58 protein-coding genes, 1 pseudogene and 1 other annotated feature (1 of these 60 running past the window's edge) are annotated in these 57671 nt (G+C 43.6%); of the genes and pseudogenes, 27 read left to right on the top strand and 32 right to left on the bottom strand.

Going from position 1 to position 57671, the window contains the following annotated elements; translation table 11 throughout:
* Positions 1-2817, top strand: the 3' portion of a protein-coding gene (locus FFR00_RS17165; RefSeq protein ID WP_137674647.1) for an AAA family ATPase. Its footprint begins 246 nt before the window's first position; 2817 of the gene's 3063 nt are visible here — the last part of the coding sequence; its start codon lies off the left edge, out of view; it ends in the stop codon at positions 2815-2817.
* Positions 2818-2886: 69 nt separating this feature from the next.
* Here the strand turns inward: FFR00_RS17165 and FFR00_RS17160 are convergent, their stop codons facing one another.
* The 6 genes from FFR00_RS17160 to dinG form a co-directional block, all read right to left on the bottom strand.
* Entirely contained in the window at positions 2887-3723 is an 837-nt protein-coding gene (locus tag FFR00_RS17160) for an outer membrane protein OmpK (protein WP_137674646.1), read from the bottom strand.
* A 292-nt stretch (positions 3724-4015) separates the two neighbouring features.
* The gene (gene rsmS, locus FFR00_RS17155; protein ID WP_137674645.1) at positions 4016-4177 is read right to left on the bottom strand and encodes a pleiotropic regulatory protein RsmS; all 162 of its coding nucleotides are present in this window, start codon (positions 4175-4177) and stop codon (positions 4016-4018) included.
* Between the two features lie 76 nt (positions 4178-4253).
* Positions 4254-5021, bottom strand: a complete 768-nt coding sequence (locus FFR00_RS17150; protein WP_137674644.1) for a DUF2057 domain-containing protein — start codon at positions 5019-5021, stop codon at positions 4254-4256.
* Between the two features lie 3 nt (positions 5022-5024).
* Positions 5025-5633 (bottom strand): primosomal replication protein PriC, encoded by a 609-nt coding sequence (gene priC, locus FFR00_RS17145; protein ID WP_137674643.1) that lies wholly within the window; start codon positions 5631-5633, stop codon positions 5025-5027.
* Positions 5621-6400 (bottom strand): TSUP family transporter, encoded by a 780-nt coding sequence (locus FFR00_RS17140; RefSeq protein WP_137674642.1) that lies wholly within the window; start codon positions 6398-6400, stop codon positions 5621-5623. The genes priC and FFR00_RS17140 overlap by 13 nt, the downstream gene beginning before the upstream one ends.
* Entirely contained in the window at positions 6400-8424 is a 2025-nt protein-coding gene (dinG, locus tag FFR00_RS17135) for an ATP-dependent DNA helicase DinG (RefSeq protein WP_137674641.1), read from the bottom strand. The genes FFR00_RS17140 and dinG overlap by 1 nt, the downstream gene beginning before the upstream one ends.
* Positions 8425-8772: 348 nt before the next feature.
* Here dinG and FFR00_RS17130 point away from each other — a divergent pair, with 348 nt between their 5' ends.
* Together FFR00_RS17130 and FFR00_RS17125 are read left to right on the top strand one after the other, a co-directional pair.
* A complete protein-coding gene (locus FFR00_RS17130) occupies positions 8773-9813 on the top strand; it encodes a porin (RefSeq protein WP_137674640.1) in 1041 nt (346 codons plus the stop codon).
* 373 nt (positions 9814-10186) lie between these two features.
* Positions 10187-11221, top strand: coding sequence for a porin (locus FFR00_RS17125; protein ID WP_161985199.1), 1035 nt, complete (start codon positions 10187-10189; stop codon positions 11219-11221).
* A 70-nt stretch (positions 11222-11291) separates the two neighbouring features.
* On the opposite strand, the gene FFR00_RS17120 is transcribed toward FFR00_RS17125, so the two are convergent.
* Together FFR00_RS17120 and FFR00_RS17115 are read right to left on the bottom strand one after the other, a co-directional pair.
* Entirely contained in the window at positions 11292-11666 is a 375-nt protein-coding gene (locus tag FFR00_RS17120) for a TraR/DksA C4-type zinc finger protein (RefSeq protein ID WP_137674638.1), read from the bottom strand.
* A gap of 181 nt (positions 11667-11847) precedes the next feature.
* Complete coding sequence (locus FFR00_RS17115) at positions 11848-12786, bottom strand: tRNA-dihydrouridine synthase (RefSeq protein ID WP_137674637.1); 939 nt, start codon at positions 12784-12786, stop codon at positions 11848-11850.
* A 431-nt stretch (positions 12787-13217) separates the two neighbouring features.
* Between FFR00_RS17115 and apt the strand changes: the two genes are divergently transcribed.
* From apt to FFR00_RS17095, 4 genes are all read left to right on the top strand, one after another.
* On the top strand, positions 13218-13763 hold the full coding sequence (apt, locus tag FFR00_RS17110) for an adenine phosphoribosyltransferase (protein ID WP_137674636.1): 546 nt from the start codon (positions 13218-13220) through the stop codon (positions 13761-13763).
* Between the two features lie 14 nt (positions 13764-13777).
* The gene (gene dnaX, locus FFR00_RS17105; RefSeq protein ID WP_137674635.1) at positions 13778-16141 is read left to right on the top strand and encodes a DNA polymerase III subunit gamma/tau; all 2364 of its coding nucleotides are present in this window, start codon (positions 13778-13780) and stop codon (positions 16139-16141) included.
* Positions 16142-16212: 71 nt separating this feature from the next.
* Entirely contained in the window at positions 16213-16539 is a 327-nt protein-coding gene (locus FFR00_RS17100) for a YbaB/EbfC family nucleoid-associated protein (RefSeq protein WP_137674634.1), read from the top strand.
* A 92-nt stretch (positions 16540-16631) separates the two neighbouring features.
* Positions 16632-17057, top strand: coding sequence for a DUF3010 family protein (locus FFR00_RS17095; protein ID WP_137674633.1), 426 nt, complete (start codon positions 16632-16634; stop codon positions 17055-17057).
* A gap of 80 nt (positions 17058-17137) precedes the next feature.
* Here FFR00_RS17095 and asnB read toward each other — a convergent pair whose 3' ends face one another.
* The 3 genes from asnB to FFR00_RS17080 all read right to left on the bottom strand — a co-directional run bounded on the left by asnB (position 17138) and on the right by FFR00_RS17080 (position 21359).
* Positions 17138-18802, bottom strand: a complete 1665-nt coding sequence (gene asnB, locus FFR00_RS17090; protein ID WP_137674632.1) for an asparagine synthase B — start codon at positions 18800-18802, stop codon at positions 17138-17140.
* 194 nt (positions 18803-18996) lie between these two features.
* Positions 18997-20589: a cation:proton antiporter family protein gene (locus tag FFR00_RS17085; protein WP_137674631.1), complete on the bottom strand. Its 1593-nt coding sequence runs from the start codon at positions 20587-20589 to the stop codon at positions 18997-18999.
* Positions 20590-20609: 20 nt separating this feature from the next.
* On the bottom strand, positions 20610-21359 hold the full coding sequence (locus tag FFR00_RS17080; protein ID WP_137674630.1) for an HAD-IIA family hydrolase: 750 nt from the start codon (positions 21357-21359) through the stop codon (positions 20610-20612).
* 135 nt (positions 21360-21494) lie between these two features.
* Between FFR00_RS17080 and FFR00_RS17075 the strand changes: the two genes are divergently transcribed.
* The 3 genes from FFR00_RS17075 to lpxM all read left to right on the top strand — a co-directional run bounded on the left by FFR00_RS17075 (position 21495) and on the right by lpxM (position 23943).
* A complete protein-coding gene (locus tag FFR00_RS17075; RefSeq protein ID WP_137674629.1) occupies positions 21495-22514 on the top strand; it encodes an adenosine deaminase in 1020 nt (339 codons plus the stop codon).
* Between the two features lie 64 nt (positions 22515-22578).
* Positions 22579-22908, top strand: a complete 330-nt coding sequence (locus tag FFR00_RS17070; RefSeq protein ID WP_137674628.1) for an antibiotic biosynthesis monooxygenase — start codon at positions 22579-22581, stop codon at positions 22906-22908.
* A gap of 87 nt (positions 22909-22995) precedes the next feature.
* Complete coding sequence (gene lpxM, locus FFR00_RS17065; protein ID WP_137674627.1) at positions 22996-23943, top strand: lauroyl-Kdo(2)-lipid IV(A) myristoyltransferase; 948 nt, start codon at positions 22996-22998, stop codon at positions 23941-23943.
* Between the two features lie 15 nt (positions 23944-23958).
* Here lpxM and FFR00_RS17060 read toward each other — a convergent pair whose 3' ends face one another.
* The 3 genes from FFR00_RS17060 to FFR00_RS17050 all read right to left on the bottom strand — a co-directional run bounded on the left by FFR00_RS17060 (position 23959) and on the right by FFR00_RS17050 (position 26116).
* Complete coding sequence (locus FFR00_RS17060) at positions 23959-24642, bottom strand: DUF2982 domain-containing protein (RefSeq protein ID WP_137674626.1); 684 nt, start codon at positions 24640-24642, stop codon at positions 23959-23961.
* A 101-nt stretch (positions 24643-24743) separates the two neighbouring features.
* Positions 24744-25040, bottom strand: a complete 297-nt coding sequence (locus FFR00_RS17055) for a DUF1244 domain-containing protein (RefSeq protein ID WP_137674625.1) — start codon at positions 25038-25040, stop codon at positions 24744-24746.
* Positions 25041-25126: 86 nt separating this feature from the next.
* Positions 25127-26116 carry a DUF2333 family protein gene (locus FFR00_RS17050; RefSeq protein WP_137674624.1) on the bottom strand — a complete coding sequence of 330 codons (990 nt, stop codon included), beginning with the start codon at positions 26114-26116 and terminating at the stop codon, positions 25127-25129.
* 291 nt (positions 26117-26407) lie between these two features.
* Between FFR00_RS17050 and FFR00_RS17045 the strand changes: the two genes are divergently transcribed.
* Positions 26408-26959 (top strand): outer membrane beta-barrel protein, encoded by a 552-nt coding sequence (locus FFR00_RS17045; protein ID WP_161985198.1) that lies wholly within the window; start codon positions 26408-26410, stop codon positions 26957-26959.
* Here the strand turns inward: FFR00_RS17045 and FFR00_RS17040 are convergent.
* Complete coding sequence (locus tag FFR00_RS17040) at positions 26956-27249, bottom strand: hypothetical protein (RefSeq protein ID WP_373681414.1); 294 nt, start codon at positions 27247-27249, stop codon at positions 26956-26958. The genes FFR00_RS17045 and FFR00_RS17040 overlap by 4 nt on opposite strands.
* Before the next feature lie 118 nt (positions 27250-27367).
* A complete protein-coding gene (locus FFR00_RS17035; RefSeq protein ID WP_137674622.1) occupies positions 27368-28783 on the bottom strand; it encodes a cellulase family glycosylhydrolase in 1416 nt (471 codons plus the stop codon).
* Positions 28784-29329: 546 nt separating this feature from the next.
* On the opposite strand from FFR00_RS17035, the gene FFR00_RS17030 reads away from it, so the two are divergent.
* The gene (locus FFR00_RS17030) at positions 29330-29764 is read left to right on the top strand and encodes a universal stress protein (RefSeq protein WP_137674621.1); all 435 of its coding nucleotides are present in this window, start codon (positions 29330-29332) and stop codon (positions 29762-29764) included.
* A gap of 202 nt (positions 29765-29966) precedes the next feature.
* Here FFR00_RS17030 and FFR00_RS17025 read toward each other — a convergent pair whose 3' ends face one another.
* The 5 genes from FFR00_RS17025 to FFR00_RS17005 form a co-directional block, all read right to left on the bottom strand.
* Positions 29967-31007, bottom strand: coding sequence for a polysaccharide lyase family 7 protein (locus FFR00_RS17025; protein ID WP_137674620.1), 1041 nt, complete (start codon positions 31005-31007; stop codon positions 29967-29969).
* Between the two features lie 674 nt (positions 31008-31681).
* Positions 31682-32023 carry a PBPRA1643 family SWIM/SEC-C metal-binding motif protein gene (locus FFR00_RS17020; protein WP_137674619.1) on the bottom strand — a complete coding sequence of 114 codons (342 nt, stop codon included), beginning with the start codon at positions 32021-32023 and terminating at the stop codon, positions 31682-31684.
* Between the two features lie 260 nt (positions 32024-32283).
* Positions 32284-32829, bottom strand: a complete 546-nt coding sequence (gene yfcE, locus FFR00_RS17015; RefSeq protein WP_137674618.1) for a phosphodiesterase — start codon at positions 32827-32829, stop codon at positions 32284-32286.
* A gap of 140 nt (positions 32830-32969) precedes the next feature.
* On the bottom strand, positions 32970-33590 hold the full coding sequence (locus tag FFR00_RS17010) for a GDSL-type esterase/lipase family protein (RefSeq protein WP_137674617.1): 621 nt from the start codon (positions 33588-33590) through the stop codon (positions 32970-32972).
* 104 nt (positions 33591-33694) lie between these two features.
* Complete coding sequence (locus FFR00_RS17005) at positions 33695-34036, bottom strand: zinc ribbon domain-containing protein YjdM (RefSeq protein ID WP_137674616.1); 342 nt, start codon at positions 34034-34036, stop codon at positions 33695-33697.
* Between the two features lie 483 nt (positions 34037-34519).
* Between FFR00_RS17005 and FFR00_RS17000 the strand changes: the two genes are divergently transcribed.
* From FFR00_RS17000 to FFR00_RS16990, 3 genes are all read left to right on the top strand, one after another.
* The gene (locus tag FFR00_RS17000) at positions 34520-36163 is read left to right on the top strand and encodes a SulP family inorganic anion transporter (protein WP_235836252.1); all 1644 of its coding nucleotides are present in this window, start codon (positions 34520-34522) and stop codon (positions 36161-36163) included.
* A 404-nt stretch (positions 36164-36567) separates the two neighbouring features.
* Complete coding sequence (locus tag FFR00_RS16995) at positions 36568-37086, top strand: DUF4134 domain-containing protein (RefSeq protein WP_137674614.1); 519 nt, start codon at positions 36568-36570, stop codon at positions 37084-37086.
* Entirely contained in the window at positions 37087-38439 is a 1353-nt protein-coding gene (locus tag FFR00_RS16990) for a tetratricopeptide repeat protein (RefSeq protein ID WP_137674613.1), read from the top strand.
* 94 nt (positions 38440-38533) lie between these two features.
* On the opposite strand, the gene hisIE is transcribed toward FFR00_RS16990, so the two are convergent.
* The 8 genes from hisIE to hisG are packed head-to-tail and all read right to left on the bottom strand — an operon-like array spanning position 38534 to position 45632.
* Positions 38534-39151, bottom strand: coding sequence for a bifunctional phosphoribosyl-AMP cyclohydrolase/phosphoribosyl-ATP diphosphatase HisIE (gene hisIE / locus FFR00_RS16985; RefSeq protein WP_016401106.1), 618 nt, complete (start codon positions 39149-39151; stop codon positions 38534-38536).
* Entirely contained in the window at positions 39148-39921 is a 774-nt protein-coding gene (hisF, locus tag FFR00_RS16980; RefSeq protein WP_016401105.1) for an imidazole glycerol phosphate synthase subunit HisF, read from the bottom strand. Before hisF ends, hisIE begins: the two co-directional genes overlap by 4 nt.
* On the bottom strand, positions 39911-40663 hold the full coding sequence (gene hisA / locus FFR00_RS16975; RefSeq protein WP_137674612.1) for a 1-(5-phosphoribosyl)-5-[(5-phosphoribosylamino)methylideneamino]imidazole-4-carboxamide isomerase: 753 nt from the start codon (positions 40661-40663) through the stop codon (positions 39911-39913). Before hisA ends, hisF begins: the two co-directional genes overlap by 11 nt.
* Before the next feature lie 3 nt (positions 40664-40666).
* The gene (gene hisH, locus FFR00_RS16970; RefSeq protein WP_137674611.1) at positions 40667-41275 is read right to left on the bottom strand and encodes an imidazole glycerol phosphate synthase subunit HisH; all 609 of its coding nucleotides are present in this window, start codon (positions 41273-41275) and stop codon (positions 40667-40669) included.
* Positions 41276-41303: 28 nt separating this feature from the next.
* The gene (gene hisB, locus FFR00_RS16965; protein ID WP_235836251.1) at positions 41304-42332 is read right to left on the bottom strand and encodes a bifunctional histidinol-phosphatase/imidazoleglycerol-phosphate dehydratase HisB; all 1029 of its coding nucleotides are present in this window, start codon (positions 42330-42332) and stop codon (positions 41304-41306) included.
* Between the two features lie 48 nt (positions 42333-42380).
* Positions 42381-43439: a histidinol-phosphate transaminase gene (gene hisC, locus FFR00_RS16960; protein ID WP_137674609.1), complete on the bottom strand. Its 1059-nt coding sequence runs from the start codon at positions 43437-43439 to the stop codon at positions 42381-42383.
* 1 nt (position 43440) lies between these two features.
* Positions 43441-44727, bottom strand: a complete 1287-nt coding sequence (gene hisD / locus FFR00_RS16955; RefSeq protein ID WP_137674608.1) for a histidinol dehydrogenase — start codon at positions 44725-44727, stop codon at positions 43441-43443.
* Between the two features lie 5 nt (positions 44728-44732).
* Positions 44733-45632: an ATP phosphoribosyltransferase gene (gene hisG, locus FFR00_RS16950; RefSeq protein WP_137674607.1), complete on the bottom strand. Its 900-nt coding sequence runs from the start codon at positions 45630-45632 to the stop codon at positions 44733-44735.
* Between the two features lie 21 nt (positions 45633-45653).
* Positions 45654-45781 (bottom strand) — a sequence feature (His leader region).
* A gap of 193 nt (positions 45782-45974) precedes the next feature.
* On the opposite strand from hisG, the gene FFR00_RS16945 reads away from it, so the two are divergent.
* The 7 genes from FFR00_RS16945 (at position 45975) to rnd (ending at position 53022) form a co-directional block, all read left to right on the top strand.
* Positions 45975-46190 (top strand): hypothetical protein, encoded by a 216-nt coding sequence (locus FFR00_RS16945; protein ID WP_137674606.1) that lies wholly within the window; start codon positions 45975-45977, stop codon positions 46188-46190.
* Positions 46191-46257: 67 nt separating this feature from the next.
* Positions 46258-48174, top strand: coding sequence for an ATP-dependent DNA helicase (locus FFR00_RS16940; protein ID WP_137674605.1), 1917 nt, complete (start codon positions 46258-46260; stop codon positions 48172-48174).
* Positions 48171-48860 carry a tRNA (adenosine(37)-N6)-threonylcarbamoyltransferase complex dimerization subunit type 1 TsaB gene (gene tsaB, locus FFR00_RS16935; RefSeq protein ID WP_137674604.1) on the top strand — a complete coding sequence of 230 codons (690 nt, stop codon included), beginning with the start codon at positions 48171-48173 and terminating at the stop codon, positions 48858-48860. Before FFR00_RS16940 ends, tsaB begins: the two co-directional genes overlap by 4 nt.
* Positions 48861-48877: 17 nt before the next feature.
* Complete coding sequence (locus FFR00_RS16930; protein WP_137674603.1) at positions 48878-49141, top strand: hypothetical protein; 264 nt, start codon at positions 48878-48880, stop codon at positions 49139-49141.
* Positions 49142-49157: 16 nt separating this feature from the next.
* Entirely contained in the window at positions 49158-49991 is an 834-nt protein-coding gene (locus tag FFR00_RS16925) for an alpha/beta fold hydrolase (RefSeq protein WP_161985197.1), read from the top strand.
* A gap of 198 nt (positions 49992-50189) precedes the next feature.
* Positions 50190-51851: a long-chain-fatty-acid--CoA ligase FadD gene (gene fadD, locus FFR00_RS16920; protein WP_137674601.1), complete on the top strand. Its 1662-nt coding sequence runs from the start codon at positions 50190-50192 to the stop codon at positions 51849-51851.
* 49 nt (positions 51852-51900) lie between these two features.
* Positions 51901-53022, top strand: coding sequence for a ribonuclease D (gene rnd, locus FFR00_RS16915; RefSeq protein WP_137674600.1), 1122 nt, complete (start codon positions 51901-51903; stop codon positions 53020-53022).
* On the opposite strand, the gene minE is transcribed toward rnd, so the two are convergent.
* From minE to minC, 3 genes are read right to left on the bottom strand one after another with little or no spacing between them, the layout of a single operon-like run.
* Positions 52997-53260, bottom strand: a complete 264-nt coding sequence (gene minE, locus FFR00_RS16910; protein WP_137674599.1) for a cell division topological specificity factor MinE — start codon at positions 53258-53260, stop codon at positions 52997-52999. The two genes, rnd and minE, sit on opposite strands and share 26 nt — an antisense overlap.
* A 2-nt stretch (positions 53261-53262) precedes the next feature.
* Positions 53263-54075 (bottom strand): septum site-determining protein MinD, encoded by an 813-nt coding sequence (minD, locus tag FFR00_RS16905; RefSeq protein WP_137674598.1) that lies wholly within the window; start codon positions 54073-54075, stop codon positions 53263-53265.
* Between the two features lie 30 nt (positions 54076-54105).
* Positions 54106-54810: a septum site-determining protein MinC gene (gene minC, locus FFR00_RS16900; RefSeq protein WP_137674597.1), complete on the bottom strand. Its 705-nt coding sequence runs from the start codon at positions 54808-54810 to the stop codon at positions 54106-54108.
* A gap of 112 nt (positions 54811-54922) precedes the next feature.
* Between minC and FFR00_RS16895 the strand changes: the two genes are divergently transcribed.
* From FFR00_RS16895 to FFR00_RS16875, 5 genes and pseudogenes are all read left to right on the top strand, one after another.
* Complete coding sequence (locus FFR00_RS16895; protein ID WP_137674596.1) at positions 54923-55207, top strand: YcgL domain-containing protein; 285 nt, start codon at positions 54923-54925, stop codon at positions 55205-55207.
* A 12-nt stretch (positions 55208-55219) separates the two neighbouring features.
* A complete protein-coding gene (locus FFR00_RS16890) occupies positions 55220-56185 on the top strand; it encodes a lytic transglycosylase domain-containing protein (RefSeq protein ID WP_137674595.1) in 966 nt (321 codons plus the stop codon).
* Position 56186: 1 nt separating this feature from the next.
* On the top strand, positions 56187-56852 hold the full coding sequence (locus tag FFR00_RS16885) for a fumarylacetoacetate hydrolase family protein (protein ID WP_137674594.1): 666 nt from the start codon (positions 56187-56189) through the stop codon (positions 56850-56852).
* Positions 56845-57300, top strand: coding sequence for a YcgN family cysteine cluster protein (locus FFR00_RS16880; protein ID WP_137674593.1), 456 nt, complete (start codon positions 56845-56847; stop codon positions 57298-57300). Before FFR00_RS16885 ends, FFR00_RS16880 begins: the two co-directional genes overlap by 8 nt.
* A gap of 96 nt (positions 57301-57396) precedes the next feature.
* Positions 57397-57671 (top strand): annotated as a pseudogene (locus tag FFR00_RS16875) (IS3 family transposase); the annotation flags it as partial.

Below are 57671 nucleotides of genomic sequence, written 5' to 3'. Positions count from 1 at the left end.
TTTGAACTTGGCCAACAGCGTTATCGTATTCGCCGCGTGCCTGATCAAGAACGGCTTAAAAAGTCTGGAGACGGAGTTACCAAGCAAAAACCAGAAGCGCAGTTGTCCAAAATAGCAGACGATGGCAGCGAAACTTTATTGGTACCGGCTAAAGTGTCTGAAGCAAATACTGAAATAGAAGCGCTAACGGGTTTAGATGCCGACCAGTTTCGCCAAGTGATGGTATTGCCTCAAGGCAAATTTAGGCAATTGCTAATGGCTGACTCTAAAGAGCGAGAGAAGATTTTTAGTCAGCTTTTTCAAACGCACATCTACCGAAAAATAGAAGACAGCTTAAAAAGCCAGGCCGCCAGTATTCGAAACGCCGCTGCTGAGCAGAAAAATATTCGCGAAGGTATATTGCAAAGTGCTGATTTAAGTCAAGAGCAAGATTTACAGGAAGAACTTGCAACGTTGGACGAAGCGCTTAACACTGCAAGCAACGATAAAGCGCAGTCAGACAAAGCATACGATGAAGCGAGTAAGCAGTTTGAAGTAGCTAAGTTACTTAGCGCAGACTTTGAGCAGCAAACTAGCTTAAAAGCGTCTTTGGCTTTACTGACCAAACAAAAGCCTAGTATAGACAAGCAACAACTAAACTATGACCAAGCGAAGGCTGCTCGAGCAATAGAGAAATTTGACACAGATTATCGCGTTCGTTTTAACGAAGCTAAGCAAGCAAGCCTAGCGCAAACCCAAAGCGAAACAGAATTAAGCCAAGCCAAGCAAAGCTTGGACGATGCTGAGCGGTTGTTTAAGCAAGTTCCTGAGAAAGAAGCGCAGCTAAATGTTGCCCAGGAGCAACTTCGATCATTACAAAGCTTTAAGCCTTTATTAGAAGAGCTAAATAAATTTAATGGCTTACATAAGGCTGAGCAGCAGAAGCTTGATCTGCAAGCTGAACAAGGTAAAGCGCTAAAGCAGCAGCTTAGTGATACCACTGAGCAAAAAGCCAAGCTGCTTCAACAACAAAGTGAATTACGCCAGCAAGCTGATACTCAGGCCGCAAAGCAAAAGATTTTGGGCGTTGCAGAGCAAAGTGTAGAACAAGGTAAGCAGTTAGCTGCATTAAATAAGCAACTGGCCGAAAGCCAACAGGCCATGGAACAATCAGCCGAGCAGGGCAAGCGCTTACGAGAGCAACACCAACATGTGGAACAATTTGCAAACCAAACCGAGTTTAATTGGCACCAAGGTCAAGCGGCCATTATGGCAAAACGGTTAAACCAGGGGGACGCGTGTCCTGTTTGTGGTAGCCAAGAGCATCCACATTTGGCTGCTAGTGATGGTGAGCTGCCTAGTGAGGCTGACGTAAAACACGCGAGAGAAAGTGAGCAACAAGCTAAAGACAAATTAGTAGAAGCACGCCAGCAATACTTGGTGTTAAAAGCGCAATTATCTGAGTGGGAGGGTCAGCAACAAAATATACACCAGCAAATGGCCAGCAAGGCTAGTTTGTCGCTACCAGCACTTATTGCTGAGTTGGAACAGGCGCAGCAAGCCTTAGCCATTGCCCAGCAAGCGCATAAAAAAGTGGACGAACTGCAACAGCAAATTGAACAAACTACCCACGCTGAGCAAGCACTGCAAAATAAAGTTGAACTTGCTAAAGACACTTACCGAAATATTAAAGAGCAAATGGGTGTTTACCAAGCGCAGCAAGAGCGAGCTGAGCAAAATTTACCTGAGCAATACCGAGAGCCTCAATTGCTGGAACAGGCAATTGAGCAGCAAAGTGCTAAAACTGAAAGTTTGAAACAAAACATAATCACTGTTAATCAGGCTTATAATGCGGCAAGAGAAGCGTTAAGTGCAAAGCAATCGGGCGCTGCGGCTGCCAAGCAAAGCCTTAAGCTCGCTCAACAAACCTTAGGTGAAGCTAAAACTACTTTTAGTGAGCAGTTAGCCGGTTCGTGTTTTGATAATGAAGGAGCGTTTAACATAGCCCTTAACAGTTTAAGTGATGAAGAGTTCTCTGAGTTAGAAGCACTGTTGCTGTCATTTAATCAAAATCTTACTAAAACCACGGTTCTTTTTGAACAGGTCAAAGCTAAGCTCAAAGGCAAAAAACAACAAAATGTAGAAGCCTTAAAGCAGGCACTGGTAGGGCATTTAACGCTACGTAATCAACATGATGTTCAATGGAATAAGCTAAATAGTAGGCAACAGACTTTACAGGATATTCAACAAAAGCTACTTAATGCAGATAAAAATGCAGAGAGTTTGCAAGCAAAGTATAACGTTGTCGGCACCTTGGCTGATGTAGCTAACGGTCAAACGGGTAACAAAATTAGTTTGCAGCGCTTTGTATTAAGTGTGTTGCTAGATGATGTATTGCTGCAAGCAAGTCAACGCTTACAGTTAATGAGTAAAGGCCGCTACCAACTTATTCGCAAAGAACAACGGGCTAAAGGCAATAAAGCCTCTGGTTTAGAGCTAGAAGTGGAAGACAGTTACACCTCTAAAGTTCGTTCGGTAGCTACCTTAAGTGGCGGCGAAAGCTTTATGGCTGCGCTAGCCATGGCATTAGGTTTGTCGGATGTTGTGCAAGCTTATGCCGGTGGTATTAAGTTAGACACCTTGTTTATCGACGAAGGCTTTGGCAGCTTGGATCAGGAGTCGTTAGATTTGGCGATTCGTACCTTAATTGATTTACAAAGCTCAGGGCGAATGGTGGGCGTTATTTCTCATGTGGCTGAAATGAAAGAACAAATAACCAGCCGAATAGATGTTCTAAAACAGAGTGGCGGTAGCACAACCCACATTGTTATGCCTTAACAACGCTATAAAAAAAAGGGTAGCTTACGCTACCCTTTTACTTTGCTACTGACTCAAGCTACATGGTAATTATATTTTGTAGATGATTGCAAAGTAGTGACCGAATCCAGTAGTTTCTTGAAGTGGACCAGTAGGGTACAACTCAGCACCATCTTTCATGCCATAGGTATCGTAAAAATATTTAAGACCGTAACCTGCTGAAAAGCGGTCTGAATGCCAGTAGATACCGTGGTAGGTTTGACCACCTGAGGTCGTGCGGTTTGCTTGGTCTGAATATCCGTCAGCACCAAACATATGATCCCAGTAACCTTGGTATGAAATAAAGCTATCATTTTCGAAGAAGTAAATTGGTTTGAACCAGTTGGTAGAAAACTGGTAACCATTCCATGAGCTTTCGTCATCGTTACCGAAGTTTTTTGCACTGTAACGAGCGTACAGGTTCATACCCATTTTGCCCAACCATGGCACATTTACGTCAGAGCCAAGACCAATAAAGTGTTCTTGTTGTTCTTGACCAAAGTTGTTTAAGTTGGCTATGTAAACTTCTTGAACTGGACCAAATGACAAGTCTTTGCCTGTCACTGCATCTAATGAAAGACGAGGGGCAAATTTCATGAACATGCCACCAGTTTCATGTTTAGTGCTACTGCTGCTATTGGTAATGTCGAAAACATCAACGTAACCGTAGAAATCGAAGTAGCCAGAACGACCACCAAACTCCATTTCTAGGTAGGTGTCTTTGTAGCCTTCATCAACATTGTGCGGCTTTTGATCGATGGTATGCATAAGGTTGAATTGCATCCATTTGTAATCGCCAGCATGTACATCTTCTTTTGGCTCAACAGCGTTTGCTGAAAAAGATGACACGGCAAATAGTGCAGCGCTAATCAGTCCAAGTTTTTTCATAAGGGTAGTTCCTTGTTCACATTTAGGTGAATTACCGAGTGTGTTTTGTTTTGAGTTCGGCGGAAATTCTATAGATGAAGGGAACTAAAGTTCAGAGATAGATCACAAAAAACTGCGCAGTAAATGCTCAATTAAATTATATTAACCCTATATGTGTATAACTTTTGGTGGTTGATAATAAAATATTAAAAATTTTATATAAAAATCAACATTGTTTTAGTTATGGGCTTTGCCGCTAAAAAGAGACGGCTTGTCCAAAGAAATGTTAAATTGTGGCGGGTTATATAGATTTTTATTCTTTGGCGTTTTTAGATTTTTCTAGCTTGTGTTTATAGTCGTTACCAATAATCTCTAAAGCTTTTAATACCACCTCTGGTTCGATTTGGTTTTCTTCGAGTAATTGAATGAGATCAACGGCCAGCTGAACATGTTTGGGGGCAGAAGAAAGAGACATAATTAACCTGCGGAAGACTATTGAGGGGAGAGGAGAAATTAAGGCTTGAGTTAACGATTTAACTCAAGCCTTACTATTATTGCTGTTGGATTACCCAAATTTGAAATGCTTTACGGGTTGCAGCGTCTGAACGCTGATACCAAAACTGTAGCATTTGTAATTCAGTGTTATCACCACTAGGCATTACTACATCAGCTTCTGGAGCAGCAGCGGGCTCGTTACTAGCAACGGCAGCTGTTGTTGCTACCACTGCTGTAGCCGCAGCGGCGGTATTAGTAGTAGATGTTGATGCTGTAGTTGTTGGCTCCGCCTTTACGGTATTGCTAGCCGCAACCGCTGTGCTGGTAGTGGCAACTGCTGCAGCCGTTGCGTTTGCTTGTGTTGCTTCAATGGCTGCAATCTCTTCTAGGTAATCACGAGAGAATTGCATACCTGACTTTAACGGTAAAACGTAGTGCGTAGAGTCAACCGCGCCACCATTTTTGCTTTTTAAATTAAACGTAGGCTTGTCTGCGAACTTCTTGGCCTTACTAATGCTACGTGGTTGTTTAGCTGATAAAACGATGTCTTGGTTTTCTTTAACATTTAGATTGATAACAATCGGTTGAGATTTAATGATTTCAGAATTGCTATTAGAGCCAACATTGTCACTGTAACGCACGACAATTTGATGTGGACCAGTGGTGAGGTCGGCGTCTGTTTTGCTTAAACTAAAAGTACCAGTAGACTGTTTATCTACATACATAATCTCGAAATGAGTCGGTGTAGAAAAGCTTGCGGCTAATGCATTAAAGCTGGCGATACAAGCAAATGTTAATGTTACAGTCTTCCCTAAGAATCGCATGAATTACTCCTTAAAGCGTGATTCTATCTGATTAATTTTCTGTTCTAGTTTCCAAGTGGTTTTCTGACACTCACCTAAGCGACTCTTTAGACTGAGGATCTCTGCACTTAGTCTAGCAGTATCTGTCTTGAGATTACTACGATTAAGTACTTGGTTTTTTTCGGCAATTTTTTGCTCAAGTTGTTGCTCAAACTGTTTCTGTTGAGAAAGCTTCTCGTGTAGCTCAGAACGGTTGCCTGAACTCATCACTTTATCTAAGCGCTTTTGCCAGTTTTGAATACGCTTTTGCTGAGGAATTGCTTGCTGTTTTGCATGGCGATTTGCTTTAGATATTTTGCTTTGCAGCATGGCAAATTTACCCACAAACCTATCGCAATACAGTTGGAGTAGTTCTAGGTCTTGGGTTTTTTCACTTAACAGGTGGATTCGATTTAAGTCTTGCTCTAGTTCTGTCACGTAATCGCTAAACAGATCACTACGGCAACTAAAGCGCTCATCTAATACTGCCGTTTTGGCGTAAGCGCTGCGCTCGCCTTGAAGATCACGATGTTCTGCTTGCTGCTTTAAGTACAGCAGTTTTTGGCTTAGCGTTTGAAGCTCTAGCTGAACCATGCTTGCCACGCCAGTTTACCGGCAATTACCATGACAACAGTAATGAACACGGGGCGAATAAATTTCGCGCCAAAATGGATGGCTGAATGGGCGCCTACCACTGCGCCAAGCATAATGCTTACGCCCATGGTTAAACCAATTGCCCAATTAACGTGACCTAAATAGACGAAGGTAATAAAAGAAACAAAGTTACTGGTAAAGTTCATCGCCTTGGCTAAACCAGACGATAACAGTATGTTCATTTTGTAGAGTGCCATAGACGATACTGTCCAAAATGCACCAGTACCTGGGCCGGCCACACCATCATAAAATCCGAGGCTTAAGCCTTGCCCCACCATTTGCTTAGTGAGTTTTTTACTGGTTTTAGGTAGCACTGCTTGGCCATCTGCTTGTTTTCTATTTACTACGGTATAAACCGCTGTGGCCATAATCACTAAGGGCAGCAGTTTTTCTAACCATTGAGTACTTATAAAGTCGACAATAAAGGTGCCGAAAAACGCTCCAATTGCCGTAGCAACAAAGCTCCAAATCCAAAACACTGGATTAAACAATTGTTTTCTATAAAAAGTCCAAGCGGCGGTGCTAGAGCCAAAGCTAGCGGCTAACTTATTAGTGCCTAAGGCTATATGTGGCGGTAGACCAATACTTAATAAGGCGGGAATAGTGAGTAGGCCGCCGCCACCTGCAATGGCATCAATAAAGCCTGCGGTTAGCCCTATGCCGATAATAAGCAGCAAAACAGAGGAGTCGAGTCCCAATTCCAACATTAACTATCACTTCTTTTATATGGGGGTAATGCAGCCAATAATTGGCTACCGTAGCGGCGCGAACTTAGCCGACTATCAAGCAGCACGATTCTACCTGAATCACTTTCTTTTCTCATTAACCTTCCACAGCTCTGGATGAGTTTTCTACTCGCGCTTGGCAATGTTAGCAACATAAAAGGATTTTGATTTCTACTTTCTAACAACTCCGCGTGGCTAGCCATAACCGGTTCTGTGGGAACCGCAAACGGTAAGCGAGCAATCAGGAGATCCGTTAATAGCTCACCCGGCAAATCGATACCCTCACTAAAGCCGATAGTTGCCAAAATAGTGCTGGTTTGATGCTGCTTTCTGCAATCACGGTGTTTAGCTAATAGTTGCTGGTTGGTGAGTTTACCCTGTACCCAAAGGTTGCTGATGTTGTGTTTTTCTAAGTGCTCTGCAACCAAATCAACTAAACGGTATGAGTTACACAGCACTAATACCCCTCCTTTATTTTGCTGTGCTGCTAAAACGTAATCAGCAACACTGCGAGCAAAATCTGGATGGTCTGGCTCAGGCAACCTACTCGGTACTTGCAATTCTACTTGCTGATAATTAAAAGGAGAGGGCAGTTTCACTAATTGTTCAGAAGGCAACTTAGGCAAGCCTACTTGATTTAAGTAATAGGAGAAATTGCCTAAGGCACTTAAGGTAGCCGACACCGCAATGACCGAGAATGCATCTTGCCAAAGCAACTGCTGAAGCACACCACCAATTTCAATGGGAGAGCTGCATAACAGTAGTTCTTTTTCTTTTTGGCTAAACCAAAATGCAGTGTTTTTTTGATTATTTTCATTGGCGTAACTAAATAAAGTGTCGACCCACGACTCACTGAGATGTTGCATAGCGCTTAATTGGCTAAGCAACGCTTCTGCTTGTGATGACTTTAATTGGTTGTCAGCCACACTTTCTTGAATCACACCAGCAAAGTGTTGCAGGCAACTACTAAGCTTATTGGCTTCTTTAAAGTAGTTACTTGCCAAATTGGTAATAGCAGTTGGCGTTTTGGCTAAAGGAAAACGCCAATGCCCACTTTGTTCAAAATGTGCTTTGTTATCAATTGCGATATCTTTGAGCTTATTAAAGCATCGGCTAAGTTCAACGCAGGCTTCTTTTAGCTTAATACTTGTACCTGCAATGCTTGAAGGGTTAAGTACCGTTGCTAAATGCTTGTCTAACTCCTTAATGTTTTCTAGTTCTTTTAATGCATAACGTAAGCCTAGTTGGTTGGCGCTGGCTTCGCGGGCAATATCTGGGAATTGATGCGCTTCGTCTAATATATAGATGCAATCTTCGGCTGGCGGCAATATATGGCCACTACCTGCATGTAAGTCAGCCAGTAGCAAACTGTGGTTGGCAACAATAACATCAGCCTTTTTCAATCCTTTACGCGCTTTATGAAAAGGGCAACTGCGGTGCCTAGCAGACTGAACCGAACAACTTAAGCCATCTACCACAACGTGTTGCCATATTTGCCAAGGAATTTGGGCTGGCCAAGTATCTCGGTCTCCGTCCCATTTACCTTGTTGCAGCGCTACTGCCATTCGCTTCGCTAAATCGGCGTGTTTAGGTGTTAAACCCACCTCAGGAGAAATGGCCGCAACCAGTTTATGGGCGCAACAATAGCGTTGACGCCCCTTCGCTAAGCAAAACTGAAACTCGCCATGCGCGGCTAAATGCACCAAGGGAATGTCACTATCTATAAGCTGTTGTTGCAACGCGACTGTAGCGGTAGAGATCACGACTTTCTTATTTAAGGCTCTTGCCAAAGGGATAGCGGCCAATAAATAAGCAAGAGATTTTCCCGTTCCTGTCCCCGCTTCTGCTAAAAGCACCCGTTGTTTGCGATTTATATCTCCCGCGATTGTTTTGGCAATCTGAGCGATTAAAGCAGTTTGTGCAGATCTAATAACAAATTCTGGATTTTGTTCCTGCAGGGTCTTATACCAATGGCGAATTCGTTTCTTGTTTTTTTCTGTTAACATGAATTCCTCAATGTTGTTAACAACTTATAACTACCTTTATGTTCTTTACCTGAACATTATAGATTAGAGCTGTGGCATAAAACACTGCAAATAAATAAAATAATTGGTTTAAATACTGTTAGATGTAGATCACGTTTTTGTCTCTATTACATTCTTTTATCATGCTTGATTACAGATTGACCGCTGTAAAAGCACGTGTATACAGGGTTTTACGTGATTTTATAAAAGTTCAATTTTTTATTGCAAAAAAATTTCAGCTTGATAATGTATTGACCAGACAGTGAGAAATCACTGTCGCACAGGGAATTTAAGGAACAAGTGTTTAATTGCTAAGAAGGCACAGGAAAAATGAAAAAAACAATTCTAGCGGTAGCAATACCAGCTCTATTCGCAGCATCTGCACAAGCTGCAACTGTATATGACGCCGACGGCGTAACTGCTGAAGTTTATGGTCGTATGCAATTTGAAATTCAAGACGAAGGTGGTGAGAACTCTAAAGTAGACGGTATCGGTTCTGCTCGTATGGGTTTCAAAGCTAAATCAGAAATCGCATCAGGCATTAACGCCCTAGCTCGTGGTGAGTGGCAAGTAAATGCTGAAAACAGCGACGGTGATGATGAGCAGCTTGCTGCACGTCACGTATATGCTGGTTTTGAGTTTGATGAAGGCGGCACTGTAGTATTTGGTCAAACTGATACTGCATTCTATCAAGCAGTTGCTGCAACAGATATCTTCAACAAATATGGCTACGAAGCTTTCGATATTATCGAAAGTGGTCGTCAAGAAGGTCAAGTTGTATACAACGGTGAATTTGGTGGTTTCTACGTAGGTGCTTCTTACCAGTTCCGTGATGATAACTTTAAACTTGGTGCTGGTAACCCGGACGCAGGTTTCCCTTCAGTTAAAACTGACCGCAAGCTAGATAACTCTTACGCTGCGACTATCGGTTACAATTTCGATTTCGGTCTGGGTGTTTACGGTGGTTACCACGCTGAAGATTTCGAAGTTGGTGATAAGAAAAACATGGCTTTATCAGCTAGTTATTCTCTAAACGATTTATATTTAGCAGCTGTATATGTTAAATCAGACCTTAGTGATATTAAATGGTCTGATGCTGGTGGTGTAGTTCATGAACCGGAAGAGCTTACTGGTTATGATATCGTAGCATCTTATGACATCAACGCCGTTTCTTTATACACTGGTTATGCATTCCAAGAAGCCGAAGGCAAGTTAGCTGGCGTATCTGGTAAAGCTGATACAGCGAAGGCATTTAAATTAGGCGCTCAATACAAGTTTAACAGCAACATGAAAGCATGGGCTGAGTACTTGAACGATGGCCTAGAAGGTGCTGACGACAAGTGGAACATCGCAGTACAATACAACTTCTAAGTTGATTGTTGTGATAAGCGCTTGTTAAGCGCTGTTCTATATAAAAGCTCGCTACGGCGAGCTTTTTTGTTTGTTATTTCCCTATTTTTCACACCTAGATTCTGCCTACATTTCCTCACTCTGAGCTCTATTATTCATTTTGTGTATATCTGCTAGTTCTTGAATAGATAAACATTTTGTAAAACTCACTATTGCATTTTCAATAAACTATAAAAGTTCATAAAAACTTCAAAAAAATGTTGAATTCCCTCTCGTTTTCAGCAAATATGTCGGCCGTGAGAAGGACTTCACTGCACAAGGAAACCATTCAAAGGATGTAGCGAATGGGTCAAGGAAGAGATAAGTTATTAATCTCAAAATAGGCAGTGGAACATTGAAAAAGACAATTTTAGCAATCGCAATTCCAGCATTATTCACAGCTGGCGCAACTAACGCTCAAGAAATTTACAACGACGGCGAAAATTCATTCTCTATCGGTGGTCGCCTTAACCTTATGGTTGAGTCAGCAGACAATGGCGTAGAAGGCGAAGGCCGCGAAGCGCGTTCAGAAAACAACTCTTCACGCATTAACTTAAATTTCTCTCGCAAAATGAGCGAAAACGTTACTGCTCGCGCTACCATGGAATACGGTATCGATAATCCAAATGGCGACAGCGACGCTCCTTTCTTTAACCGTTTAGGTTTTGTAGCGTTTGACCACGCTGACTACGGTTCAATCTCTTACGGTAAGCAATGGTCTACTTACTACACTGTTACTGGCGTTACCGATGTATTCTGGGTATACGGCGGATCAGCAATGGGTATCTACGATGGTGACCACGGTGAGACTGGTGCTGGTCGTGCAAACGATGCTCTACAATACAACGGTAGCTTCGGTGGCGTTAACTTAAGCGGTCAATACCAATTTGCTGATGAAAACGAAGGCCGCAAAGACAGCTACTCTGGTGCTGTATCTTACGATTTCGACTTCGGTCTAAATGTTGGCGCTACTTATCACCAAATGAACCGTACTGATGCCAAGAAAGCTGAAGTATCTAACGATGGCGACATTAAACTAACTGCATTGGCAGCTAGCTACAACCAAGGTCCTATCTACGCTGCTGTTTCTTACGGTGAGTTTAAAAACCACGTAGAGTTTGACGGCGCTACAGGTGTTTCAGACAAAGCTATGGGCCATGAAGGTGTATTCGCTTACACCTTAGACATGGGTCTACAACTTTACACTGGTTGGAACTACCAAGAAGACAAAAACTCAGAAGCTGATCTAAAAACTGCTTTAGTAGGCGCAATGTACGATTGGAACAACGTTCTTTTGTACACTGAGTACCAAGACGAGACTGTTAAGTCTACTTCTGGTAACAAAACTGACGACAACCGCTTAGCGCTTGGTGTTCGTTACAACTTCTAATCTGGCTTAAAAGTCGATAGAAGTAAAAAGGCCACCGCAAGGTGGCCTTTTTGTTAATCGCTATTTGTTATTAAAGAGCAAAGCTTTCGCGGCGCTTTGATAAGCGATGTTTATCACTACAGCGCTGGCAACGCTGCGTGCTAGGATCACTTGCCAATCTATCTAACTCAATAACTTCTTCACAGTCACTGCATAGCCCGTATAAACCTAGGTCGATTTGGCAAAGCGCGGCATCAACCCGCTTAAGCTGTTTAAGTTGAGCATTTAATTCTGAATACTGTAGTTTTAACGCTTGGTCAATGAGTTGTTCATTACTCAGTGATTGCAATTTGCCAGCAGTTAGCTTCAAGCTGGCTTTTTCGGAGGCAGTTAAAAATGAGATGATTTCAGACTTTAACTGCTCTAATTGCTGCGTAAGTCGCAACTGATAATCTGTAAATTCCACATTCAAGCCCAATTAAAAAGTGAATATGCAGTATAAACAGCAGAATAAGCACTGAGATATGATGTGAATCAAAAGCCTCTCCCTATAGCGCTATATGTCTACATTTATTAGGGTTTTGTTGATCTGATGCAGAAAATGATTAATTTTTGTGACAAAACATAAAATGATGAATTGGCTTTCGCTAACTGGCTTGTTGTAGGCGGATAGTATTAATAATTGTTGCGGTGTCTTTGTATATACGGATAGAGCGAAATAACTCATCAGCCTCAGGGTAGTAGCCAGAGAGGTACCTAAGCCATTGCTTTACTCGGCTTTGATAGTATTTTGATTTTTCGCTATTTATTTCATGTTGCGAATAACGAATAAGCAGTTCTATAACTGCTTCCCAAGATAATGGGGCTTCTTCTCCGCGAACCACTTTGGCTAAGTTAGGAATGGTAAGTGCGCCGCGGCCAATCATTACGTCGTCACAACCGCTCGCTTCTTGGCATTGTAAGTAGTTTTCTCTGTTCCACACTTCACCATTAGCAATAATGGGTATCGAAAATTGCTCTTTTACTTTTTTAATGTAATGCCAATGGGCAGGGGCTTTGTAGCCATCTAACTTGGTTCGGGCATGAATGGTAAGTTCATTTGCTCCAGCTTCTTGAACAGCTTGTACAATATCAAAGCAATCTTCTTTGTTTTCCCAGCCTAAACGGATTTTGGCAGAAACAGTATGTTGTTTTGGTACTGCTTGGCGAACCGCGCTTATTACCTCAAAGATAGATTGAGGGGCTTTTAACATAGATGCACCCCCGCAGCTGCCGGTAACCGTATTACTTGGGCAGCCAAAGTTTAAATCTAGGCCATGCGAACCTAATTCGATAGCACGAACCGCATTTTCTGCCATTGGGCTAGGGTGTTGGCCAAGTAGCTGCACCCGCACAGGAGTGGTGTTATCAATGAAGCCGCCTTCATGTAACTCAGGACAGTACTTATAAAAAACTTTATCTGGCAGGGCAACATTAGTTACACGAATAAATTCGGTTACGCACCAATCGTATCCGCCACAACTGGACAAGAGCTGTCGCATTGAAGCATCGGCTACACCTTCCATTGGGGCTAAAACTACGCGCATAACTTACCTACCTAAAAAAGGGCGTTATTCTAACGGTTTGGCATATAGCAAGCCAGTGAAATTAACCATCTCACTAAGCAACCCGCGCTTTAGTTCGAATAGCTTTATCCTTTCTTTTTATGGGTATTTGTAGCAAACGGAGTCGCGTATAATTGATTTAGATCAATGTTGATTGGAATTAGTTTTAGGGTGTTTTTGAAATGGACCACGAGTTTAAAGAAAGTTATAACGTATTATATTTACTAGGTTTTATAGTGGCTCTACTGATCCCAACCTTACCATTGAGTTTGTCTTTACTTAAAATTTTAGCTTAAATTTTGTATTGTTTTTCAGGAAGCTCTACGTTGCTTTATGGCTGCAAACTGAGATAATTAAAGATTGTAAATAGCGCCCACCTTTATGGGCGTTTTTTTTGGACAATGGAAGCCGGTATGAGTAGCTCAAACCTCGAATATATTAAAAGCGCAATCAAAACTATCCCTAACTATCCTAAAGAAGGCATTTTGTTTAGAGATGTTACCAGCCTAATTGAAGACCCAAAGGCTTTTGCTTTAGTTATTCATGAATGGCAGCAACGTTTTGAAGACTTAGGTATTACCAAAATTGTTGGTACCGAAGCGCGCGGATTTATATTCGGTGCGCCTTTAGCCTTAGCTTTGGGTGTGGGTTTTGTTCCGGTGCGTAAACCTGGCAAATTGCCTCGTGAAGTGATCGGCGAAAGCTACGAGCTTGAATACGGCATGGATACACTTGAGATCCATACCGATGCGATTGAGCCTGGTGATAAAGTGTTGTTGGTTGATGATCTCATTGCCACCGGCGGTACCGCAGAAGCCTCAGTTAAGCTGATTCGTAAACTTGGTGGGCAGATAAATTATGCGGCCTTTGTGATAAACTTAGTAGACTTACCAGGCGCACAAAAGCTAACCACATTGGGCGTCGAATCTAGCTATTTAGTTGAGTTTGAAGGCGAATAGGACAAGCATATTTAATGAGTTATCAAGCCCTAGCAAGAAAATGGCGACCAAGAACATTCCAACAGGTAGTTGCCCAGCAACACGTGTTGGCAGGCTTGATTAATTCTCTTGATCAACAACGACTGCACCATGCTTATTTGTTTAGCGGTACTCGCGGTGTTGGCAAAACAACCATCGCACGTTTATTTGCTAAGAGCTTAAACTGCGAAGTAGGGGTATCGTCTCAGCCCTGCGGAAAGTGCAGTAATTGTATTGAAGTAGATCAAGGTAACTTTGTTGATTTATTGGAAATAGATGCTGCGTCTCGCACTAAAGTAGAAGATACCCGCGAGTTACTCGACAATGTGCAATATAGCCCTGCTAAGGGGCGTTATAAAGTCTACCTAATTGATGAAGTGCACATGCTGTCTCGCCACAGTTTTAATGCCTTGCTTAAAACTCTGGAAGAACCGCCAGAACACGTGAAGTTTTTGTTGGCGACTACCGATCCTCAAAAGCTTCCGGTTACTGTGTTATCTCGCTGTTTACAGTTTCAGCTTAAAGCCTTAAGCGAAGAGCAAATTGCTCATCAGCTAGCGTATATCCTCGATGCAGAGCAACGTCAGTATCAACCCGCTGCGCTTAACGCACTTGCCCATGCTGCAGACGGCAGTATGCGAGACGCTTTGAGTTTAACTGACCAAGCTTTAGCCTTATCTAATCAGCAAGTTGATTACCAACAAGTATTAGATATGTTAGGCGTGCTTGATCCTCACCAATTACGCCAATTGTTGTGTCATGTTGCAGCTGGTCAAACAGAATCGGTTTTTAGCAAAATATCTGAGTTAGCGACTATGGCGCCAGACTACGAGCAACTGCATCAGCAACTGGCTGAAATTATTCATAAAGTGTGCATGGCGCAAGTGTTGCCTGCTAGTCAAAATGACGAAACCATACAGATGTTAGCCGAGCAATTAGATGCGCAACTACTGCAGTTGCTTTATCAGATTGTGATTACCGGTAAACGTGACTTTGCTTATGCGCCTAGCCCACGTGGCGGCTTTGAAATGACTGTGTTACGGATGTTGGCGTTTCAACCTGCAGAGCAGGTAGAGCAACTCTCGCCAGAGCCGCAAACAACTGCCACTCCGTCTAATGCTGAATTAGCTGACAACAGCTTGGTAAAAGAACAGCAAGAGATAATTGAGCAAGCGCAGCAACAAGGTTATCAAGTTGATGCCGCGCCGGTAAAAACAGCTGCACCGGTATCAACACCGCCATCGCAAACAAAAGACGAGCGGGTAGTGCAGCGTGAGCAAAGTATTGCAAAGCTCAAAAATCAACTGCGTGGCAATGAGCCAGCAGACGATGTAAAACCCGCCGTATCGATTCATGGTCAAGAGCAGCAGGTTCCAGTGGCTAAATCACAAGCTGCAGCTCCTACTGCTGAGTTAGTTCAACAGCCAAGCGAGCCTGCGGTTGCCATTGAACAACAATTACCTGCATCCGAAGCTGCTGCTACACATCCAGTAGAGCCGAATGAGCAATGGTCTGATCAAGCTACGCCTCCGACTCCTGTCGCACCGGTCAATGAAACTAGTGTCTCAGTAGATGATAGCTATTACGCGCATTTAGCAGAGATGGGTGGAGGTTATGATGAAGAACCTAATTACGCGGCGGATTATCAAACGCAAGATATGCATTCTGCTGTTCCCGCATCGTCAGCATCACCTTCAATTTCTAGTCCTAGCCCTGAGGTCAGTAGTGCTCCGGCCAAAGAGGATACCGCCTCATTATTGCAGTTGCGAAGCCAATTAAGAGCGCGAGGAAAAAGCGAAAAAAAGTCTGAAGAGGCTAGCGCCTCAAACAGCAAAAACAGTACTTTAGCTCCAGCTCAAGCGGTAAAAATGGCCAATCATGGTGGGCAGCAGATTAGCTCGAACAATGAAGCGCTTACGCCTCCGCTTGCAGAGGGGTTAGCGCCGGCAGCACCAGAGCCATTTCAATCATCAGTGACCGATCATGATGAGAGATGGGCTGAAATGGTTAAGCATATGGACTTAGGCCCAATTGCTCGGCAAATAGCTATTAACTCCTTGTATCAACTTGCCGGTAGCACCGTAAAATTGTTACTTAAGCCTGATTTGTCTCACTTACCTAAACCCAGTTCTGTAGAAGAATTGAAGCAACAGCTTAGTCATTGCCTTCAGCTTAGTGCGGAATTAGATATTACGGTTGGTGAAGACTCAAACAGTAATACGCCGCTAGAGCTTGCTCAGTTACTTCATCAAAAAAATACCGAAGCAGCACGCGAGCGCTTATTGGAAGACCCCAATATTCAAGCGCTGCAACAACGCTTTGGTGCAGAATTAGATCACGACAGTGTGAAATACCACTGAACAACTTGATTTTCGACATTAATATCGATGTAATGTCGCTGTTATAACTAATAGAAGAGAAGAGAATAGTTATGTTTAAAGGCGGAATGGGTAACCTAATGAAGCAAGCGCAGCAGATGCAGGATAAAATGCAGCGCGCTCAAGAAGAAATCGCCAAAATGGAAGTTACTGGTGAGTCAGGTGCAGGCCTGGTTAAAGTTGTTATGCTAGGTAACCACAATGTACGTCGCGTTGAGCTAGATGAAAGCTTAATGGAAGATGACAAAGACATGATTGAAGATTTACTTGCAGCAGCTGTTAACGATGCAGTGCGTCGTGTAGAAGAAGCCAGTAAAGAGAAGATGGGTGACGTAACCGGCGGCATGCAAATGCCTCCTGGTATGAAAATGCCTTTCTAAATTGGCTTCAATTAGCTGATTGATTAGGCCGCGTTGCGGCCTTTTTTGTGCAACACTGATATTGCACGGTTTATTTTGTAACGGGTATTAATATGAAAGTATGTGGCGTAGAAATAAAAAGTAATGAAGTAATAATAAGCTTATTGAGTTTAGAAGATGGCTTGTTTCAAATACCCGATTGCCGCGTGCGTCGTTTAACCCTTAGCGATATTAATAGCACTCAGCATTTACGCGATTTTCAATTTGCTTTTGCTAAGTTAATGAGTGACTACAAAGTTGAAAAAGTGGCGATTAAACAACGCCCAATGAAAGGTAAGTTTGCGGGCGGGGCAGTGGGCTTTAAACTTGAAGCTGCCATTGAAGTGATCGCAGATCTTAATGTTCAGTTGATCTCAGCGCCTTATTCTAAGCAAATACTTAAAGATAACCCTATGCCTGTAGAATTCTCTGCCACTGGCCTTAAAGCTTTTCAAGAGGTGTCTTTTACCGCCGCTTATGTAGCTTGTATGTCTGAGTAGTATTTTACTGAGATATAAAAAAACCGATGCCATGGCATCGGTTTTTGCTTTTAAGCTGAGTTAACTAAGCCCAAAAGTGATTAGTACGCTTCGTTGTGTACCGATAGTACTGCACGACCTGAAGGATCGGCGTTGTTAGCGAAGCTCGCATCCCAAGCAATTGCTTCAGGTGTAGAACAAGCTACAGACTTACCGTGTGGTACACATTCTGCCGCAGAATCCTGCGGGAAGTGCTCTTCGAACATGCTACGGTAGTAGTAAGCTTCTTTAGTATCTGGGGTATTAATTGGGAAGCGGAATGCCGCATTTGCCAATTCTTGATCAGATACTTCAAGCTCTACAAGTTCTTTAAGGCTGTCTATCCACGAGTAACCTACACCATCAGAGAATTGCTCTTTTTGGCGCCATGCGACTTCTGCTGGTAAGTAACCTTCAAAAGCTTCACGAAGGATGTGTTTTTCAATCTTGTCGCCAGCACACATTTTAGCTTCTGGGTTAATTCGCATTGCTACATCCATAAACTCTTTGTCTAGGAATGGAACACGGCCTTCAATACCCCAAGCGGCAAGTGATTTGTTGGCACGGTTACAATCGAACATGTGTAGTTTTTCTAGCTTACGCAGTGTTTCTTCATGGAACTCTTTGGCATTAGGCGCTTTGTGGAAGTATAAGTAACCGCCAAAGATTTCGTCGGCGCCTTCGCCAGACAATACCATTTTAATGCCCATAGCCTTAATTTTACGCGCCATTAAGTACATTGGAGTAGAAGCACGAATAGTTGTTACATCGTAGGTTTCTAGGTAGTAGATAACGTCTTTAATCGCATCAATACCTTCTTGAACCGTGAAGTGAATTTCGTGGTGAACTGTGCCTAAGTGCTTAGCAACTTTTTGCGCAGCAATTAGGTCTGGTGAGCCCACTAGGCCAACGGCAAATGAGTGCAGTTGCGGCCACCAAGCTTCAGAGTTGTCGTTATCTTCAATTCGCTTGTCTGCGTACATTTTAGTAATCGCAGAAATAACTGAAGAATCTAAACCACCAGATAGTAATACGCCGTATGGTACATCACACATTAGTTGACGCTTAACAGCGGCTTCTAAGGCTAATTTTAAATCTTCTACGCTAGCATCGTTGTTTTCAACCGCGCTGTAATCCATCCAATCGCGCTTGTAGTATTTAACTGGCTCGCCCGCCTTACTCCACAAGTAATGACCTGGAGGGAATTCACTAACGGTTTTACAAATTGGCGTTAGTGCTTTCATCTCAGAGGCAACATAAAAGTTACCGTGCTCGTCGTAACCGGTGTACAGCGGGATAATACCAATGTGGTCACGGCCAATTAAGTAAGCATCTTCTTCTGAATCGTACAAACAAAAGCCAAAGATGCCGTTTAGGTCATCTAAAAATTCAATGCCTTTTTCTTTGTACAAAGCCAAAATGATTTCACAGTCTGATTCAGTCTGGAATTCAAAATCAACATTAAGCTCAGCTTTAAGATCTTTGTGGTTGTAGATCTCGCCATTTACAGCAAGAGCGTGAGTTTTCTCGGGATTATAAAGAGGTTGTGCGCCGGTATTTACGTCTACGATAGATAAACGCTCATGCACTAAGATGGCATTTTTTGAAGTGTAAATACCTGACCAGTCCGGGCCACGGTGGCGTAAACGCTTTGACATCTCAAGTGCTTGCTTACGCAGCACACTGAGGTCAGATTTAATGTCTAGAACTCCAAATATGGAACACATACTCTTCCCTTAACTACTTTGTGTTTACTCGTGAACAAATGGTACTTCGCCATTTGTCCAAATATTGCTTTCAATTTGCCAAGATCAGAAATTATTGCAAGCCCTGATTGAGATTTTTTGCTAAAAAAAGCCAGAAAACTAATAAAATTTAACAAACTGGCTATTTTTATAAGTCTTTTCGCAAATATTCAGCTTTATTTCTGTGGTTTGTTGTTTTCAATGAGCTGATTGTGAACATGGTCAGCAAAACCTGCACCGGCTTCATTGTATAAGTTAAATACTTCGTCAGCCCCTAGGCGCTTTAACTTCTCTGCGTCGTCGGCAAATTGAGCAATGGCTGCAATTTTTGCATTAAACGAGCCTTTTTGAAGTTGTTTTAGTGCGTACTGATTACCATGGTGATGAGGCATGGCTAAAAGCACTAATTTTAAATCTTTAGAGGGGGCCAGTTTTTCCCAAAAATCAGAGTCCGTTGCATCGCCTTGAATGACGGCGCGACCACTTTCTATTTGGTGCTGAATCTTTTCTAAATCAGTATCAATACCAATCACTAGGTCTGGGTAGTACTGCTGTAACATGTCATAAGCACCTTCACCAATACGTCCCATGCCTAATATAACTACCTGCATTTGGCCGAGCTCTATCGGTTGGTCTTCCAGGTGCAATTTAGAGCGTTGTAAACGTTTAAGAGAAGGGCGAATAAACTGATAGATAATATCGGCATTTTTGTGAATGGGTGCGGATACCAAAAAGCTAATACTAACCGCCATCGCTAGTGTGGCCATCCAAGAGGCGTCAACCCATTGCAGCTGAACCGCGACCGCGGTGACAATCAAACCAAATTCACTGTAGTTGGCTAAGCTCATTGCTCCTAAAAACGCGGTGCGAGATCGCAATCTAAACCGCATTAAATAGAGTAAGTAGAATCCGGATTTAATCACCAAAATACCTACAAAAAATAATGCGATATATATTGATTCCACACTCAATTCGCTGGAAAGGCCAATTGATAGGAAGAAGGCTACGAGGAATAGTTCTTTGAAGCTAAACAGCGCTTTTGCCATACCACTAGCAGCAGGGTGGCCAGCCAGTAACATACCAATAATAAGAGCGCCTAAATCAGCTTTTAAACCCACTAAGTCAAATAACTGAGCGCCTAATACAAAGGTGAGGAAAAAGCCGAGTACTAGCTGTAATTCGCCGTGTCCCACTCGATTAAGTAAACGATACAGCACTGGGCGAAGTGGTAACAGTAGCAATAAGAAAGGCGCATACATGGTTGGAAGTTTGCCGGTGGTGGCGGCTAAAAATACCACTGCGAAGATATCTTGCATGATCAATATACCAATGGCCACACGACCATAAAGTGCATTCATCTCACTCTTATCTTCTAATACTTTTACCGCAAACACGGTACTGGAAAAGCATAGAGCGAAAGACAAAACCACAATGCCTGTGCTTGATAGTTCGCTAATGCTACTAATACCAAACCATTTAACCGCAGATAAGGCACCCACAAACAGCAGCATATTGGTTGCCATATGTGCGGTAGCTGTGCCCCATACTTCACGCTTGAAGAGGGTTCTTACATCAAGTTTTAAACCCACTGTAAACAACAGCAGGGTGACCCCTAAATCGGCTGCAGTAGAAATCAGCTCGTTTTGTTCGAAACCAATTTCTCGCAGAATAAAGCCTGCAGCTAAAAAACCAATTAATGGGGGTAAGTGAGCCAAATGAGCGAGAAAGCCCGCCAAAAACGTCACTGTTATAAGTATAGAAATATCCATTTATCGTTAAATCTTTATTGTTATATTATGTCTATAGCGGCTACGTTGGGGAAAACATAGTTAGGTCTAAAGGGTACCATTTCAATGTCTGCTTCACTGCTCACACCAGATAACACCAATATCGTTTCTAAGCCAGCTTGAAAACCCGCCAGAATATCGGTACGTAAATTGTCGCCAATAATTAAGGTTTCTTCAGCATGTGCGCCAATTTTATTTAAGGCCGCTCTTACTATCCATGCACTTGGTTTACCTACAACAAAAGGTTGGCGACCTGTAATGCGTTCAATGGGCGCACACAAAGAGCCACAAGCGGGGCTCATATTGGGGCCATGTGTATCTGGGTTAGTGGCAATAAATTGGGCGCCTTGTGCGACAAACTTCGCGGCATGTTGAATCATGTTCCAGTTGTAGTTCTTGGTTTCGCCAACAACAACAAAGTCAGGGTTAATATCGGTAATGGTAAATCCTGCACTGTATAATTCATGAATGAGCGCACCTTCGCCAATCACATAGGCTTTATTACCTTCTTGACGCTTTAAGAAATCGGCAGTGGCCATGGCAGAAGTATAAAAACAACTCTCTGGAATATCTACGCCAGCAGTTTGAAAGCGATTTTGTAAATCTTGAGGTGTTTGAGCGGGATAATTAGTTAAAATCACCAACTTAGTGTTGTTGGCCAATAAACGCTCGATAAATGCCTTGGCTCCGTCTATCAGTTGGTTGTCGTGTAGTAGTACACCGTCAATGTCACAAATAACAGCTTTGCTCATTCTTTTTCCTTAGAACCAGTATTATCAGTAGTTCAGGGTACCGTAGTGTGGCTAAAAAGCGTTAGAGAAAAATAACCTTAGGGCAACAAATAGCTTATATTCTTTACTATCCAAGCAGTTGAAGGGGAAGCATTGATGATTAATCAGCAAGAGTTTATTAAAAAAATACCAAAGGTTGAGTTGCACCTCCACATAGAGGGCAGCCTAGAACCTGAACTTATGTTTAAGCTAGCTGCTCGAAATAAGATTGAGCTGCCTTACTCTTCGGTAGAGTCGCTTAAAAAAGCTTATCAATTTAACAATCTGCAAGAATTTCTCGACCTTTACTACCAAGGTGCAGAGGTGTTGCAAACTGAGCAAGATTTTTATGACCTTGCTTGGGCCTATTTTGAAACCTGTCATCGCGATAACGTGCTTCATACAGAAGTGTTTTTTGACCCTCAAACGCATACTGAGCGTGGCATTGCGATGGCTACGGTCATTAATGGCTTAACCCGGGCGAAACAGCAAGCTGAAAAACAATACGGTATTAGTTGCGAATACATTTTGTGTTTTTTGCGCCATTTGTCCGAAGCGTCTGCGATTCAAACCTTAGAAGCGGCAAAACCATTTTTGGCGCAGATCATTGGCGTTGGCTTAGATTCTAGTGAACAAGGGCATCCACCCGAGAAGTTTCAAAGGGTTTTTTCCATGGCCAAACAACTGGGGCTTAGGCGTGTCGCACATGCTGGAGAAGAAGGACCAGCTTCTAACGTAGCAAGCGCTTGGGAATTGTTAGATGTGAGCCGAATAGACCACGGCGTTCGTTGTTTAGAAGATGCAGCGTTAGTTAAACAGTTAGCTAGTGCACAAATGCCTTTAACCGTTTGTCCTTTTAGTAACGTAAAACTAAAAGTGGTGGAGAACCTAAGTGACCACCCATTACCCAGTATGATAGAAAAAGGTTTGGCAGTGACGATTAACTCTGATGACCCCGCATATTTTGGCGGCTATTTGCTAGATAACTTACAAGCTTGTAGCCAAACCTTTAACTGGGGCAGGGCACAAATAGCCGCATTAAGTTACGCCGCAGTCACTGCTAGTTACGCCAGTGAAGTAAGAAAAAGTGAGTTAAGTCAACTAATTGACAACTGTTTAGCAGAGTTTAGTCAGTGAGCTTGTATTTTATTGGGTGCTCGCGCCATAGTTAGTATTCAGCTGACCAATAAGGAGATTATCGATGTTTGTTGTGTTATTTCGTTGGAAGTTAAATGAAGAGCATATTCAGTCATTCAAAGAGGGGTGGTCGGAGATTATCCATTTTAACGTAGATAAGTGTGCTGCTTTAGGCTCGCGTTTACATAAAGCCTCTGACGGGACATGGATTTCCTATTCACAATGGCCAAGTAAACAGCACTGGTTACGCTCTAAAGAATCTGAAACCATGGTCGTGGAAGCACGAAATAAAATGCGTAAAGCGATTGTTTGGCAAGATGAACCGCTGCTGATGTCACCGCAGTTAGATCATTTTGTATCCAGCAGTTTAGATGCAACTAAATCTATTTTGTAGGCTCTGCCACTTAGTAAACTTGCTTTAGCGCTGTTGGCGGGTAAACTGACGCGCTGTTTCAACCATAAAAGGCTGTGTTGTTAGGCTATGTCTAAGTTTGAATCTCAAGCATTTTCTATTTCTTTTTCTAAAGCTTGGTTAGCCCCTAAACATTGGGGCACCTGGCTTGTGGGTGGCCTAATTATTTTACTGGCTTTTGTTCCTGTTACTTTACGCGACCGATTGGCAGTAGCCGTTGCCAACCGAATTTTTAATCTAAAAGCCTTAAAAAAACGCCGCGCTATCGCCGACACTAATCTCAAGCTGTGTTTTCCTGACATGAGCGCCACCGAGCGCGAGCAATTGATGCGCAAAAATATGCAAATATTTGCCCAGCTCATTTTGGGTGCGGGTGAAATGTCTGTTCGCTCTAAACGTTATTTACAAAACCGCATTGTGGTTGACGGTGAAGAGCACATTAAGAACATTCTCGATAACAACGAAAACTTCATTATCTTGTTACCACACACCTACCCAGTGGATTTCTTAGGCACTTACTTTTGTACCCGTGGTCACGACATGTGCACCATGTTTAAAAAAACAGGCGATCCTATCGTTGATTGGGCGATGGCCAAACAGCGTACCCGTTTTGGTGGAGTGATATTTGAGCGTAATGCCGGCATTAAAACCCTGATTAAAGCTACTCGTGCTGGTTATGGTTGTATTTATTTGCCCGATGAAGACTTCGGTCCAGAAGCCAGTCTAATGACACCGCTGTTCGAAACGACCAAGGCTACGCTGCCAGTGTTAGGGAAAATGACCAAGTTAAGCGGAGCAAAAGTGCTACCCATTTATGCTGGTTACGATAGTGAATTGCATAAAGTAAAACTGTATGTTCACCCGGCGATGGAAGGCTTTCCCAGTAAAGATGTTGAACATGATACTTTGCGTATGAACCAAGAAGTAGAGAAATTGATCTCTCGCTCTCCTGAGCAGTATATGTGGACCTTAAAGCTGTTTCGTACCGTTGAAGGAAGTGACCAGCCGCGCTACTAAGCCGCGACTTGTCGATTAACTATTGGTGATTGCGCGACTTTTGTAGTTGCGCACTAAGGCCACAAAATCCTCAGGCTCTCGGTCAAGAATATCTTGGTCGATCAATAAATCGTAACCTGTTAGTTCTCGTAGCTTCTTCATGCGATTGGCAAACATACCGGTTAGCCCGGTATAAATTTTCCCACTACTCGATTTAAAATAATCATCTTCTATAAGATGGTCACTTACTTGGCTGTCTTGACAATGCTGACAGCTTTTTCGCAGGGATGCGAGAAGCGCTGCTCGTTGTTCTGTAAGCAAATGGGCAGACAATCGAGGGGATAAGGTATCAAGCAAGTAATCGGGTTCAGACAAACGTAGACCGATGTAATTCATGTCTTGCCAGTTTAGTCCGTCATGCAGGCGAGGAATGTCGATGCGTTGCAATTTGTCCCACGGCAAACACCAGCCTCCGTAGCGATGGTGAAACTGCAGATGGTCGTAACAAAGCACCACCGAGTAAACGGGCTGCATCCATTTTTCTACTCCAACCCGTATGCCTAGATAGGCGAGGAAAAATAGTACCGAGGCCACAATAGATACCAGTACAGCAGGTACATACAAGGTACTAATGCCTACTAAGGTGAGTAAAGAGCCGACAAGTATTAAGGTTTTGGCGTTATTGCCGGCGTTGCTTTTAATCCATACTGACTTTGGCATGATGTTACCTCAATCAATTATCGCTGTACTTAGTGATACGGACCGGACGCAGTAAACGTTCATTACAGCTGTCGCGATTTTGCTTATCAGTAACCTTAGTGCTATTTGGCCTTGGCAGCTTCTTTGGATTTAAATACTGCCATTTGCTCTTCGGTGGCTGGCAGTTGGTGATGCTCTTTCCATTCAGAGTAAGGCATGCCGTATACTTTTTCGCGTGCTTGCTCGTAGCTTAAGGTTTCACCGTGTTCTTCGGCAGCGCTTACCATCCATTTTGCCAGGCAGTTTCGGCAAAAATCAGCCAAATTCATCAGTTCAATGTTTTGAACTTCTTTGTGTTGGTCTAAGTGTTCGAGTAAACGCTTAAAGGTTGCTGCTTCAATTGCTTGTTGCTTGTCCATGTTACATTCCTTATTTAAAGTGAATTTAGTGTAAATGGACAAAAGCAGCGAATCAACGCTGCTTTTATGTGGGTATTGAGGAGGGCTTAACCTTTGGTGAGTAGATTGTTCAGGTTAATAATCGCTGCGTTGGCACGAGACACATAATTTGCCATAACCAAAGAGTGATTAGCCATTAAGCCAAAACCGGTACCGTTTAGAATCATTGGACTCCATACGGTTTCTTGAGTGGCTTCCAATTCGCGAACGATTTGGCGAACCGCAACCGTGGCATTTTTCTTTTCTAATACGCCTTTAAAGTCTACCTCTACGGCTTGGAAAAAATGCAATAACGCCCATGCTTCGCCGCGTGCTTCATAAAACACATCATCTATTTTCCACCACGACGTTTTCACCATCGACTCTGTTGGAGTAAAGGTAGACTGAGAAGCACCTTCAGAGCCCACTAGGCTTGTATTAATTCGCTCTCGACCAACCGATGCAGAAAGCTTTTGCGACATACTTCCAAGGCGAGATTGCACTTCGCCTAACCACGTCACTAAGTTGTCGGCACGGGCGTAAAACTGAGCATTAGGGTCAGTGGGGTCGGCCAACTGCGTGCGATAAACCAGTAAGGCGTCTATTGCATCTTGGTATTCCCGCTCGGCACTGGGTAATTGCCAGCTAGTATGGTCAATATTAAATTTGGGTTGAGCAATTTTAAGCTGTGCGTGTTCAACGGATTGAGCTTGAGAGCGGCTGAAGTCTTTACGCATAATTAGCGATAAATCGCGTACTTGGTTTAACGCACCTAATTCCCAACTTGGCATGTTATCCATTAATACACTAGGCAGCATTTTGTCGTTACTTAAATAACCACCAGGTTTATTGAGTAGGGTTTCAGCTACAAACATTAGTGCGGTAGTGGTGGCGTAACCTGTTACTACTTCTTCACCATTCGCTAAGGCCTGCTCCTGCACATATTCTTTTACATTTACTCGCTCAGGTTCGCTGCTCCAAATAACCGCGATGATGTAATTGATAATAAAGAAGACTAAAAAGAAAATAATAACCTTGCGGCCAGTAAGCTGGAACATAAACACGCCCTCGAGAAGATTTATGTTCTCAGCATAGTCAAGTAAGCAATTTAATCAATAGCTTATGCTAAAACTAATTAACAAAAAATCGTTCAAAATTTTTAGTTTTCTGCTTGATGTTTAAACGCTTATCATTGGATTAGCTCATTAAATGGTGAACTTGCTAGCAAGATAATCTAAAGAATGGATAGTTGATAGATTTAGCAGTTCCAATATGGTGGCTATCCTGAGAGTATATGCTGAAATTTAACACTTACATGGAGGTAATGATTTTAAAAGGTAATGATTGTAGTGCTTATCTCCAGAGCTTTAACCCTCAAGCTTGTTGCTCTAGTATCGGCTTGCTCCACTAGTGCAGCGATTGCAGTAGAGAATAACCAAGAAAGCCCAACTAATTACCCTTGGGCGGCCGCTTTTTTAGATTATCAAGACGCTGTTCAGCCAATGATTGGCCTTACTGTGTCGGTAAATCACTACGATAAACAATATCCTCGCTGGGGATACTACCTCGGTGTTGCTAAGTCTAAAGAAGATGATCTTGGTTTAGCCGCTCCCGCTGAAGGGAACCGCGAGCTCACCATGCTGCGTTTAGGTGTTAGCTATAGCCTCACTAATGATTTGAGTTTATATGGTGGTGGGGTACTGCTAGAAAATACCACTGAATACACCGACGGTATCACCCAATATTGCACCGATTGTGAGCCTGAGTGGCATACCGATACCGATAAAAACTGGGGCGGAGAAGTGGGCTTTCGTTATGCCTTAACTCGCCACTTTGTGTTGGGCGTAGGTTATAACTCTACCACTGAGGGTGGGGTATTCAGCATAGGCTATCGCGGTTAAGCTGAGATAATTTGGTTACGTACCAACCCACGTTTTACATTTTTACATAGTTTGCCGAAGCGCCGGATTTCATCAAATTTTGGCTGAACACCGCGCTTCATGGCGTGCTCCCAATAACTGAGTTCAGAGTCAACCAGCTCTAAGAGCTTTTTAGGGCAACCAATGCAGTTATTGGCGGTGCCACATTCAAAAGTGTCTTCTTCATAGAGAGGGAACTCTCTTTTTACTTGAACAATAATACTCTTCATCGCGGTAATACGGTCTGGTTTTGCGTGCATCAAACTGGCCATTGCAAAACGCTTATTGTACTTTGCTAAAGTAGTTTGTGAATTGAGCTAAAGAGGTAATTTGTATGATTTATAAGGCAAGGTTTTAGCCCCAAAACAAGCTTGTGTTGGGGCTAATGGCTTATTGGCAGGCCGAGTTTAAGCGGCTACTGTCTTGTTGGCTGTACTCGCAAGAGCCATTGATGATGCACTGATAAAGGTTGTTGTTGTAGCTGTTGGTATGGTGATCATAAATTTTAAACCAACCGCCATCATCCCACACCGATGTAGGAATGCCTTCAGCGCGAGCGTACTTGTAATCAAGAGCCTCATACCAAGCACGGATATTGTTGCAATCCATTTGGCCTTTAAACTTGTTCCAATTGGTACCCCATTCACTAATGTAAATTGGCATACCTTGCCCAACGCCATTTGCCCAGCTTTTCATCGTATCAATCGGTCTCTTAATATCGCTTTCTGACCAGTTGGTTTTTAAATTACCTTCGCCATGAAATGACCACGGGTTGTAGTGGTGGAAAGCTGCCATTACGTATGGATCGTTACCGCCGCCTACTTGGTCTAGGTTTGGCCATGTGCGAGCCATTTCATTGGCCGCGAACCATTGGTTACCGCCTATCACTACAATGCGATTGGGATTTGTTTGGCGAATCTTATTGTAAGCTAGCCCCGTCATATGGCGAAGGTTAGAGGGCAGCATGGGGTTACCATTGGTGAAATGTGGTTCGTTAAGAACTTGAAATACCAGGCGGTTGCTGCGGTTTTGAAACAGCTGACTAATGTCTTGCCACAGCGTTTCGAGCATTTGATAGTTGTTATTGTCTTTAATTATTGCTTCGTGGTGAGCATTAATCACCACGTACATATCACCATATGACAATGCGTGGTCTACGGTTTTAACGATCTCTTTAAGGCGACTGTTGTTGAGGTCGATGTTTCCATTGTTATCTGCGATGCTTGAACCATTAATGTCTATGGTCCAGCTAATAGGAATGCGTACGTTTCTAAAACCTTGCTGATAGTAAGCATCAATTTTTCTCGAAGCTTCAGCGAAGGTAGCGGGGTGTTGCTGGTTATCAAACATTTGGCCAAGATTAAAACCGGTCCCCATGGCCGCAGCGGCATCTATTGCGGTAATGGCTGGTTCAGTGCCGCCGCCAGCTTGGGCATTACATACTTCACCGCTAATGAGTGCTTGTTCGGCTTTGTCTCCGCTAGTGCTTCCTTGAAGGCCAAAAGTTACCGACTGCCCTGGTGCAATATCGCCATTCCAAGAAAGGTTAGAAGCAGTGTAAGGTTTTGCGCCGCTTAAATTGGTGTTCCAGCTAGAACTAACTGTTGAGCTCTCATATTGCCAGTTCACCACCCAACCATTTATAGCAGATTGGCTGGTATTGCTAATTGTAACCTCAGCTTGAAAACCATTATTCCATTCTTTTATTACTGTGTACTCACAGTTAGACGCTTGCGCATAAGGCGTGGCAACAGCCACCAGTAACAGTTGGGCAACGAGTAATCTAGACGTCCTTGGCTTGGTCATAAAATAGCTCTCTTGGTAATTCATCAATGAAACGAGGAGTGACTGGTAAAGTGAAAATGCTACAGTAAGCCAGATTTTATGTAAGTAAGCGCCTTCAAGAAAACCCCTGAAATAACTTTGAAACTATCGACTTTTCATCAAGATATTTAAAGCTAGTTCACACTTTAGGGGGCAAAGCTAGCGCCCTAAAAAGGGATAACCATTGCGATTTTTGATTCGCTAGCACCGACACTTATTACGTTGCCACAATTTTTGAACCTGTATTCAGTGCTTTAAATGTTCAATAACGACATAAGCCAAAGCCAGCATTACGCAGGCTTTTTTGTTTTTTGATGGAGGCTGAAAAACTTAACTACATGAACGGTTAGTCGTGAAAAGGCTGGTGGTAGAAGGCTTAACATCAGCGGCTAAGAAGGTTAATAAGCCCAAATAATGACCAAGCGCAAGTTAGCTTTAAATAATCCCTTGGCATGTGCGCCAAGTCCGTTTAGGGCGTATTTCTGGTGCTAAACTTAAAGTGATTAAATAAATTACGAGGAGCACGTCATGAGCTATCGTCACATTTTAGTCGCCGTCGACCTCTCTGAAAACAGCAGACGAATAATCGACAAAGTTACCCTCCTAGCAAAACTACTCGATGCCAAAGTGTCACTGATTTTTGTTGATGAAAGCGCCAACGATTCAGCATTCAGTGGGCTAATCGATCTTGATCTAGCCGCTATTGAACCGATGCATCCTAGCCTAAAAGAGTTTGCGAATAAGCTTAACGCTTTGGTGGTGGATACCAATTATCCCATCGAGAACCAGTTTGTTATGCAAGGTGATTTAAGTGCTAGTTTAGATGAAACAGTGGCAGAGGTAGGGGCAGACTTAATCGTTTGTGGTCATGATAATGGGTTCTGGCATCGCTTAGCCTCCAAACATCATGAGCTGGTAAACAACGTATCGATAGACCTGCTAGTTATCCCCATCGATCAGTGAGCTGTTAAGCATAATACTAATCGGGCGTAGCGAGAGTCCGATTAGTATTACTTTGTTAAAGCGACATCGGCACTAAGTTTTTTGTAGTTCGATTATTGAAGAGGATTTAAGCGTTGTAGCTTTTACTTGTGATCAAAAAAGCCCTAGGCATTTTCATGCTAAGGGCTTCAGTTTATCTATTGAATAATTCTGTTACTTAGCCCTATTGAATAAGGTTAAGTTTGTAGAAGCTGACTTGTGTGTAATCACCCGCATCTAAGCCATTGTTACTGCAGCCCGAGCTCCAAGTATTGGTTTTAGGTTTAACGTTACATTGGTTGTAAGCACCCGCTTTAAAGTACATCCAATCTTGTGCGTAGCTAGTATCAAGTTCTGAGGCCGAATTTGGCTGTGCAAGGTTAACTTTGTACGTGACTACTTGCTCATTGAGCTCACCAGGGTTTTTGGTGAAACTAAGGTTCATTATGTTATCTACTATGTCGACATTGTACGCAAACAATTCACCTAGCTTAATGCCGCCAACGGGGTCTTTATCAGCTTTGGTTAAATTGTATTGGCCGAAGACGTTGTGAGGGATATCGAAACGGTCTTTTTTATCTTTCGGGTTAATTTCATAGTTCCAAAATAACGAGCCATGTTCGTGATTTGGCATTTTGCGGAAGAATATTTTCAAAGGCTCGTTTTTGGAGCCATGAATTTGACCAATTACCACCGAGTGAGCACCCATTTTGGCGTCATTACCACTTAAACTTACATGGTCAACGCTTAAGGCTGCGCTCATGCGCCCACCAATAGAACCATATGCAGCAGCATTATCATGAGCGGCTACTACAAAGTTGGTGCTTGGGTCTTTGTAACCGGTAGGTAGGTTAACATTTAACATAGCCCGTAATTCGCTACGCGCATTTTTACTATTTGGGGTGGTGACTGCCTCGTTAGGCACTTTAAATACCATTGCGCCAGTGTCGGCATTGGTATAGAACCATTCCGGATGTGAAAACGGGTTTTCCGCATCAGCTAATTGAGCTGCATACACTTCCATGGTTTTACCTTCACGCTCAGGCTTCGTGTCTGGGTAAGGTAGGTTAATTTTCCACTTTCTCATTTCAAAGTTTTGCGCGGGTGCTTTAGAGGCATCCAATTTAGACATCAATTCTAATTGATAGTCTGTAGGCGCAACTGCTGCGCTGGCGGTACCTGCAAATAAGGCGGCAATAGCACCAGCGATGTAAATTTTTTTCATGATAGTTCCCTGTTAGTTAAATGTAACTCTTAGGCGGAGTTTTCGTGAACAGGTAGGAAGTTAATATATTATTGTATTATTTTTATTGACGGTGTTGGCAATTATTAACATTACCAGGCTGATTTTTACTATTTCATTTTTAATCCTTGCTGTATTTCACACTTTAAGGCGTGGCTGCTTAAGACGTGTCATGGCGCATAGCTAATAAAGGTAATTGATGGAGTAGGAAGTTCAGCAGAAAGAACCTATGGAGCACTAGGATTAATCAACAGGCTTTAAGCGCGAGTCAATTTCTCTATCTAAATGCGACTTTTAGTTTTTAACAAAAGTTTTAATTAAGCATCTAACTAAGCTAAACCGTTAATAAAGGGTGACTATTGCAGCGCCATCTTTTCGACGTGTCGGGGGCGAGCTTGACCTTTTAATCTGGCTTTATGGGTGTAAGTAATACATTAATTGTATGACTTTTGTTGGTGTTTAGGCTAAAGCGTTCGCTGAGACACAGTGGTGTGCAAGTAGAAAATACAGCCAAAGAATGGTTTATAAATCGGGAGTTTAATGAGTGCGTCAGGTGTTTAGTGGGGTAATGTTCGTGACATGAGTGGCAGAGCTTGGTGAACACGGTGCTATGAGCTTGAGCTCAGCACCGAAGTATCCACGTTTATAAGCTGTAGCTATCCACAACACTTTTTGTATTTTTTGGTGCTGCCACAGGGGCAAGGTTCGTTACGCGCAGGCACTTTTTCAATGGTTACGGGGGCTGTTTTGCTCATGATTGCGTTTAGCTCAGCAATCGACTCTTCAGCTCCTTCGTTAGTATCAACAGTAATGTTGGCAAATAGTTCAGCGTCTGCGACCAATAGTGCGACTTCGTGCTTACGTGCTTCACTGGTAACCACTAAGGTTAATGGGTGTTTCTTGCTGCCAGCTATTGGTCGGGCTTTGGTCTCGTAACCATATTTTATGTGGCTTTGGCGGGCGTCTTGGCGACCTTTAAAAAAGAACTTATCTGACATGACTTAATCCAAATACTGTAGAGATAAGCTGTAAACCAGAACGCATGGCTACAGCAAAAGATGCGCGAGTTTAGCATGCTTTACTCGTTAAACCTTTAACAACGAGAAACAGACGCTAGCGATAGATAATCATCGCCCCCCAATTACCATTATCGTAAACTTAGCAAAATAAACTCGGGTGAATTACAAATCCGAAAATACACAGCGTCGTTACGAGTAAACAATGGAGAGGGCAGAACACAACACTGGCTAAGTCATGGTTATTCTAAGCTGCAGCTCACTAACGGGGAGTGATCGCCTAATTTAAGTACTTGTAGTTGCTGTTCGGTAATCAACGCATAGCTGGCAGGCCAATCTTGGCGAGGAATAGCCACTGAGCCGGGGTTAAGCAGATAATGCTGGCCTTCTAAATTTGCCTTAGGAATGTGGCTATGGCCGCTCACCAATATGTCACCTGCAGCCAATGGCGGAAGATGACTTGGCCCAAAAGTATGGCCGTGACATAAGAATACTTTCCGCGAATCGAGCAGCAACTGATTGTATTCTGCCATTATTGGAAACTTACATAAGGCTTGGTCAACCTCGCTGTCGCAATTTCCCCTTACGGCAATAATTCGTTCGGCTATCGTATTTAGCGCTTCAGCCACTTTTAAAGGTGCGTAGTGCTTAGGTACTGGGTTACGCGGCCCATGATTAAGCACATCACCTAAGCAAATAAAGTGCGAGGCACCGCTACGCTTAAAAGCGGCGAGGGTGTGTTGCAAAGCGTTAAAATCGCCATGAATATCGGAGCATACAAACAACATAATGTATCCTGAACGGTGAGAGGTAAAAACTAAGAGCGTATCAAGAATTCTTTTCACGCTACTTATCTAGGCTCAAACAGCGTGTTAATGAGTGTATCTCGAAACACTGTGGTCATCAGCAGTTGTGCGCTGTATATATCTTAAGGTAACTCGATAAATGTATTCGCCAGCGCTTCGCCTAGGGCTTGGTGCTGGACGCTGTTCATATGAACACCATCAAGCAATTTACCGGTGATTATCTGGCTTACGTCTAGGTACCCACAACCCAGTGAGTGAGCAATCGTTTGGTAATGTTCAGCAAGTTGTGTCGATTTATCTTTAGCGCCAGCAAAATGCTGACCAAAGCGGCCCGTTTCGTCTATTGCTGGTGGAGCAAGTAACAATGTTTTTGGGCTTAACATTCTCTGATTAACACAATGTTGGTCTAGCTCAACAACCATTCGCTCAAGGTTGTCACTTATTTGCTCGGTAGATAAGTGAAAAGCCGGGTATAAATCATTGGTGCCTAGCATTAATACCAAGCAGTCTGGCTGGTGTTTACCGGTGTCTTGCAATAGTGCTTCTATACCGCTGCTTAAACCAAAGTCTGGTGAATTGGGGTAGGTGGTTCTGCCTGGTTGTCCGGCTTCAATGATTTGGTAAGCCTCTCCGAGCAAACTCGCCATCACCCGTGGCCAACGAGAGTCGGCAGGCATACGTTGTCCAGTAGTAGGAGAGTAACCCCAAGTATTAGAGTCACCAAAACACAGTACTTTATGCATCGCTATTGGGCGTTCCTTAAGGTTATGTGGCTAGTTGTATGGTTAAAAGGGGTAAAAAAACCTGCTGGTGCAGGTTTCTATTTTAGCGATAGTGCTTAGTTCAATTAGCTTTGTTTTCTAACAAACTTAGATTTAAGCATCATGTGACCGTGGCCATCTACTTTACAGTCAATGTCGTGGTCAGAATCAACAAAGCGTTTAATTACTGCTTTGGTGCCTACTTTTAGCACTAAAGAAGACCCTTTCACTTTCAAATCTTTAATCAAGGTGACTTTGTCATCTTCAGCTAATAAGTTGCCAACCGCGTCTTTTAATACAATTGCATCTGGGTCTACAACCACTTCGTTTGGATTCCACTCATGAGCGCATTCTGGGCAAATAAGTAGTGAACCGTCTTCATAAACATAGGCTGATTCACAGTTAGGACAAGGAGGGAGATCGCTCATGATAGTTTCTCTTTAATCTTCAATTTATGGTGGCTCAGCAAATGTGTTCATTGAGCCAAAGTAACACTAGGTGCATAACACCTACTTTTTGTAGCGCTATTATAAGGAAGAATAACTCTGCCAGCTAGGGCTTAACCAAGATTGATGTTGGTTTTAACTGACTAAATGATCGACTTTCAGTATTAAGTCAAAATAAGTGAATGGCAAAATCACTTAGATACTTTCATCAATATTGTTGGCTAGTTAAGCCAACAATGAATGACGAACAAGCAGTATGCTAAGCCTAATTATGCAGTTAAATTAGCCATTCCAATGCCTGCCTAAGCTACTTGTAATTGTATTTGGCTAGCCTTCGTGTGAAGGCTTCACTAAAAATATCTAATAACCGCACTATATTCAGTGTTTTAATTCCAAAAGAATTCAATACAATTGGGGCGTCCAAGCAAAAGGAGTAGCGGTTTGGTTAAGGGTAAGTTTGAATCAATGAACATTAAGGGCGATTTGTTTGGTGGTGTTACCACTGCTATCGTCTCACTACCAATGGCTTTAGCGTTTGGTGTCGCATCGGGAGCAGGACCTCAAGCGGGCCTTTGGGGCGCCATTTTAGTAGGCTTGTTTGCCGCGTTATTTGGCGGTTCGCGAACCTTGATCTCAGAGCCAACCGGCCCGATGACCGTAGTAATGGCGGCGGTACTAACCACCATGATTGCCAAACACCCAGAAAACGGGCCCGCCATGGCATTTACCGTGGTGATGATGGCCGGGCTATTCCAAATCGCCCTTGGTGCACTTAAGCTCGGTAAATACATTACCTTGATGCCTTATAGTGTTATTTCTGGCTTTATGTCTGGCGTTGGGGTCATTCTGGTCATCCTCCAATTAGCGCCCTTTTTAGGCCAGTCTACTCCCGCTGGTGGAGCCTTAGGTACCTTACAGGCGATTCCCGACTTAATTCGAAATATGCACTTTGGCGAGTTCCTGTTAGGGCTGATGACCTTAGGCGCACTCTTGTTCATGCCTAACAAATACAAAAAAATAATCCCACCGCAGTTGGTTGCGCTGGTGGCGGTTACTTTGGTGTCAATGCTGCTATTTAGTGATGACGGCATTCGTCGTATTGGTGAAATCCCAAGCGGTCTGCCTTCGATTATTTGGCCCACCTTTTCGTGGGGCCTTCTTAGCGAGATGTTGGTAGATGCTTTAGTGCTGGGTACTCTAGGTTGCATTGATACCCTACTAACTGCAGTAATTGCCGATAGCTTAACCCGCAAAGAACATGACTCTAACCGCGAGCTAATGGGGCAGGGCATTGCAAATACGGTTTCAGGCCTGTTTGGTGGCTTACCTGGCGCAGGCGCGACTATGGGAACCGTGGTAAATGTTCAGGTGGGCGGAAGCTCTCCGCTCTCTGGCATTGTGCGGGCGATTATCTTGCTGTTAGTAGTGCTTTGGCTAGCGCCGCTTACCCAGCCAATTCCATTAGCCGTTCTCGCGGGTATTGCCATGTATGTTGGCCTTAATATTCTCGATTGGAGCTTCATCAAACGCGCCCACCGAGTATCTTTAGTACCTACTTGCATCATGTATGGTGTGCTGTTTCTTACCGTTTTTGTCGATTTAATCTACGCGGTGGGCATTGGAGTATTCCTCGCCAACGTAATTACTATCGAAAAGCTGAGCCGGGTTCAGGAGAAAAATGTTAAAGCGATATCTGATGCCGACGACGGTGTGCCGCTTGAAGACTCAGAACGCCAGTTGTTAGACCAAGCCAAAGGTCAGCTATTGTTTTTCTACCTCTCTGGGCCAATGATTTTTGGAGTATCAAAAGCCATTGCCAGACAACACGCAGCGGTTGAGCAGTACAAAGTAATGGTACTTGATCTTAGCGCGGTACCGATGATTGACGTTACTGTTGCGCTAGCGCTGGAAAACGCCATGCGTGATGCCTTAGATGCTGGCTGTGAAGTGTTCCTCTACAGCCCTAACGAGCAAACCATGCACCAGTTAGAGAAAATCCAAATCCGCGATTGGATAGATGAAGATCATATCGTAGATAGCCGCACTGAAGCCTTAGAAAAAGGGCTAGCAGTGGTGCAACACATCAACGCAGAGTTTGAAGTTGAGTAGCAAGGTTCGGCAATATACCTACTGCTTTATTAATACAAGTTATTAGTGCCAATAATACGCTGGAGCAGCTCCCCGTTTCAGCGCGAAATTTCATCATTCTTCGCTAGCACGAAAAGGTGGCAAGAGATAGGTAGCACATATCCACCCTATTGAACTGATTCAATCATGTTTTTACTTCTAATCTTGCTCTGAAAGAAGATAAGAACTAATAGAAAAATTGGCTCAACTTGAAAGGTGTGACTATAATAACAACGCTCAAAAAAATACTTTGTGTTGGTAATGTGCTGCCTGTTGACTCTAGCTTATAAACCCACGTTTAAAGCTGAGATCTTAAAAGCCTGTCAAAGTAACTAATCAGAAAATAGTACCGATATACTTTAAATATATATCTAGTGGTGTTTGTGATGGCTAGTTCAGAAAATTTTGTTGATAGTTTTAGTGCTTACTTGGAATATGGGATTCTAGGATTGTCTGCAATTTTAGCATTGTTAGGGGCGTTTATAATATATAAAACCATTTCCGAACCGCATCCAGATCCGATCAAGATTGGAGCCGCAAAGTATTTTCTGGTTTTTTCACTTATCTTTTTGATTGTTTCTAGTGCGGTGAAAATTGGAGACAAAATGTTTGTTCCTAGGGTCCCAAATCCAACAGCTAATGTTCTTGTAGAAATAGAACCATGGAATGAGAGAACATTTTCTTCTAGAAAAATAAATAGAGATTTCTACATCAAAACTCCTAGCGGGAACAAAAAGTATTCCCATGATGGAGTAAAAGTTGTGGTTACGGAAAACTCAAATATTAGATGCCTTGTTTATCCTCTACACGATCGTATTGACCAATTAAGAGATCAGTTGGCAAACCAGTTGGTAAAAAATGAGAACAGCGTGCTAAATAAAGATGGTGGTATAGAGGGTTTGTAAATGAATTTTCGCTTTTGTAATTACATAGTTTATTTTTCTCTAGTCTTTTCCATCCCTGTATTTTCGTCAATTAAAGGTGGAGATGCTTTGATTAATGAAGGTTCAAAGGAAGAACTGTCCCGAGCTTCTTATTTTTATAACGAAGGGGATTTTGAAGAGGCAAGCGCTATTTATTTGAATTTAATCGCAGATAATCCAAGCTATTATAAAGCCTACTATAACCTTGGAGTTACTTTGGCTGGTAAAGGTGAGTTATCTAGAGCTGAAGAGTATCTTCATCAAGCAAAGAAAATCAGTAGGGATTTAAATATTGACGATGCCAAAGTATATAACGCTTTAGGATGGGTCAAGTTTAAACAATTAGAATACGAAGAAGCAGAAGAAAATTTTAAGTATGGTTTGAATATTAGCTCCAATGATGAGCAGCTATTAAAAAGATTATATTCAAACTTGGGAGCTTTATATTATGTCCTAGGGGACCTTCCAACAGCAAAAAAATATTTGTCGATTGCAGTAAATGACTATAAAAGCGATGGCTCCAAGGATTTGTTGGAAGAAGTTAATGAGTTGAAGAAAAAGCAGCTACACCGAGTAGCAAAGCAAACGATTGAACTATCAATAGAAGATGGAAACTATATTGGTCAAAAGGTTTGGTTAAATGAAGGCGGAGGGAAGCTGGATAGCTTGGTCAACTGGAATTCAGGAGAATCTCATGCCTCTGTCGGCATAGGGCATTTTATTTGGTACCCCAAAGATAAAAAAGGACCTTTCAAGGAAACGTTTCCTAGCTTATTGTCCTATTTTGAAGAAAACAACATTGAATTGCCTGTTTGGCTTAGAACTGAAAAATGGTGCCCTTGGAATGATAGGGGTGAAATGTTGAAAGCAAAAAAAGAAAAATCTCCAAGGTATCAAGATCTTGAAGATTTGTTAGCCGCTAACACTCCTTATCAAGTTGAATTTATGGTTCAGAGGTTAGCCGATGCGCTACCTGAAATGCTTGATTCATTAGATAACGAAAGTGAAAAGGAAAATATAAAGAATCAATTCTATAAAATATCATATTTAGAAGGCGGAGTGATTTCAGCTGATGGTATTTATGCATTGTTGGATTATGTTAACTTTAAAGGTGAGGGAGTTAAAGAGGCTGAACGATATAACAACCAAGGTTGGGGGCTTCTGCAAGTGTTAAGTAATATGAAAGGTGATACTGAACAACCATTACTCGATTTTTCTAGATCAGCGAAGTTTGTATTAGACAGAAGAATAAAAAACTCTCCACCAGATAGAGATGAAGAACGTTGGAGAAATGGTTGGAATAAAAGAATTGATACCTATAGTAACGACCTCTGAACAATGATTTAATTATAAAGAGCTAACAGTGAGGATTATAAGGGCAACAAAAAACCAGCATCAGCTGGTTTTTTGTTGGGTCAGGTCTTAAGCTTTACTTATGCCTTGCCTGTAAACAAGCCACTACTTCGTCAAAGCCGACTTCTTGTTTTTCTAGCAGTACCAGTAGGTGATACAACAAGTCTGAGCTTTCATTCACTAGCTCTTCGCGGTCGTTAGCCATGGCAGCTAGTGCTACTTCTACACCTTCTTCACCCACTTTTTGGCAAATGCGCTTGGTGCCGCGGGCGAACAGGCTAGCGGTGTAGCTTTCTTCTGGATCGGCTAACTTACGCTCGGCTAATACCGCTTGTAGTTGGGCGATAAAGGTCAGCTTAGGCTCTTGGTGACCGTCAAAACAGCTTTGGTTGCCAAGGTGGCAAGTTGGGCCAATAGGGTCAACCGCTACTAGTAGCGTGTCTTGGTCGCAATCAAGCGTAATGCCTTTAAGCTTTAGTACGTTGCCTGAGGTTTCACCTTTGGTCCATAGGCGCTGCTTAGTGCGGCTAAAGAAGGTTACTTGCTCGGTGTCTAGGGTTTTAGCTAGCGCATCACTGTTCATGTAACCCAGCATAAGCACTTGGCCGCTGTGGTCGTTCTGAACCACGGCAGGGATTAAGCCTTCGACTTTGTCCCAGTTAATCTTTTGGTTTAGTTCTTCAAACTGGCTCATAGTCGAATTGCCACCTCTTGTTGTTTGAGATATTGCTTCAATTCGCCAATATCGATAATGCTTTTGTGAAATACGCTGGCTGCTAATGCGCCGTCTACGTCAGAAATTTTGAATGCATCTTTAAAGTGTTGCATTTCGCCTGCGCCGCCAGAGGCAATTAAAGGCACATTACAAATCTCGCGTACTCGGCTTAGTTGTTCTAAATCGTAACCTTGGCGCACGCCGTCTTGGTTCATTACGTTTAGCACTATTTCACCCGCGCCACGAGCTTGCACTTCTTTCACCCAATCAAAGGTATTCCAAGTAGTGGTTACGGTGCGCTTTTCGTCACCAGTAAATTGCTTAACTTGGTATTGGCTGGTTTCGTCGCAGTAGTAGGAATCGATGCCTACTACAATGCACTGCACGCCAAACTTGTCGGCTAGCTTAGTAATCAAACTAGGATCGGCTAAAGCAGGGGAGTTGATAGAGATTTTGTCAGCGCCATTTTGCAAGGTGCGATTGGCATCCTCGATGGTTTTAATACCACCGGCTACACAAAACGGAATATCGATAACTTCCGCTACGCGGCTTACCCAGCTTTTATCTACTACGCGCTCGTCTGAGCTGGCGGTAATATCGTAAAAAACGAGTTCGTCTGCGCCTTCTTCAGCGTAGCGTTTGGCTAGCGGAACAATGTCGCCAATAATTTCGTGGTTACGAAACTTAACGCCTTTTACTACCATGCCGTCTTTTACGTCTAGGCAGGGGATAATTCGTTTAGCTAACATTATTGCCTCCTTGCTGCCAGCAGGCGATGGCTTGCTCTACGTTGAACTTACCTTCTAACAATGCGCGGCCAACAATTACGCCTGCTACCCCGGTATCGGTAAGCGCTGCAATGTCATTTAAGTCACCAATGCCGCCTGAGCTTTGCCAGTGAATATCTGGATATTGCGCACATAGCTCGCGATACAAACTTACGTTTGAGCCCTCAAGCGTGCCGTCTTTAGAAATGTCGGTACACAATACGTGCTTTAGGCCAACTGGGGCGTAAATAGACACTAGCTCTTCAATGGTTACGCCACTGTCTTCTTGCCAGCCAGATACTGCTACTACCTTATTGCCTTGCTCGTCGATGTTAATATCAAGCGCCAGTACAATGTGCTCGGCGCCGTATTTTTCCATCCACTTGGCAACCACTTCTGGCTGCTTCACTGCGGTAGAGCCAATTACTACACGCTCTGCACCTGCGTCGAGCAAGTCTTTTACATCTTGCTCGCTGCGCACGCCGCCACCAATTTGAATTTTAGCTGGAGTGTTTTTCAGTAGCTGGGCGATAACGTCGAGTTGGCGAGCGCTGGTATCTTTGGCGCCGTCTAAATCAACCAAGTGTAACCAATCAGCTCCTTGGCTGTGGTACTCAGAAAACTGCGCTTGTGGGTCATCACCATAAATGGTTTTTTGTGCGTAATCACCTTGGAACAAACGCACAATCTTTCCGTCGATTAAATCTAAAGCAGGAATGATCATGTGTTACATCTCCAAGAAGTTTTTGATTAGTTGTGCACCGGCTTGGCCGCTACGTTCTGGGTGAAATTGCACCCCGTAAAAATTGTTTTTGTTTACTGCGGCGGTAAAGGCGTTGCCATAATCACATTCGGCAATTGTGGCAGCGTTTACTGGCAGGGCGTAGCTGTGTACAAAGTAGAAGTAGCTGCCGGCTTCAATGCCTTTAAACAGTGGGTGACCGGCTTTAGGTTGAATTTGATTCCAACCCATGTGTGGCAGGCGTTGCCCTTGTTGCGGTTGCATTAAGCTTACGGTGCCAGACACTAAACCTAAGCAGGGGACTGGCTCGTCGGCTTGTTTAGCGCCGCCTTCAATAGAGAACTCGGCCAGCATTTGCATGCCTAAACAAATACCTAGGAGCGGCTTCTTAACTTGTTTAACTAAGTCGATAAGCTCGCGGTCGGCTAGGTTTTGCATCGCCTCGGTGGCGGTGCCTACGCCGGGTAGAAACAGTTTATCGGCCGCCAAGATTACCTGTGGGTCGCGGCTCACTGTTACTGGAAAGCCTAAACGCTCAACGGCAAATTTTACCGAAGATAAGTTGGCACATCCTGTATCAATAATTACGTTCATGTTTGCTCTTATCCTTTAAAGCAGGCGCTTATAATGTGCCTTTACTGCTAGGCATTGCATCGCCCGATTTTACGATAGCTTGACCTAGTGCACGACCAAATACTTTAAACAGGGCTTCTACCATGTGGTGAGTATTTTTACCGGTGGTTTCTAGGTGTAGGGTACAGGCCATCGCGTCGCTTAGTGAGCGGAAGAAGTGCGGTACCATTTCGGTAGCAAAGTCGCCAATGTTGTCGCGGGTAAAGTCGGCTTTAAACTCTAGATGAGCGCGGCCGCTTAAATCTAGCGCACATTGGGCTAGGCATTCGTCCATCGGCAGTACAAAACCAAAACGGCCAATACCACGTTTGTCGCCAAGCGCTTCTTTAAGGGCTTGGCCAAGGGCAATGGCGGTGTCTTCTACGCTGTGGTGGTCGTCGATGTGGTAATCGCCAACAACTTTACAGTTGAGCTGAAAACCGCCGTGGGTAGCAATTTGATCCAACATGTGGTCAAAAAAGCCAAGGCCAGTATCTATTTGGCTGCCGCCTGCGTTGTCTAAATCAACCGCGATACTAATTTGGGTTTCTTTAGTATTGCGCTCAACCTTGGCTTTGCGGCCTTGTTGAGTAAGCTGCTTTTCAATGGTAATCCAGTTAAGGCCGTCGCGTTGATATTGCAAGCCTTCTAGCCCCATGTTTTCCGCTAGCTGCATGTCGGTGTGGCGATCGCCAATCACATAAGAGTTGGCAAAATCAATCACGCCACTTTTTAGGTAGTTTTTAACCAAGCCAAGCTTGGGTTTGCGACAGCTACAGTTATCTTCGTCGAAGTGCGGGCATACCAGTACGTCGTCAAACTTAATGCCTTGTGATTCGAAAATATCCATCATGTAGTTTTGAGCTAGGTGAAAATCAGCTTCGGGGAAGCTGTCGGTACCTAAACCATCCTGGTTGGTTACCATAACTAAGCGGTAGCCATTGGCCTGTAGCTTAAGCAATACCGGGATAACCTGTGGCTCTAACTTTACCTTTTCTACGCTATCAACCTGTTTGTCGGTGATAGGTTCGTCGATCATGGTGCCATCACGGTCGATAAATAAGATTTTTTGTTTTACTTGGCTCACTTAAGTTCGCTCCAATCCTTGAATTGCTGATACGGTGGCGGCCACTTCTTGCTGGTTGCCAATGCTAATGCGGATGCAGTTTTCTAAACGCGGCTTATTGGCAAAATCACGCAGTACAATGCCTTGTTCACCCAATGTTTTAAATACACGGGCTGAATCGTCGAAACGTACCAGTATGTAGTTACCGGTAGCGGGGAAGATCTCTTGCACAATATTAAGTTTGCTTAAATCTTCAACTGCTTGGTTACGAATTGTGTTTAAGCGTGCAACACGCTCGCGCATAACTTTTAAGCCATTTTGGCTTAGCGCTTTTGCTGCGATTTCGGCAACTGGACGGGCAATCGGATATGGGGCAATCACTTTGCTCATTACTTCAATCACTTCACGACCTGCAACGGTAAAGCCACAACGTAAACCGGCTAAAGCAAAGGCTTTAGACAAAGTACGAGTAATCACTAGGTTGTCGTAATCGCTGAGTAGCTTAACTACGCTTTGCTCTTCACAAAACTCAATATAAGCTTCATCTACCACTACTAGCGCTTTATCTTTTTGCGCACTTAACAGTTCACACAGCTTTGCTTGATCAAGCATATTGCCGGTGGGATTGTTTGGGGCACATAAGAAAATAATTTTGCTATTCACTTGCGCAAGTGCTGTGTAGTCGGGATTAAAGTTAGCATCTAGCTCTACTGTTTTAACTTCTACGCCAATGGTTTCAGCACTTACCGAGTACATTCCGTAAGTCGGCGCACAGATAACAATGCTATCTTCGTTGGGTTCGCAAAAGGCGCGAATCAATACTTCGATGGCTTCATCTGCGCCGCGACTGGCGAGCACTTGGTTTGGTTCTACGCCTGCGTAGGCGGCATAACCGTTAATAAGCGCAGCTGGTTGAAACTCAGGGTAGCGATTTAGTTCATCGCCTTCGTAACTAAAGTCGCTAACATCGGGGCTTTCGTTGGCGTTTAGCCACACTTCACCACTGCCGCCAATGCGGCGAGCACTTTGGTAGGGCACAAGCGCCTGAATTTTTTTGCGGGCTAATAATGTAACCGACATATTATTGCTCCTCGCCTAGGCGCAGAGTAACTGCTCTGCGGTGGGCGTCTAGCCCTTCTGCGTTAGCTATAGGCACTACTGCACGGCTTAAGTCTTTTAGGCCTTGTTGGCTTAATTCCTGAACCGTAAAACGCTTCATAAAGTCAGCGGTACCTAAGCTTGAATAAGCACGTGTATAACCGTAAGTGGGCAGGGTGTGGTTAGTACCACTGGCGTAGTCGCCTACTGATTCGGGTGTCCACTCACCAAGGAAAACGCTGCCAGCATTTTCTATCTCGGGCAGTAAGCTGCGAGCTTGCTCGGTTTGTACAATTAAGTGTTCCGGGCCGTACAAGTTACTCACCTGTACCGCTTGGGCTAAGTCGTTTACTACAATGGCAGTACTGTGTGATAGCGCTTGGTCGGCAATGTTATTGCGACTAAGTAGCGCTAATTGGCGAGCCAATTCTTGATTTACTGCTTCGGCTTGTTGCTCACTGGTGGTGACCAAAATCACTTGTGAATCTGGGCCGTGCTCGGCTTGTGATAATAAGTCGGCGGCAACAAAAGCGGGGTTGGCTTTAGCATCGGCAATTACCAACACCTCAGATGGGCCTGCTGGCATATCAATGGCGGCACCAGCGTGGTCGCCGCTAACTTGCTGCTTAGCTTGCGTCACAAAAGCGTTACCAGGGCCGAAAATCTTATCAGATTTAGACACACTTTCGGTGCCGTAGGCCATCGCGGCAATCGCTTGCGCGCCACCGGCAGCGTAAACTTCGTCTACACCACATAGCTTAGCGGTATAGAGGATTTCTGCGGCAATCGGTGGTGGTGAGCTTAATACTACTTTTTTACAACCCGCAATACGTGCTGGAATAGCCAACATCAATACAGTTGAAGGTAGCGGTGCAGTTCCACCTGGTACATACAAACCCACATTGCCAATGGCGGCATAGTGCATTTCGCAGCGCACGCCAGGTTGAGTTTCTAGGCTAATTGGCTGTGGTTTTTGCGCTTGGTGAAACACTTCAATATTGGCTTTAGCTTGTGCTACTGCCTGTTTAAATTCTTCACTTAAACCTTGTTCAGCTGCATCAATCTCTTGCTGGCTGACTCTTACTTCGCTCAATTCGGTGTTATCAAACTTGACGGCCAGCGCAATCAGCGCTTGGTCACCTTGTTCTCGTACTTGGCTTACTACATCAGCAACAATTCCGGCAATGTCGGTTGAGCTGTTAACAGCAGGGCGGGACAGCACCTGTTGTTGTTGCTCTGTTGATAGTTGCTTCCAAATTACCGTTTGCATGGTACTTATCTCAACATCTTTTCAATTGGCATAACGAGGATAGAGCTTGCACCTAAGGTTTTAAGCTTTTCCATCGTCTCCCAGAATAGATTCTCGGTACTGACTACATGCAGGGCTACTTTTTCTTCGTCGCCGGCAAGTGCTAATACGGTTGGGTGCTCGCTGCCAGGTAGCAGGTCTACAATTTGATCAAGATGTGTTTTAGGTGCGTGCAGCATGATGTACTTGCTTTCTTTGGCTTCCATGGTGCCTTGCATGCGCATTAATAAGCGGTCTAGCAAGTCTTGGTGTTCGTCGCTGAGTTTGTTCTTAGATTTAATCAATACCGCTTGCGAGCGGTAAATCACTTCAACTTCTTTAAGGCCATTGGCTTCTAAAGTTGCACCGGTAGACACTAAGTCACAAATGGCGTCGGCTAAGCCTGCGCGGGTGGCTACTTCAACCGAGCCCGCTAGCATACACGTAGAGAAAGGTACGCCTTGCTCGTCTAAGTAACGCTTAAGAATGCCAGGGTAACTGGTGGCTATGCGTTTGTTGGCTAAGCATTGTGGGCCGGTGTAATCGAATTCTTCGGCTACTGCCAATGAGAAGCGGCAATCGCCAAAATCTAAACGTTTTAGAATGTCGCAATCAGTTGGCTCATTTTGCGCGGTGCGCAACATGGTTTCTTCTTCTAATACGTTTTCGCCAACGATACCGAAATCAACCACGCCGTCCATTACTAGGCCTGGAATATCGTCATCGCGTACACGTAGTAGATCTACTGGCATGTTTTCTGAGTGGGCAATTAGGCGTTGTTGGCGGAGATTGATTTTCATTCCGCAGCTTTTTAATAGTGCCTGTGAATCATCGCTTAAGCGTCCAGATTTTTGGATAGCGATGCGTAGTCGTTTTTGCTCTGTCATGTTTTTGTCCCTAATAATAAAACTAAAAAACCCCCGGGAGGGTAACCTTCCGGGGGTTTGCAATATTCTTATATTCTACCACCGGAAGCATCTTACAAGCTTCCAGCAGAAAACCGCCTGAAGCCTATTCTGGATGATGGTGGTGATGATGCTTCAGTTGGTTAAAAATCATTGCTACGTTCCTGTCAACGTGGTTTTTGCCTTCATGGCAATAGTGGGCATAAACTTACCAATCTAGCGCTAAATTGCAACCTTTTTTGGCTGCTTTTTACTATAAGATTAAAGTTGTTTAAATATTGACCGATAATTAACTATAGGAAGCCATAAAAAGGAGCTGTGATTGTGAGCCAAGATGCCATATTGCCAATTTTGCCGCGAGCACCTGCTAAACCCGATAGTAAGGCGCCACCGATTAAAACCACCAAGGTGGTGAAGAAAAGCAAAACCGCTGCACAAAACGACATTCAAGTGCGGCCAAAGCTAAGCGGCGAACAGCAAAACAATAAATCTCAAAAGCCTGACCCTGACGAGCAACATAATATCGACTTATTTGTGTAGCTTTGTGTTTGGTCTAGCGTGAGTCGGCTGGTATAGTTGCCGCGACTTTTGCTTGCCGGAACCAAGTTTGAAACATCAGTATTTTGCCAAAGATGGATTGTTATCAAAAGCCATAGATGGTTTTTCTCCCCGACCACAACAACACGACATGGCCACAGCGGTTGCTGCAGCTATAGAGACCAGTGGCAGTTTATTAGTTGAAGCGGGTACTGGCACCGGCAAAACCTTTGCTTACCTTGTACCAGCTATGGACAGTGGCAAAAAAATTGTTATTAGCACCGGTAGTAAAGCGTTACAAGATCAGCTGTTTACCAAAGACCTACCGCGTATGCAAAAAGCCCTCAAATACAATCAAATGATAGCGCTGCTAAAAGGGCGTTCTAACTATCTGTGTATTGAACGGCTAAACAGTTTTTCCCATTACGGTAGCGGCCAAGACCGCACTACCTTAGCTGAGCTAGTTAAAATTAAGGCATGGGCACAAGGCGAAGAAACCGGCGACATTAGCGAGCTTGGCCCAATCGCTGAACGAGCCGATGTATTCCCCTTAATTACCAGCACTAACGATAACTGCCTCGGCAGAGATTGCCCGTCTTACAAAGAATGCTATCTAGTTAAAGCCCGTAACAAGGCGATGGAAGCAGATTTAGTGGTGGTGAATCACCACCTATTTTTTGCCGACATGGTGGTAAAAGAGACTGGCTTTGGGGAGCTGATTCCCGAAGCAGATGCTTATATCTTTGACGAAGCACACCAACTACCCGATATTGCCGCGAGTTATTTTGGTCAGCACTTTTCTAGCCGACAAATACTCGATTTATGTAATGATATTGAACTGAGCTATAAAACTGAGCTTAGAGATATGGCGCAATTACAAAAAGCCTCGCAAAAGCTAGAGCGTAGAATCCGCCAATGTAGATTGGAGTTTGAAGGTCTGCGCGACCGAGGCGAGTGGCGTCCATTAGCCAAACAAAAGCGTTTTGGCGAAATGATGGAAGTGTTGCGCGAAGACATGGATTTTGTGTATCAAGTGCTTAAGTTGGCGCTATCGCGCAGTGAACTGGCCGATTCTTGCTTCGAACGTTTAGCTAAAATGCGCCTATTGTTCGATAAAGTGATGGATGTAGACAAAACCGGTTTTAGTTATTGGTACGAAACTACTCGGCAGCATTTCACTTTAAATATTACCCCCCTTAATATTGCAGAGCGTTTTAATAGTGAGGTGGAAGAACGTAATGCCGCATGGGTATTTACTTCGGCCACGTTGGCGGTAGATGGCAACTTTCAGCATTTTCAAACTCAAATGGGTTTAAAAGACGCCAGTAGCATGTTGCTCGACAGCCCTTTTGATTATCAAAAACAAGCCTTGTTATGTGTGCCTCGTTATTTACCAGAAACAAAGCAGCCAAATGCAGAACAAGTGATGCTGGATCAGCTTGCGCCTGTGATTGAGGCCAACGGTGGCCGCTGTTTCTTTTTATGTACCAGCCACCGAATGATTCAAAAAGTGGCAACAGAGTTACGCCTACGTACAGAGCTATTGGTATTGGTTCAAGGTGAAGCGGGTAAACAAGAATTACTTAACGAATTTGTAGAAGACGGAAACGCAGTGCTAGTTGCAACCAGTACCTTTTGGGAAGGAGTGGATGTGCCGGGCAAGGCGCTGTCATGTGTGATTATCGACAAACTACCCTTTGCGGCGCCAGATGATCCATTACTTAAAGCCAAAAGCGAAGACTGCCGTTTACGTGGCGGAGATCCTTTTCGTCAGGTATATTTGCCGCAAGCAGTGATTAGCCTTAAACAGGGCGTAGGGCGCTTAATTAGAACCCAAGATGATCATGGCGTAGTGATTATATGTGACAACCGTTTAGTGAATCGCGATTACGGTTCGCTATTTATTAGCAGTTTGCCCGCTATGCCACGCACTAGAGAACTCTCAAGAGTTTTAGAATTTGTTAAAAAAGACGCTGAGGAAACATGACAGCAAACATACTCGCTTTAGATACATCAACCGAAAACTGCTCTGTTGCACTGCATTGGCAGGGTGAAGTGCTGAGTAAGCAAGAATACAGTCCACGCGACCATACACTTAAAATCTTACCTTTTGTTGAGCAAATCTTGGCGGAAGCAGGAGTTAGCTTAAAGCAGCTTGATGCGATTGCGTTCGGTCGTGGACCAGGAAGTTTTACCGGGGTGCGGATTGGTGTAGCCACCGCTCAAGGGTTGGCTTTTGGTGCAGATAAACCAATGATTGCCGTTTCAACCTTACAAGCCATGGCGCAAGCCGCTTACCTTAGCAATAATAGCGAGCAGTGTTTGGCGGCTATTGATGCCCGCATGGGAGAGGTGTATTGGGGCGAGTACCATCTGCAAAACGGCTTGATGTGTTTAGTAGATGAAGAACTTGTGATTAAACCAGACCTGCTAACTGGCAATAGCCAAAGGGCAGCGGCTGTGGGCACAGGCTGGCAAACTTACCAAGAACTATTATGCGGTCAATTTTCTGGCGCAAAAGTGTTGGAATCAGTGCTTTATCCAACGGCACAAAATATGCTTAGTTATGCTCAGGTTGCCTATAATAAAGGCGAGCTGGTAAGTGCAGAAAATGCCGAACCTGTTTATTTACGCGATAAAGTCACCTGGAAGAAACTACCGGGTAGAGAGTAATTAAAGGACAATAAAACTTGAAGATTCAGGGCCTTGGCCAGCCCATACCGCAACAAACAAACGTTAAAAAGGCGACCAGCAGCACAGAGTTAAGTGTTGCTACTAAGGCGCCAAAGGGGATCGTGCCCTGGGCGGTAATGGACGAGAGCAGTGTAGAAAAACTCCGCTACGACCAAAATGTTGGCAGTGGCGGCGAAGCTGTGTCTCAATATCAAGATGTTGCTAATCAACTCAAGCGCCAACAAGTGAATGAGATGTTTGGTATCGATTTATTCGCCTAAGGCTGAACGCCCTGCAATGACTGACTTCCCGTATTTATCTCACTCTAATATCGCCTATATCGAACAAACTGCCTCTAGTGATTACTGTGTGGTGATGTTGCATGGTTGGATGGACAATGCCGCCAGTTTTACGCCTCTTCTTAAACAAATTAGCGATGTACATTGCATTGCTTTAGATTTTCCCGGTCATGGGTTGTCGGCACATCGCCAAGGTTATTACCATTTTGTAGATTATGTTGACGATGTTTACCGCGCTATTTGTGAACTAAAGGTTAACAAACCTATTATTCTTATCGGACATTCTTTAGGTGCATTGGTAGCTACTACGTATGCCGCGGCATTCCCAGAAAAACTGCTAGGCTTAGTTTGCATAGATGGACTAGGGCCTTTAAGCCTTGCCGATGAAGAAACCACAACACACCTAACTAGAGCCATTAAACAACGGCAAGCTGTAAAGCCCGCTAAGGGATTTGAAAAGCTTGAATCTGCAGTAAAATTGCGTGCGCAAACTAATGGGATTAATGAGCAAAATAGCCAACTATTAGTAGAGCGAGCAGTGATTAAGCGTGATGGCTTATGGTATTGGCGTCACGATCAAAAGTTAAAATTAAGCTCTCCTCTCCGCTTTAGCGAATCACAAGCAGAAAACATTTGTAGGGCAGTGCAACAACCTAGTTTGCTAATAGCTGCTAGCGAACACCCTTTGTTATCCACGAAATATATAAGCCATCGCCAAGCATGGTTTAAGCAGCTTAAAACCCATTTGTTAAGCGGTGGGCACCATCTTCATATGCAAAATTCGGCAGAGGTTGCTCGCTGTATAAAGGCCTACATTAAAACAATTGTTTGAACCACTTCACTATTTTCGATCTTATCCGCTACGCCCAATGTTAAAATATTGTTATTTAAAATGGCGTATGAAACAATCGTTTGAAATTTTGGAGCGAAAGCTCTAATGCCAACGATGCCGCCAAGTGCATAATAAAATTCACAATAAACTTGGTGAGCAAATTATACTTGTTGTAATTGAAATGTTTAGGAGAACTGCGTGGATAAGGTTTGGCTTAATCGATACCCTAAAGATGTTCCTGCAGAGATAGACTCAGCACGCTATCAAACATTGATAGATGTCTTTGAAGAAGGCGCTGCTAAACACGCAGACAAGGTAGCCTTTATTAACATGGGGCAGGTGATGACCTATCGCCGCCTAGAAGAACAATCACGCGCCTTTGCAGCTTATCTTCAAAATGAATTGAAGCTTAACGCAGGTGACCGCGTGGCTTTAATGATGCCTAACTTGCTGCAATATCCTATTTGTTTGTTTGGTGCTTTGCGTGCAGGGATGGTGGTAGTTAACGTAAACCCACTTTACACGCCGCGAGAATTAAAGCATCAACTTAACGACAGTGGTGCTAAAGCCATTGTGATAGTGTCTAATTTTGCGCATATTCTTGAAGAAATTGTAGAAGAAACCGGTATCGAGCATGTGGTTCTTACCCGTTTAGGCGACCAGCTTTCTGCAACCAAACGTACCTTAGTGAACTTTGTTGTAAAATACGTGAAGAAAATGGTGCCCAAATACCATCTACCTCACGCACAATCGCTCCGTTATGTTCTGTCTAAAGGACAGCATCTCCAATATGTTCGCCCAGAAATCAAAAGTGAAGATCTAGCCTTTTTGCAGTATACCGGTGGTACCACAGGTGTCGCCAAAGGTGCGATGTTGTCACATAGCAATATGGTGGCAAACTTGCTGCAAGCTTTAGGTATTGTTGGCCCATGTTTGCGCGAAGGGAAAGAAGTGGTAGTAACAGCATTGCCGCTTTACCATATCTTTGCATTAACCGCGAACTGCATGGTGTTTTTTGCCATGGGGTGCCAGAATTTATTAATCACCAATCCTCGTGATATTCCTACCTTTGTTAAAGAGCTCGCCAAGACTCCCTTTACGGCAATCACAGGGGTAAATACCTTATTCAACGCCTTGCTAAATAATGACGATTTTGCCAAGTTAGATTTCGCCCGTTTGCGTTTATCACTGGGCGGGGGCATGTCGGTGCAACGAGCAGTTGCAGAGCGCTGGCAAGAAGTCACAGGTTCGCGCCTGATAGAAGGTTATGGCTTAACAGAGTGTGCTCCACTAGTTACCGTTTGCCCTTACGATTTAGAAGCCTATAACGGAAGTATTGGCTTACCAGCGCCTTCAACGGATATTAAGTTGGTGGGCGAAGATGGCGAAGAAGTCGGCGACGGTGAATCAGGCGAAATATTAGTGAAAGGCCCACAAGTGATGCAGGGTTACTGGCAGCGACCAGAAGCGACCGAAGAATCAATGCCTGGCGGTTGGTTTGCTACAGGTGATATTGCCACAGTTGATGACCAAGGTTTCTTCCATATCGTTGACCGCAAAAAAGACATGATTTTGGTATCTGGTTTCAACGTATTCCCTAATGAAATTGAAGAGGTTATTTCGGGTAACGCTAAAGTACTAGAAGTCGCAGCAGTAGGTGTGCCTAACGAAGTAAGTGGTGAAGCGGTTAAAGTATTTATCGTTAAAAAAGATGATTCACTGAACGAGAAGCAAGTGATAGAGCACTGTCGCGAGTTTTTAACTGCCTACAAAGTGCCTAAGCTGGTGGAGTTTAGAGACGAACTACCTAAAACAAATGTGGGGAAGATCTTGCGTAGAGCCTTGCGCGAAGAGGCATAAACCGTAAAATGGTTAGCCATTAGATGCTTTCCACTAGGACGCCGCAATTTTGGCAGACGTAAACTTCGACATGATTGAAACAGAGGCGCAACTTGCGCCTCTGTTACGTTTTTTAAATGAACAAACCCCAATGGTATTAGCCATTGATACCGAGTTTGTTCGTACTCGAACCTATTATGCTCAACTGGGTTTACTACAAATTTACGATGGCCAGCAATGCTATCTAGTGGACCCACTAAAAGTGTCAATGGAACCGTTATGGCAGGCTCTTGCCCGGCATCACTGGGTCTTGCATGCGTTTAGCGAAGACTTAGAAATCATTCAACGTTTAAGTGGCAAATTTGGCGCAACCGTGTTTGATACACAAGTTGGCGCGGCTTTTCTTGGTCATGGCATTAGCTTGGGTTACCAGCGTTTTATTGCCACGGAGCTAGAGATTGAACTTGATAAGGGTGAATCTCGTACCGATTGGCTTGCACGTCCATTGCGGGCTTCGCAATTAGATTACGCTGCTTTAGACGTTATCTATTTGCTACCGGCATACCTTAAGATTAAACAGCAGCTAGAAGAAGAAGGGCGTTTTCAAGCTGCATTAGAAGAAAGCACTCGTTTAGCAGCCTTGAAAAAACGTGTGGTAAACCAAGATGAAGTTTATAAAGACATTAAAAATGCTTGGAAGTTAAACCCGCAGCAATTAGCGGTGTTACAAGTGTTGTGTCGCTGGCGAATACAGCAAGCGGCAAGTCGTGATTTAGCCATTAATAATGTGGTACACGGTGACAACTTATGGGCCTTAGCTCGCTACCAACCAAACAACATGGATGAGTTACAACGGCTTAATTTACCACCGCAAGAGTTGCGTATTCATGGTCAACGTTTGCTTAAATTAGTGAAACAGGGTCAGCAAGTTAATACAGCAGATTTCCCTAAGCCCATTAAACGTATAGTTGATTACCCAGATTACAAAAAAACCATTCAAGAGCTTAAATTGGTGGTGACTGCAGTAGCAGAAGAATCGGGTTTACCTGAAGACGTATTGGCGAGCAAGAAGGTGCTTAATCAATATATTGCGTGGAAACGTAAAGAGCACCAGCAAGCAGAAGAGTTGCCTCTACTACTTACTGGTTGGCGTAAGCCATTATTCGCTAATCACGTTGATCAGGAAGGGTAATATTTAGCTCAAGTACGCTAATGTCTTCACTCTTGTTGTCCAAGCTAACGTTAACTTGGTCTGAGTTGATGGCAACGTACTTCTTTATTACTTCTATAATATCTTGCTTCATAGCAGGCAAGTAATCTGGCCCACTGCGCTCCCCGCGTTCGTGGGCAACAATAATTTGCAGTCGTTCTTTGGCGGTTTGCGCCGTTTTAGACTGTTTTGTCGTTCGAAAGTAGTCTAAAAGAGACATCGTTATCCTCCAAATAAGCGGCTAAATAGGCCTTTCTTTTGTTCTTCTAAGAAACGAAAGTCCACACTTTCGCCAATTAATCGACTTACAGCGTCGTCGTAAGCTAAACCAGCATCACTTTCAGTGTCTAAAATTACTGGCTCACCAGAGTTAGACGCTTTAAGCACGGCCGGTGACTCAGGAATAACCCCAAGTAACGGTATCGCCAGAATATCTTGCACATCTTCTACGCTTAACATGTCACCGCGGTTAACACGCTCAGGATTGTAGCGCGTTAATAGTAGGTGCTCTTTAACCGGCTCTTTACCTTGTTCTGCGCGCTTTGACTTACTGGCAAGCATGCCAAGAATACGGTCTGAGTCACGAACTGATGATACTTCAGGGTTGGTGGTAACAATCGCTTCGTCGGCGAAGTAAAGCGCCATGATTGCGCCTGTTTCAATACCAGCAGGAGAGTCACACACAATGTAGTCGAAACCTTGCTCTGCTAAATCGTCCAATACCTTCTGCACACCTTCTTTAGTTAACGCGTCTTTATCACGTGTTTGAGAAGCGGGAAGAATGAACAAGTTGTCGGTACGTTTGTCTTTAATCAATGATTGATTAAGGTTGGCTTCACCTTTGATTACGTTCACGAAGTCATACACTACGCGACGTTCACAACCCATAATTAAATCTAGGTTACGTAAACCAATATCGAAATCGATGATTACAGTTTTAAAACCTTTAATGGCGAGGCCAGTACCAATAGCCGCGCTGGAGGTTGTTTTTCCAACACCCCCTTTTCCTGAGGTCACAACGATAATCTTAGCCATTATCTTTCCTTTATAAATTCGTTAACGAAGTTAACTTAAATTACCAAATACGATTTGCTGGTCTTCTATTTGTACACATTGCGGCGCGTCGGCATGTTCGCCAATTTGCTCATGCAACATATAAACACCAGCAATAGAAATAAGTTCTGCTTGCAAGTTCTGACAAAATATTTTGCTGTCTTTTCTGCCGCTAGCGCCTGCGATAGCACGACCCCTTAATGCACCATAAATATGAATATTACCGTCAGCAATCACTTCCGCGCCATTACCTACCGAGCCAATAATGACTAAGTCGGTATTTTGCGCGTAAACTTGTTGGCCAGAGCGAATCTGTCCGCGAACGATTTTACTTGGCACAGCCGCTGGGGTAGGGGGAGGTGTTAGCGCTTTTTCTTCTGCGGGTTTGCTGGGCTTGGCAGTTGCTTGTTGTGAGCCACTGGTCATTACGGCTAAACCTGCAGCACGGGCAGCGGTTTTTTGTTCAGAGGTACTACATCCGGTAACGCCTACTAGTACAAAGTCTTGAGCTTCTACCACTTCCTTGAGTTGGTTGAAATCAAAATCAGCGTCTACTTCGCTAATATTCACTACTATAGGAGCACAGTTAAAGAACTGAGGTGCTTGCGCCACCTTTTCCATTAACTTGTTATTTAATGATGTTAAATCATTTTTTCCTAAGTAAACCACTGAAAGGGTAAAGTTTGTCCCTTTAAACTCTATTTCCTGTCCGGACATGAACAGCTGATTCCTTTTTACATTTGTATACGAGCAATGACGCTTCACTATATATTCTGATATAGTCGCGTTTTAGCATAACCTGATCAGTGACTAGGATACTAACATTTTCATGTTCTGTGCAGTCTATAAAAGTCTCAAAAAACAGCAAACTTATCTCTATATTGAGAAGAAAGACGATTTTTCGCCAGTTCCAGCGTCCTTACTAGAGTTAATGGGGGCTAAGGAGCTGGTAATGTTGGTACCAAAACGACCAACAAAAGATTTTGCTAGTGTTGAAATAAACACCTTAGAAGCCGCGTTTAAAGAGCAAGGCTATTATTTACAACTACCACCACCTCCAGAAAACTATCTTAAGCAGCATTTAGCCGCTCAGGCTAAGGCAAAAAATGACTAAAAGGGGAAGTTAGTGAAAAAATTTATCGGTACGGTGCTATTCTCGGCTGCCTTCTCATTACACGCTGAACCGGGCTTTGATAACTACGTTGAAGAACTTAAAGTTGAAGCGGCTAGTGAAGGTATTTCACAAGCCACTATTGATGCCGCATTTACCAATGCCAAGTTTTACCCTCGCGCTGTAAAAGCAGATAAGCAACAGCCTGAATTTAAGCTAACACTAGATACCTATTTGCCACGAGCTGTGCCCGACTGGAAAGTGCAGCAAGCGCGGGCGTTATATAAGAAACACTACCCATTACTTAAAGAAATTGAAAAGAAATATAAGGTGCAGCCGCGCTTTATTATTGCTTTGTGGGGAGTGGAATCCAACTTTGGCAAGTTTACCGGTAACTACAGTGTGGTATCGGCGCTTGCCACTATGTCTTATGAAGGCCGTCGCGAAGCGTTTTTTAAGAAAGAATTAATGAATGCACTTCGTATTCTTGAAGATGGACATATTGAACCTAACAAAATGAAAGGCTCTTGGGCGGGTGCCATGGGTCAAGTGCAGTTTATGCCAAGTTCCTTTTTAGCTTACGCCCAAGACTTTGATGGCGATGGCAACAAAGATATTTGGAACAATACCGCTGATGCTTTGGCTTCTGCTGCAAACTATTTAGCGCAAAGTGGCTGGAATAATGACTTAACTTGGGGTCGCCAAGTTAAACTTCCAAACGATTATGATGCAACGCACTCAGGCTTAAAAGTTAAGAAAAGCTTAAGTGAGTGGCAAGCCATGGGCGTTCGTCGTTACGACGGCACTAACTTACCCATTCGCGATATTCAAGCCTCTATTGTGCAGCCAGACGACGCTCAAGGGCGTGCATATTTAGCTTATGATAACTACCAAGTACTGATGAAATGGAATCGCTCGCATTACTTTGTGGCCGCAGTAGGTACTTTGGCTGATCGCATCGCTTACCCACCGGTGTTTTAAGGTGTATCAGCATCTCGATGAACAAGGCCAGGCCTTACCATTTACTGCGAATAAAGCAGTCTGTGTAGGGCAAAATTACTTGGCGCACATGCAAGAGATGGGGGGCGCGCCTGCTAAACAAGCAGTGTTATTTATTAAGCCTAAAACCGCCATCACTGGTTTGGCAAACGGAGTAATGATTCCAAGCGATGTAGGTGAAGTGCATTACGAACTTGAGCTCGCCATATTGATTGCTAAGCCGCTTCGCAATGCCTCTCCTAAGGAATTGGATGATGCCGTTTGGGGATACGCCGCGGCATTAGATTTAACCTTACGCGATGTGCAGTTAGCGCTAAAACAAAGTGGTCACCCATGGGAGCGCGCTAAGGCCTTTGATAAGAGCTGTGTACTGAGTCACTTTAAGCCGATTAATAGGTTAAGTGAGTTGGCTGATGTTGAACTACGTTTTGAGCAAAATACTCAGTTAAAACAGCAGGGCACAACAAAGCAAATGATCCGCAATCTAAGCACATTGCTGTGTGAAGCTTCACGCTGTTTTACTCTAGAACCAGGAGATGTTTTGCTAACTGGCACTCCTGCTGGCGTTGGCCCCTTGAAGGCCGGCGATAAGTTAGCATTTAAGGTTGCCGATATTTCGGTAGAAACAGAGGTTGTATTGAGTGAGTGAAGTAAGATTTTGGGAAACCAAAACCTTGGCGCAAATGACTGCCCAAGAGTGGGAGTCGTTATGTGATGGATGTGGTAAATGTTGTTTATCGAAGTTGATAGATGAAGATACCGATGAGTTGTATTACACCAATATTGCTTGTGTATTGTTAAACAGTAAAAGCTGCCAGTGTAGTGATTACCCGAATCGATTTGCTAAGGTCCCTGATTGCGTAAAAATCACTTTAGATGATATTGATGCATTTCATTGGTTGCCGCCTAGTTGTGCCTATAAACGGCTAATCGAAGGGAAACCGCTGCCAGAGTGGCATCCTTTGTTAAATAAGGGCAAGGCTTCGGAAATGCACAAACGAGGCGCTTCTGTGCGAGGTAAGATTGTGTGTGAAACGCAGTTAACGGGTCCGTCTCAAGATTACATTGTGCGTTGGCCTTTAGACGAGTGTGAATAGCGTTAAATGCCAGCCATAAAAAAGCCCGCGTTAAGCGGGCTTTTTTATGTTTATCTGTCCCGTCCGGAAATAGGTTGACATAAAGAGGACTTCTTTATGACAACACCCATTAACTCAAGCCGTAAGCGCACACAACGAGATTACACCTTGGCCTTTAAATTAGGTGTCGTAGCGCGCATCGAAAAAGGCGAAATGACGTACAAACAAGCACAAGCCCGATTTGGCATTCAGGGGCGTTCAACCTTACTGGTTTGGCTCAGAAAACATGGTAGGCTTGATTGGTCAAAACCTTTTCAGCATCCCCTTATGCCTAATTCAAAAGAAACGCCAGCAGAAACCATTAAGCGCCTTGAGCGTGAGTTAGCCGAAGA

It is taken from the genome of Agarivorans sp. Toyoura001 (assembly GCF_005405585.1).
In the GTDB taxonomy this organism is placed as follows: Bacteria; Pseudomonadota; Gammaproteobacteria; order Enterobacterales; family Celerinatantimonadaceae; genus Agarivorans.
Note: the sequence above shows the minus strand (reverse complement) of the source record. Positions and strands in the feature narration are given on the sequence as shown.

Coding starts and splice junctions, on each gene's coding strand:
- FFR00_RS17160 (WP_137674646.1), bottom strand. CDS start 3,723: ATGAAAAAACTTGGACTGATTAGCGCTGCACTATTTGCCGTGTCATCT.
- rsmS (WP_137674645.1), bottom strand. CDS start 4,177: ATGTCTCTTTCTTCTGCCCCCAAACATGTTCAGCTGGCCGTTGATCTC.
- FFR00_RS17150 (WP_137674644.1), bottom strand. CDS start 5,021: ATGCGATTCTTAGGGAAGACTGTAACATTAACATTTGCTTGTATCGCC.
- priC (WP_137674643.1), bottom strand. CDS start 5,633: ATGGTTCAGCTAGAGCTTCAAACGCTAAGCCAAAAACTGCTGTACTTA.
- FFR00_RS17140 (WP_137674642.1), bottom strand. CDS start 6,400: ATGTTGGAATTGGGACTCGACTCCTCTGTTTTGCTGCTTATTATCGGC.
- dinG (WP_137674641.1), bottom strand. CDS start 8,424: ATGTTAACAGAAAAAAACAAGAAACGAATTCGCCATTGGTATAAGACC.
- FFR00_RS17130 (WP_137674640.1), top strand. CDS start 8,773: ATGAAAAAAACAATTCTAGCGGTAGCAATACCAGCTCTATTCGCAGCA.
- FFR00_RS17115 (WP_137674637.1), bottom strand. CDS start 12,786: ATGCGCGTAGTTTTAGCCCCAATGGAAGGTGTAGCCGATGCTTCAATG.
- apt (WP_137674636.1), top strand. CDS start 13,218: ATGAGTAGCTCAAACCTCGAATATATTAAAAGCGCAATCAAAACTATC.
- dnaX (WP_137674635.1), top strand. CDS start 13,778: ATGAGTTATCAAGCCCTAGCAAGAAAATGGCGACCAAGAACATTCCAA.
- FFR00_RS17100 (WP_137674634.1), top strand. CDS start 16,213: ATGTTTAAAGGCGGAATGGGTAACCTAATGAAGCAAGCGCAGCAGATG.
- FFR00_RS17095 (WP_137674633.1), top strand. CDS start 16,632: ATGAAAGTATGTGGCGTAGAAATAAAAAGTAATGAAGTAATAATAAGC.
- asnB (WP_137674632.1), bottom strand. CDS start 18,802: ATGTGTTCCATATTTGGAGTTCTAGACATTAAATCTGACCTCAGTGTG.
- FFR00_RS17085 (WP_137674631.1), bottom strand. CDS start 20,589: ATGGATATTTCTATACTTATAACAGTGACGTTTTTGGCGGGCTTTCTC.
- FFR00_RS17080 (WP_137674630.1), bottom strand. CDS start 21,359: ATGAGCAAAGCTGTTATTTGTGACATTGACGGTGTACTACTACACGAC.
- FFR00_RS17075 (WP_137674629.1), top strand. CDS start 21,495: ATGATTAATCAGCAAGAGTTTATTAAAAAAATACCAAAGGTTGAGTTG.
- FFR00_RS17070 (WP_137674628.1), top strand. CDS start 22,579: ATGTTTGTTGTGTTATTTCGTTGGAAGTTAAATGAAGAGCATATTCAG.
- lpxM (WP_137674627.1), top strand. CDS start 22,996: ATGTCTAAGTTTGAATCTCAAGCATTTTCTATTTCTTTTTCTAAAGCT.
- FFR00_RS17060 (WP_137674626.1), bottom strand. CDS start 24,642: ATGCCAAAGTCAGTATGGATTAAAAGCAACGCCGGCAATAACGCCAAA.
- FFR00_RS17055 (WP_137674625.1), bottom strand. CDS start 25,040: ATGGACAAGCAACAAGCAATTGAAGCAGCAACCTTTAAGCGTTTACTC.
- FFR00_RS17050 (WP_137674624.1), bottom strand. CDS start 26,116: ATGTTCCAGCTTACTGGCCGCAAGGTTATTATTTTCTTTTTAGTCTTC.
- FFR00_RS17040 (WP_373681414.1), bottom strand. CDS start 27,249: ATGGCCAGTTTGATGCACGCAAAACCAGACCGTATTACCGCGATGAAG.
- FFR00_RS17035 (WP_137674622.1), bottom strand. CDS start 28,783: ATGACCAAGCCAAGGACGTCTAGATTACTCGTTGCCCAACTGTTACTG.
- FFR00_RS17030 (WP_137674621.1), top strand. CDS start 29,330: ATGAGCTATCGTCACATTTTAGTCGCCGTCGACCTCTCTGAAAACAGC.
- FFR00_RS17025 (WP_137674620.1), bottom strand. CDS start 31,007: ATGAAAAAAATTTACATCGCTGGTGCTATTGCCGCCTTATTTGCAGGT.
- FFR00_RS17020 (WP_137674619.1), bottom strand. CDS start 32,023: ATGTCAGATAAGTTCTTTTTTAAAGGTCGCCAAGACGCCCGCCAAAGC.
- yfcE (WP_137674618.1), bottom strand. CDS start 32,829: ATGTTGTTTGTATGCTCCGATATTCATGGCGATTTTAACGCTTTGCAA.
- FFR00_RS17010 (WP_137674617.1), bottom strand. CDS start 33,590: ATGCATAAAGTACTGTGTTTTGGTGACTCTAATACTTGGGGTTACTCT.
- FFR00_RS17005 (WP_137674616.1), bottom strand. CDS start 34,036: ATGAGCGATCTCCCTCCTTGTCCTAACTGTGAATCAGCCTATGTTTAT.
- FFR00_RS17000 (WP_235836252.1), top strand. CDS start 34,520: ATGAACATTAAGGGCGATTTGTTTGGTGGTGTTACCACTGCTATCGTC.
- FFR00_RS16995 (WP_137674614.1), top strand. CDS start 36,568: ATGGCTAGTTCAGAAAATTTTGTTGATAGTTTTAGTGCTTACTTGGAA.
- FFR00_RS16990 (WP_137674613.1), top strand. CDS start 37,087: ATGAATTTTCGCTTTTGTAATTACATAGTTTATTTTTCTCTAGTCTTT.
- hisIE (WP_016401106.1), bottom strand. CDS start 39,151: ATGAGCCAGTTTGAAGAACTAAACCAAAAGATTAACTGGGACAAAGTC.
- hisF (WP_016401105.1), bottom strand. CDS start 39,921: ATGTTAGCTAAACGAATTATCCCCTGCCTAGACGTAAAAGACGGCATG.
- hisA (WP_137674612.1), bottom strand. CDS start 40,663: ATGATCATTCCTGCTTTAGATTTAATCGACGGAAAGATTGTGCGTTTG.
- hisH (WP_137674611.1), bottom strand. CDS start 41,275: ATGAACGTAATTATTGATACAGGATGTGCCAACTTATCTTCGGTAAAA.
- hisB (WP_235836251.1), bottom strand. CDS start 42,332: ATGATCGACGAACCTATCACCGACAAACAGGTTGATAGCGTAGAAAAG.
- hisC (WP_137674609.1), bottom strand. CDS start 43,439: ATGTCGGTTACATTATTAGCCCGCAAAAAAATTCAGGCGCTTGTGCCC.
- hisD (WP_137674608.1), bottom strand. CDS start 44,727: ATGCAAACGGTAATTTGGAAGCAACTATCAACAGAGCAACAACAACAG.
- hisG (WP_137674607.1), bottom strand. CDS start 45,632: ATGACAGAGCAAAAACGACTACGCATCGCTATCCAAAAATCTGGACGC.
- tsaB (WP_137674604.1), top strand. CDS start 48,171: ATGACAGCAAACATACTCGCTTTAGATACATCAACCGAAAACTGCTCT.
- FFR00_RS16925 (WP_161985197.1), top strand. CDS start 49,158: ATGACTGACTTCCCGTATTTATCTCACTCTAATATCGCCTATATCGAA.
- minE (WP_137674599.1), bottom strand. CDS start 53,260: ATGTCTCTTTTAGACTACTTTCGAACGACAAAACAGTCTAAAACGGCG.
- minD (WP_137674598.1), bottom strand. CDS start 54,075: ATGGCTAAGATTATCGTTGTGACCTCAGGAAAAGGGGGTGTTGGAAAA.
- minC (WP_137674597.1), bottom strand. CDS start 54,810: ATGTCCGGACAGGAAATAGAGTTTAAAGGGACAAACTTTACCCTTTCA.
- FFR00_RS16895 (WP_137674596.1), top strand. CDS start 54,923: ATGTTCTGTGCAGTCTATAAAAGTCTCAAAAAACAGCAAACTTATCTC.